The sequence below is a fragment of the Actinomadura syzygii genome (assembly GCF_008085905.1).
Classification (GTDB): Bacteria; Actinomycetota; Actinomycetes; order Streptosporangiales; family Streptosporangiaceae; genus Spirillospora; species Spirillospora syzygii.
This window is the reverse complement of record NZ_VSFF01000010.1, coordinates 1-56,770: the sequence shown is the minus strand read 5'-3', so window position 1 is coordinate 56,770 and position 56,770 is coordinate 1. Positions and strand designations below refer to the sequence as shown.

Here is a 56,770-nt window from a genome sequence, read left to right as displayed (position 1 = left end):
GGCAGCCCGCGCGCCCGGATGGTCGCCTACTGGGAGGCCGCCTACGTCGCGGAGATCCGCGGCGAGTACGAGGACGGCGTCGCCCTCGCCGAGCGGGCGCTGATGCTCGCGGGCGACGACGAGGACCCCCGCGACCTGAGCCGGCTCCGCGTCATCTACGCCGGGCTGCTGCTGCGCGCCCGGCCGGACCAGGCGGTCCGCGCCCGCGAGCTGCTCAGCCGGGTGCGCGGCGAGATCAGCGCCAGCTCGTCCGGGGAGATCGACGTCGCCTGGTGCCTGACCGAGCTGGCCCGCGCGGAGACGGCGCTCGGCCGGCCCGCCGAGGCGGTGCGGCTCGCCGAGGAGGCCCTCGACCTGCTCGGGGACGCGCCGCGGCGCGCCACCGCCGGGGCGCTGACCGTGCTCGGCGAGGCGTCGGTGCGGCTCGGCCGCCGGGAGCGGGCGGTGGAGGTGCTGACCCGCGCCGCGACGTGCCTGGAGGAGATGGAGTCGTCCCGGGAGGCCGCGCAGGCGTGGTTCGACCTCGCCGAGGTGCTGGCCGAGACGGGCGCGCCCGAGGCGCCCCGGATGGCCGCCTACCGCCGCGCCCTCACCTGCGTCGGCGTCTAGCGGCTTCGGAACTGTCGGGGCGAACCCGCGCGGGCGGTGCCGCGTCCATATTCCTGCGTATCGCCTGAGGTGGGGGAGTCTGCGGTGTTCGGTGTCGTCCGGCCATGCCGTCATGTTCTGTGCGGGTCGCTGTTCAAGGACTGGATGGCGCACCTCTGCGGGCTGTGCCTGACGCTGCGGGCCGAGCACGGCCAGGCGGCGCGGCTCGTCACCAACTACGACGGGCTGCTCGTCTCGGTGCTGGTCGAGGCGCAGGCGCCGGACCTGTCGCCGCGGCGCAAGGCCGGGCCGTGCGCGCTGCGCGGGATGCGGACCGCCGAGGTCGTCACCGCGCGGGCGCAGGGCGCGCAGCTCGCGGCGGCGGCGTCGCTGCTGCTCGCGGCGGGCAAGACCCGCGACCACGTGGCGGACGGCGACGGCCCCTACGCGCGCCGCCTCGTCGCCGCCGCGGCCGGGCGGATGGCCGACCGGTGGGACGCCGCGGGCGGGCGCACGGGCGCGGCGGTCGGGTTCGACCCGTCGGTGCTGCGGGACGCGGTGGCGCGGCAGCCCGTCCTCGAAGCGGCCCCCGGACTCGGCCTGCTCGACCTGACCGAGCCCGCCGAGACCGCCGTCGCGGCGGTGTTCGCGCACACGGCCGTCCTCGCGGGCAGGGAGTCCAACGCCGAGACCCTCGCCGAGGCCGGACGCTTCTTCGGACGCCTCGCCCACCTCATCGACGCCGTCGAGGACCTCGCCGACGACCGGGAGAGCGGCGCCTACAACCCGCTCCTCGCCACCGGCGCCGGCCTCGACGAGGCGCGCCGGCACGCCGACGACGCGCTGCGCGGCCTCCGGCTGGCGCTCGCCGACCTGGAGCTGGAGCGGCCGCGGCTCGTCCGGGCGCTGCTCGACCGCGAGGCCGGACGGTCGCTCGACCACGTCTTCGCCGAGTCCGTCCAGGCGTCGCGGCGGGGCCCGAAGGGGCCGCGGGGGCCGCGACCGGGATGGCCCGTCCCGTGCTTCACCGGGACGCTCGTCTGCGTGACCTGCGGCGTCTTCCAGCCCGAGTGGAGCGATCACCACGGCGACTCGTGCGGGGACCGCTGCTGGTGCACCCGGCACGCCGACTGCTGCGACGACGGAGGCTGCGGCAACTGCGACGGCTGCTGCGACTGCTGCAATTGTTGCGACTGCTGCGACGGGTGCGACTGCTGCGACTGCGACTGCGGGTGCAACTGAGCCCGAGCCGTCCCGGCGAGGGCCCGGCGGAGTGCCTTGATCGCGTGTTTCGTCGTGTTCTGTGACCCGGGACGTGTCACGGCCCCGGCCTCAGTAGGGTGGACGGAGCCCCGACGTCCCCACTAGAGAACCCGGCCTTCATGAACATCCTCAAGACCCGCCGGCCCCTGGGCCGCCTCGCTCTCGTCGCCGCCCTGACCGCCGCGCTCGGCGCCGTCGCCGCGCCCCCCGCGCTGGCCCACACCCGGCTCGTGAGCAGCACTCCGGCCAAGGGCGCGACGATGCCGGGGATCGTCAAGGTCACGCTCGTCTTCAGCGACAAGATCCGGATGGCGAAGGTGATCGTCAAGGACGACGCGGGCAAGACCTACGAGCAGGGCCCGGCCGAGCACTCCGGGTCCGGCGGGACCGAGGTGGTGCAGAACGTCCAGGGCCCGCTGCCCGCCGGGAAGTACACGGTGGCCTACCGGGTCGTCGGCGCCGACGGGCACGCGATCGAGGGCGACGGCCTGACGTTCACCTCGTCCGGCGGCGGGTCCGAGCCGTCCGCGCCGCCGCCGTCCGCGGGCGGGGTCGGCGCGGAGCAGCAGACCGGGCAGGCCGCCACCACCGACGAGCAGCCGCTGAAGATCGACCAGCAGCAGGCCGCGGAGGCGGACAAGAAGGACTCCGGCTCCAACATGCTCCTCTGGGGGCTGATCATCGGCGGGCTGGTCGTGGGCGTCGGCGTCGGCGTCGGCATCGTGTTCCGGGCCAAGCGCAAGCACCCGGCGGCCCCCGCCGCCGACAAGCAGCCCGCCTCCACCGGAAGCGAGTAGGAGCCGGACGTGGCGAAGGGCAGCCTGGGCGTCTGGCGGGCCGCGGCCGTCGCGGTCGCCGCGGCGGGCGCCGTCCTCGTGGCCGGGCTCGTCCTCGGCGGCGCGGTCACCGAGAAGGTCATCCCCGGGCTCGGCGACGCGGGCGCCGTCACCCGGTGGGGGCTCCCCGCGTCCCGGACGGCGATGGACCTGCTGTCCGCGCTGACCGTCGGGGCCCTGCTCGCCGCCGCCGCGCTGCTGCCCGTCGAGGGCGCCGGGCGCGGCCCCGGACGGCTGTCCGGCGACGCGACCGGGTACCTGCGCGCCGCGTCCTGGCTCGCCGCCGCCTGGGCCGCCGCCGCGGCGGCCACCCTCGTCCTCACCGTCGCCGACGTCCTCGGCCAGCCGGTCGGGCAGGTCCTCACCGGCAGCGAGCTGAGCAGCTACGTCGGCTCGCTGCCGCAGGGCACCGCGCTGATGATCGTCGTGCTGCTGGCGGTCGTCGTCGCGCTGCTGGCCCGCACCACCACCACGCCCGCCGCCGCGTTCGGGCTGCTCGCGCTGGCCGCGGTCGCGCTGCTGCCCGCGCCGCTGACCGGGCACTCGGCGTCCGCCGCCAACCACTCCACCGCCACGACGGGCGTCGCGCTGCACGTGGCGGCGGTCGCGCCGTGGGTCGGCGGGCTCGCGATCGTCGGCGTCCACGCCATGCTCGGCCGCGACCGGCTGGGCCTCATGGCCGACCGGTTCAGCCGCATGGCGCTGTGGTGCTACGTCACGGTCGGCGTCAGCGGCCTGGTGAACGTGATCGCCCGGCTGCCCGACCCGGTCGAGCTGGTCGACACCGAGTACGGGCGGCTCGCCCTCGGCAAGATCGCCGCGTTCTGCGCGCTCGGCTGGTTCGGCTGGTGGCACCGCACCCGCACGCTCCCCGCGATCGAGGACCGCAGGCCGTGGGCGTTCGCCCGGCTCGCGTCCGTCGAGGCCGCCGTGATGGGCGGGACGATGGGCCTCGCCGTGGCGCTGGCGCGCACCGCGCCGCCCGCGCCCGGCGAGCCGGAGACGGCCGTTAAGGCGCTGCTCGGCTACGACATGCCGCCGCAGATCACTCCGGCGCGGCTCGCCACGCTGTGGCAGTTCGACCTGTTCTTCGCGGCGCTGGTCGCCGTCCTCGGCGGGCTCTACCTCGCCGGGGTCGTGCGGCTGCGGCGGCGCGGCGACTCCTGGCCGCCGCTGCGGACCGCGTCCTGGCTCCTCGGGCTCGTCACCATCGTGATCGTCACCCAGACGGGCGTCGCCAAGTACGCGCCGATCCTGTTCAGCGTGCACATGGCGCAGCACATGGTGCTGAACATGCTGGTCCCGATCTTCCTCGTCCTCGGCGCGCCGGTGACGCTGGCGCTGCGCGCGCTGAAGCCCGCCCGGATCCGCGGCGACCGGGGGCCGCGCGAGTGGCTGACCACGATGCTGCACAGCCGGTACGTCGCCGTCCTCGCGCACCCCGGCGTGGCCACGGTGATCTTCGTGGTGAGCACGTTCGCGCTGTACTTCACGCCGCTGTTCGAGAAGGCGATGCGCAACCATCTCGGGCACATCGCCATGACGGTGCACTTCCTCCTGGCCGGGAGCCTGTTCTTCTGGGTGCTGCTCGGCGTCGACCCGGCGCCGAAGAGGCTGCCCTATCCGGGACGCCTGCTGCTGCTGTTCGTCACGATGCCGTTCCACGCCTTCTTCGGCATCGCGCTGATGAACATGAGCCAGGCGCTCGCCCGCGGGTGGTACACGGCCGTCGACCCGCCCTGGGGGACGACCGTCCTCAAGGACCAGCACACCGGCGGCGCGATCGCCTGGGGGTTCGGCGAGGTGCCGACGTTCATCGTGCTGCTCGTCCTCGCGGTGCAGTGGTACATGGACGACCAGCGGCAGGCCCGCCGCCTGGACCGCAAGGCCGACCGCGCCGCGGCCACCGGGCACTCGGAGGACGACGAGCTCGCCGTCTACAATGCCCGCCTCGCCAAGCTCGCTGAGCGCGACCGGGCGGCGGCCGAGCCCGCCGATGTGCCCGCCGATGTGCCCGCCGAGGTCGCCGCCGAGCCCGCCGAATCCTCCGAGCCCGGCGAGCCCGCGGGCGAGCAGGGGTCCGGCGCGACGCCCTGAGCTGGGATCTCCCTCTCGCGGGGGAGTAAGGGCGGTCGGCGCGTCTGCCAGGATCGTCGTGTGACGCGCGTGCTCCGGCCGCTGGTCCAGCGGACGACCTGGCTGCGCTGGTCCCACCTCGTGGTGGGCGGCGCCCTGCTGATGCCGTACTGGTTCCTCGGCATCACCCTGTTCATCCCGCTGCTGCCCTTCGGCGGCGGCGTCGTCAAGGCCGTGCTGGGGCTCCTCGTCATGCCCGCGGCGGCGACGTTCGTCACGGGGGTCGTGCCGACCGTCCGGCTGCTGGAGGGGGCGCTCGCCAAGGAGCTGCTCAGGGGGCCGAGCGAGGCGCTCGCGCCCGCGTCCGCGCGGACGTGGGAGAGCCGCCGCCGCGCCGGCGCGTGGTTCGGGCTGCACCTCGGCGTCGGCGTGCTGGTCAGCGGGCTGAGCCTGGCCGTGCCGCCGTTCGCGTTCGTGATGGTCGCCGCGCCCTGGGTGCGCTGGGACGAGAACTTCCTCAACGCCTGGGGCTGGCAGCCCACCTGGCACCAGTGGCCCGCCCCGCTGATCGGGCTCGCCGCGCTCGCCGCGCTGCTCGCGCTGATCGTCGGCGCGGGACGGCTGATGTCCCGGCTGGCACCGAGGTTCCTCGGGCCGTCCGCCGCGGAGCGGCTCGCCGAGGTGGAGGCGCAGGCCGTCAAGCTCGCCGAGCGGAACCGGCTGGCGCGGGAGCTGCACGACTCGGTCGGGCACGCGCTCAGCGTCGTGACCCTCCAGGCCGCGGCGGCCGGACGCGTCCTCGACAGCGACCCGGCGTTCGCCCGGGAGGCGCTCGGCGCGATCGAAGAGTCCGCCCGCGCGGCGCTGGAGGACCTCGACCACGTGCTCGGGCTGCTGCGCGACGACGCGGCGGGCAAGGCGCCGCAGGCCACGTTGAAGGACCTCGGACGGCTCCTCGAACAGACCAGGATCGCCGGGGTGAAGCTCGACGCGGAGGTGGGACCCGAGGTGGAGCACGTGCCGGTGGCGGTGTCGCGGGAGGCGTACCGGATCGTCCAGGAGGGGCTGACGAACGCGCTGCGGCACGCCGGACGGGTCCCCGTACGGCTCCGGCTCGGGGTCGAGCGCGAACGGCTGGAGATGGAGATGAGCAACCCGCTCGGCGCGGTGCGCGGCGACGCCGCCCGGCACGGCGGCGGACGCGGGCTCGGCGGCGTCCGCGAGCGGGTCACCGTGCTGCGCGGCGAGATGAGCGCGGGCCCGGAGGGCGACGCCTGGCGGTTCCGCGTCTCGCTGCCGCTAAGGTCCGGAACATGACGATCAAGGTTCTGCTGGTCGACGACGAGCGGCTGATCAGGGCCGGGCTCGCGGCCATCATCGGGGCCGAGGACGACCTGACGGTGGTCGGCGAGGCGGCGGACGGCGCCGAGGTGCCCGATGCGGTCCGGCGGCTGCGCCCCGACGTGATCCTGATGGACGTCCGGATGCCGCGGCTCGACGGCATCCAGGCCACCCGCCGCATCCTGGAGACCGCGCCGTATCCCCCGAGGGGGGACGACCCCCCACGCCCCCCGGGCACCGCCCCCGGGCCGCCGAGGATCATCGTCGTCACGACGTTCGAGAACGACGAGTACGTGTACGACGCGCTGAAGGCGGGCGCGAACGGGTTCCTGCTCAAGCGGACGCGCCCGGAGGAGATCCTCCGGGCGATCCGGATGGTGGCGCACGGCGAGAGCCTGCTGTTCCCGGCGGCGATCCGGGAGCTGGCCGCGCGGCACGGGCCGTCCCGCGGCGGCGCGGGCGGCGGGAGCGGGGCGACGCGCTGGCACGAGCGGCTGACCGAGCGGGAGGGGGACGTCCTGCGCCTGATGGCGAAGGGGCGCTCCAACGCCGAGATCGCGCAGGAGCTGTTCGTGAGCCCGCAGACGGTGAAGACGCACGTCGGGAACATCCTCGGCAAGCTCCAGGCACGCGACCGCACCCAGGCGGTGATCTTCGCCTACGAGACCTCGTTCATCACGCCCGGTTGATCGCACCGGTTGATCGCGTAGCTCTGACCTGCGCCTTACGCCTTGTTTACCTGCGAGTAGCTAGAAAAGCATAAAGGGCAAAAGCAAACAGATCGGGGGATCATGGACGCTGTCACCCTGTCCGAGCTGCGCAAGCCGCGCGCCTACCCCGCGGTGTCGGTGCTGCTGCCGACGCACCGCTCGGCCCCGGAGAACCGGCAGGACCCCATCCGGCTCCGCAACCTGCTCGCGGAGGTGCGCCGCCGGCTGCGCGCCGACCCCCGCGTCCCGGCCGACACCGCCGACCACGTGCTGCGCGGCCTGGAGCACGCCGCCGACGAGACCGACCCGCGGCACGCCTCGGACGGCCTCGTGCTGTTCGCCGCGCCGGGCGGCGAGCACCACGCCTTCACCATCGCCCAGCACGTGGACGAGCGAGTCGTCGTCGACACCGGCTTCGCCACCCGCGACCTCGTCGCCGACTACACGCGCGCCCGGCGCTACTGGCTGCTGTCCCTGTCCGACCAGCGGGTCCGCCTCTGGGACGGCCGGGGCGACGACCTGACCGAGCACGCGGCCGACGGGTTCCCCGTCGAGCCGGAGCAGATCGACGAGGCCGGGTCGGGACGGCAGTCGCGCCGTCCGGCCCAGGGCGGCGACAGCGAGCGGCACCGCCGCCTGATGCGGGACGCGGCGAGCGCCCTCGACCACGTGCTCGCCCGGGACCGGCGCCCCCTGATCGTCGCGGGCGTCACCCGCCACCAGGCGTTCTTCGACGAGGCCGCCGGGCCGCACCTGACCGTGGCGGGGCGCGTCGACGGCAGCTTCGAGGGCGCCGCGCCGAGCGCGCTCGCCGAGGCCGCCCGCCCGGCGCTCGCCGCCTACGAGGACCTCCGCGAGGTCGGCGTGCTGTCCGAGCTGGAGGCGGCGCGCAGCATCCAGCGGTACGCGGGCGGCCTGTGCGAGGTCACCCGGCTGGTGGAGGAGGGACGGGGCGAGCACCTGGTCGTCGAACGCGGCTACTACGCGCCCGCCGTGAAGGCCGAGGGCGAACTGGTCCCGGTCGAGGGCATGCCCGGCGTCCTGCGCGGCGCGGACGTCGTCGACGACGCCGTGGACGACGCCATCGAGACCACCCTCGAATACGGCGGCGAGGTCACGTTCGTCTCGGACGGCTTCCTCGTCGACCACGACCGGATCGCGCTGGTCACCCGCTACTGACCGCGCGCCGCCGGGCAGGACGGGGCGTGCCAGCTCACCCAGCCGTCCGGTCCTGTCCGGCCCGTGTGCGGGCGCCACCCGTCGGGGTGCCCGGGCCAGGACGCCTCGGGCGGCGTCCCGTCCGGCAGGGCGACGACGACCGTGCACACGCCCTCCGCGGGCGGGCGTCCGGCGCGGATGTCGACGCGGTCGACGCGCGTCCACCACACCGGGACCTGCAGCTTGACCTTGGCGACCCAGTTGAGCGACACGTCCGCGGCGACGCCGCCCGCCGCCGGGCCGGGGAACGGCGGCGGCGGGGACTGGCGCCGCGGCGACGGCCCCATCGCGGACGTCAGCGCCGCCAGGCCGACGACGGCGAGGGCGGCGGCCATGGCGGGCACGGCGCGGCGTCCGCCGAGCCTGGACAGCGCGAGGAAACCGCAGAGCAGGGCGCACGCGACGAGCGTCGCCTCCTGGAGGTGCAGCGCGGCGCGGTCGCCGGTCAGGAACATGACCTCCGGGAAGTCGAAGCCGATGAACTTGTGGGTGCGGAGCCGCTCGCCCGCGTAGGCGGTGACGCACAGCCCGGCGAGTTCCACGGCGATCACGGCCGCCGCCGTGAGCCGGAGCGCCGTCCGGCCGTGCGACCGGGCGAGCGCCGCCGCCCCCGCCAGCGCGTACACGAGGGCCACGCACGACAGGTACCGGCCGTAGGCGAAGTTGCCGACCCGGTGCTCGTCGGGGAGCGCGGCGGACGAGGCGTAGGCGATCCCGAACGTCGCCGCCAGGACGACTGCCGCCATCGTCCGGTCGGCGGCGGCCGCGCGGCGGCGGACGAGCACCGCCGCGACGGCGACGAGGCCCGCCCCGGCGAGTCCCCAGGTGGAGACGATCAGGTACCAGACCTGCCCGGCCGCGCCCGACAGCGCCCACTCCTGGCCGGGTACCGAGGCGAGCCGCGTCTCCAGCAGCTCGGCGAGGTCCCGCGCGCCCCTCGGATACAGCGCGGCGCGGACGTGCGCGTTCAGCGCCGTGCCCGCCGCGAGCCCGGCCGCCGCCGCGCAGCCGCCGACGGCCGCCGCGCGGACGCTTCGCCGCGTGACCGCCACCGCGATCAAGGCGCCCACGTGGACGGCGAGCAGCACCGTCCCGCGCGTGTGGACGGTCGCCATGTACGACGCCGCGAGGCTCGCCGCGACCGCGTCCGATGCCCGGCCGTGCCGGGCGAACCGGTCGAGCGCCAGCAGCCAGGCGAGCACCAGCGCCGGCAGGACCGCGTCCGCGAGCGCGAACGCGCCGAAGAACGTCGTCGCGGGCAGCAGTGCCGCCGCGAACGCGATGGGCGGCGCGGCGCGGCGGCCGAACCCGAAACGGCGCGCCGCCGCGTACCCGAGCGGGAACAGCAGCGCGCCCAGCACCGCGTTGATCCCCATGACCAGCGTGTACACCGTCGCCGGGTCGTGCGTGAACCAGTACGCGGGGGACAGCAGCAGCGGATATCCTCCCTGGTAGAACGTGTGCCCGGTCAGGTCGCCGCCCGGCCCGCCCGCGAGCCACCGGGCCGCGACGAGGTAGCCGGTCTCGTCCGGGTCGGCGGCGGGGCCCGTCCGGGCGCGGGCGAACCAGAGCCGGACGAGCACCTGCGCGACCGTCCCCGCGACGAGCAGCCACGGCAGGGCCCCCGGCCGCCGCGCGGGACGCGGGGGAGCGGGCGTGGCCGAGCCGGCCGGGATCCGGGGCGGGGCGATGGCGGGCGTCATGGCGTCCACCGTCGGCGCGCACTGTCATGATCTTGTCCGCGCGATGTCCGGATCCTGTGACACTCGGCGGCGGACGATCTCCGGTGGCGAATAATGTCCGGGTGGCGAGCATTCTCTTCGTGGAGGACGACCCGGCCGCGCGGACCGCCCTGGAACTGGCCCTCACCCGCCAGGGACACGGCGTCACGTCCCGCGCGACCGGCGAGGACGGGCTGGCGGCGCTGCGCGCCCGCCGTCCCGAGATCGCGATCCTGGACGTGATGCTCCCCGGCATCGACGGCATCGAGGTGTGCCGCCGGATCCGCCGCGACGACCTGTGCGGCGGCGGGGCGCTCCCGGTGATCCTGCTCACCGCGCGCGGCGACGACCTCGACGTCGTCCTCGGCCTGGAGGCGGGCGCCGACGACTACGTGGTGAAGCCGGTCGAGCCGCGGGTGCTGGACGCCCGCATCCGCGCCGTGCTGCGGCGCGCCGACCACACCCTCGTCGACCGCTCCGTCTACGGCGACCTCGTCATCGACCGGACGTCGCTGAAGGTCACCAAGGCCGGGACCGACCTGCGCCTCACCCCGACCGAGCTGCGGCTCCTGCTGGAGCTCGCGCGCCGCCCCGGCCAGGCGCTGACCCGCCAGCACCTGCTCGCCGAGGTGTGGGAGCACACCTATCCGGGCGACTCGCGGCTGGTGGACGCCTGCGTGCAGCGCGTCCGCGCGAAGATCGAGGACGAGCCCGCCGAGCCGCGGCTGATCGAGACCGTGCGGGGCTTCGGCTACCGGTTCGCCGCCCCATGACCGCCGGGACGCGGGCGACCGGTGAGACGCGGGCGACCGGCGGGCGGGGCCCGCGGTCGGTCGGGCTGCGGGTGCGGCTGACGGCGGCGTTCACCGCGGTCGCGCTGTTCGCCGCGCTGCTCGCGTCCGGGATCTCCTACGTCCTGCTCAGGCGGCTGATGCTGCAGCGGGCGCAGGACGCGGTGCTGACCGAGGTCCGCGACACCCTCGCCCGGCAGATCCCGCCGCAGCTCCCCCCGGACGTGGACGAGCTCGTCCGCGCACAGCTCGTGGAGGCCCTGTCGGGCGCCGGCCGGCACGCCGCCGCGGTGCCCGTGCCGCTGACCCGCCCGGTGCCGCTCCCCGACCCGGCGCAGCTCGACGTGCCGGTCACCCGCGAGTTCGCCGACCGCGCGAAGGACGGGCTCGTGTTCCAGCGGATCATCCGGGACGGCAAGCCCTACCTGCTCGTCGGCGCGCGCGCCACCGGCTACCAGACGACGACCGACGAGCCGTGGCGGACGACCCCGCCGATGGTGTTCGTGTCGGCGAGCCTCAGCCGGGAGGCCGCCGACCTGCGGCTGTTCACCCGCGCGCTGCTGCTCGCGGACGCCGCCGCGCTGGTCGCCGCGCTCGGCCTCGCGCTGCTCGCGACCGGCGGGGTGCTGCGTCCGGTCCGCCGCCTCGGCGCCGCCGCCCGCGCGCTCGGCGCGGGCGAGCTGGAGACGCGGGTGGCCGTGCGCGGCGGCGACGAGCTGGCCGACCTCGCCCGCACGTTCAACACCACCGCCGAGGCGCTGGAGCGGACCGTGACCGAGCTGCGCGCGATGGAGGCCGCGTCCCGCCGGTTCGTCGCGGACGTCTCGCACGAGCTGCGCACGCCGCTGACCTCGATGGTCGCGATGACCGACCTGCTGGCCGAGGAGGCCGCGGCGGCGGGTGGGGGCGCCGCGGCGCGGCTCGTCGCGGGCGAGACCCGGCGGCTCGGGCAGCTCGTCGAGCACCTGATCGAGATCAGCCGGTTCGACGCGGGCGCGGCCGCGCTCGTCCTGGACGACGTGAACGTCGCCGACGCCGTCGCCGCCACTCTCCGCGCGCGGGGCTGGCACGACGAGGTCGCCGTGGACGGCCCGTCCGACCTGTTCGCGCGCCTCGACCCGCGCCGGTTCGACGTGATCGTCGCGAACCTCGCCGGGAACGCGCTGAAGCACGGCCGCCCGCCGGTCGCGCTGCGCTTCGGCCGCGCCGGGCGGGACGGCGCGGCGGGCGTGGAGGTCGTCGTGTCCGACTCCGGCCCCGGCCTGCCGGGCGACCTGCTCGCGGTGGTCTTCGACCGGTTCGTCAAGTCGGAGGCGGCGCGCTCGCGCAGCGAGGGCAGCGGCCTCGGCCTGTCCATCGCCAGGGAGAACGCGGTGCTGCACGGCGGCTCGCTGGACGCCGCCAACGACCCGGACGGCGGCGCCGTCTTCACCCTGTGGCTCCCCGAAGAGCAGGACGACCAAGAGCGGGACGACGAGCGGCGGGACGACGAACGGCGGGACGACGAGCGGCGGGACGGCCCCTCATGAGACACCGGTCATGGACGTTCACCCTGCCGCGCAAGGCGCTAGCCGTGCTCGTCGCGGCGGCGGCGCTCGCGGCGGTGACGGCGCGGCTCGTCCCGATGGAGGGGGGCCTCGGGATCCAGCCGACCGGGATCATCGGCGCGGGCGGTCCGCCGGTCGCGGCGGGCAAGGCCGCGACCCTCACGATCTACCTGGTGAAGGGCGGCAAGCTCGTCCCCGTGGTCCGGCCGGGACTGCCGGGCCAGCCGTACCTGAGCATCACGCAGCTCAGCGTCCCGGTGACGTCCCTGGAGCGGCGCAACGGCCTGCGCAGCGCGGTGCCCGAGGGGCGGAACGTCGCGGTCAGGGCGGGGGACCGGCAGGGTGAGATCAACGTCGACGTGACCGTGTCCTCCGGCCGGACGCTGAGCGAGGCCAAGCCCGACGCCGCCGCGGTCGGCTGGTCGCGGATCGCCCTGGGGCAGCTCGCGTGCACCGCGCAGACCGTCCCCGGGGTGCGGCGGGTGATGGTCCTCGCCATGTGGGACGACCAGGTCGTCCGGCCCTGGATGTCGCTGACCTGCGGCGAGTTCGGCGACCTGCTCGGCTGATCACCGGCCCGCGCGGGTCAGCCCCTGGTCAGCCACTGGGTGGTCGTGTCGCCGAGCACCGACCGGATGGCGAGGACGGCGACGCCGAGCGTGAGGACGGGCATCACCACCCACCGCTCCACCTTGCCGTCCGTCTTCGGGATGACCGGGACGTCGATCCGGTACGGCAGCGGCCAGAACACCGGACAGCCCCGCGGTGTCAGGCAGTCGCCGACCACGTGCGCGAAGCAGCCGAGCCCGACCGCGAACCCGACGAAGCTCATGTCGATGTTGTGCATCAGCCAGACCGCGACGAGGGCGAGCGCGCAGTCGGCGAGCGCGGACTGCGGCTCCTTGCCCTCGAAGTCCAGCCCGATCCCGCGCAGCCCGAGGCCGACGATCATGAACAGGCAGGCCCACCAGGCGTAGACGTAGTGGGTGGCGAGGAAGTCCATCGCGAGGCCCATCGCGACGGCGAACAGGATCGAGTGGGTGGCGTGCCGGTGCCCGCCCGACAGCTTGCCGATCCACTTGCACATGTGGTGCGTGATGGGCCCGAACGTGTTGGCGATGCGCCCGTTGTGGTGGTCGATGTCGGGCAGGATCGCCGCGCCCGCGCAGACGACGGCGCCCGCCGCGACCTGCTCCGCCGACAGCGACACCGCGTGGTCGCCGAGCAGCCCCTCCTGCGCGATCACCGGCACGGCCGCGAGCCATGCCAGCGCCCCGCTGAGGGCGTGCGTCTTGCCCATCATCTGCAGTTGTCCCCGCTTCCAGCCCGTCCCCGCCGCCCGCTCCAGGGCGGGACTCTAGCCCGCTACCACCGTGTTTCAGTGGCGGCGCGCCGAAGTGGACGCTTAGCCCGTTTGATGGCGTACGGACCGTCCCGGTTCCCTCTGCCGCCGGGGGTTCAGACGAGGTGGCTCTCGCGGGAGGCGACGACGGCCTCGACGTTCTCCTCCGCCCACTCGGCGATGGCCTCGATGGGCGTCCGCAGCGACTTCCCGAGGGGCGTCAGCGCGTACTCGACTCGCGGCGGAACCTCGGGGAAGACCGTCCGGGTGAGGAGGCCGTCGCGCTCCATCGCGCGGAGCGTCTGGGTGAGCACCTTCGGCGTGACGCCGCCGATCCGGTCGCGCAGCCGGGTGAAGCGGCTCGGGCCGTCGGAGAGGCTCAGCACGACGAGCACCGACCACTTGTCGCCGATGCGGTCGAGGACCAGGCGGGTCGGGCAGTCCGGATCGAACGCGTCACCCTTCATGGTTTCCAAAGGGTACCAAAGGTTCTTTGTAGTAACCAGTATCCAAAGGATACCGTCAATCTCGAAGACGGCGATGATCAAATGGCGTTCTGATGATCTTTCAAGGAGGACCGATGAGGATTCTCGTGATCGGCGAGACCGGGATGATCGGCAGCCGCGTCGCGGCGGAGGCGCTCGGCCGGGGCCACTCGGTGTCCGGCATGACCCGCAGCGGGGCGGAGGGGACGGCCCCCGGCGAGGCGAGCGACGCGGCGGCCGTCGCCCAATACGCCGACGACCACGACGCCGTCGTGCTGGCGATCGCCCCGCCCCGCGACGGATCGGAGGCGACCGGACCGCTGCTCGCCGCCGGCCGCGGCGTGCTCGCCGGGCTGCGCCAGGCCGGGATCCGGCGGCTGATCGTGGTCGGCGGGGCGGGCAGCCTGGAGGTCGCGCCCGGCGTCCGGCTGGTCGACACGCCCGAATTCCCCGCCGAGTACAAGGGCGAGGCCCTCGCCCAGGGCGCCCTGCTGGACCTGATCCGCGACGAGGCCGGCGACCTGGACTGGACGTACATCTCCCCGGCCGCGGTGATCCAGCCCGGCGAGCGCACCGGCGAGTTCCGGGTCGGCGGCGACTCCCTGCTCACCGACGCCGACGGCAACAGCTCCATCAGCGCCGAGGACTACGCCGTCGCGGTCGTGGACGAGTTGGAGAAGAACCAGGCCGTCCGCCGCCGCATCACCGTGGCCTACTGAGACCTGTTCGCGGAGGCGGCGGGGACGAAGCGCCAGTCGTCCGACTCCCCGCCCGGCTCGTAGCGGGAGTCGAGGCGCTTGGCGACGACGCCCGGCAGGCCCTGCGCGGCGGCGGCGTCCCGGACGGCGGCGCCGTCGCCCGGGTACCACGGCGCCGTCTGCCAGGTCGGACCCGACAGGCCGAGCCCGTCGAGCCGCTCCCGCCGCTCCCGGTATGGGACGTCCAGCAGCGGATGCCCGTCCAGGTGCAGCAGGTCGACGATCAGGTACGTCTCGCGGCCGTCCAGGACGGCGACCTCCCCGTCCAGCAGCGCCGGGCGGGAGCCGAGCGCGGCGCCGAGCCGGGAGCCGAGCCCGCCGGGCCCGTCGACCGGACGGCCCCGGTCGTCGGTGAACCGGGTCCGGCCGCCCTCGACGTAGGCGGCGAGGCGGCGTCCGCCCCACGCGAACTCGAAGGCCCAGGCGCCCTGGTCGCGCGGCAGCCGCGCCCGCTCGACCGGCCGCATCGGGCGCACCGACTCCGGCAGCGGCTCGGCGCCCGGGTCGGCGGGCGGGTCCATCCGGTGGATCATCCAGTTCTCGCCGCGCGTCCGGAACAGCACGTACCGGCCGGACACCCGCGCGCCGCGCATCACGATCTTGACCTCGCGCTCGGACCACTTCTCCGTCTCGTAGGTGCCCGCGTCCCAGATGGTCATCGTCCCGGCGCCGTACTCGCCGCGCGGGATCTCGCCCTCGAACGTCGCGTACTCCAGCGGATGGTCCTCGGTGCGGACGGCGAGGTGGTTGGTGTCCGGGCTCCACGGCAGGCCCTTCGGGACGGCCCACGACACGAGCACCCCGTCGCGTTCGAGGCGCAGGTCCCAGTGCAGGCTGGTCGCGTGGTGCTCCTGGACGACGAATGTGTCGTCGTCCCCGCGCGGCGCCGCCCGATCAGCCGGGACGGGCTCCGGCGTCCGCCCCGCGTCCCGCCTGCCCCGGTACTCGGCGAGCCGGTCGCCGTCGTTATTGTTCTTCCGCTTCTTCGGGGTCACGCCCGATCCGTACCCGCGATCAGCGGATGAAGACGGCGTAGTCGGCGAGGTCGCCGGTGAGGGACGGCGGCAGCCCCGCCACCGCCGACAGCTCCTCGGCGGACATGAACCCGCCCGTCTCCGCCCGCACCCGCTCGATCCGCGCGGCCAGCTCGGGGGTGACGCCGGGCAGCAGCGTGAGCGCCTCCGGCGGGGCGTGGTTGACGTCGACGAGCCCGCCGTCGTTGTACTGGCGCGGCAGGTCGGGACGCCCGATCCGCAGCTCCCTGGCGAGGCCCGGGTCGGACTCGGCCAGCGCGCGCGCCTTGTCGCGCAGCAGCCGCCGCCGCTTGACGCGCTCGACCACGGCCTCGTTGTCGACCGCCGACAGCCCGTGCGGGTCGAACACGCGGCGCCGGATGATGAACGCGTGCGCGCAGCCCACCACGGCGAGGACGAACATCAGCATCCCGACGTAGCGCTCCGCGCCGTCGTCCTTGCCCATGTCCGGCACCAGGACCATCATCAGCGCGAACACGCCGACGTACGCCGCCGTGGACACCAGCAGGTGCGCGCTGCGCCGCCACAGCGCCGCCGCCGCGAAGGTGAACGGCGTGGCGTAGCCGAGCGTCAGGAACGGCAGCGCCGCCCAGGTCACGCTGAGCGCCGCGCGCCCCGGCGGCATGCTGTCGGACGGAACCCTCGGCTCGTACGGCGCTGGGGCGTTCATCTCTAGAGGGTCTCCCGGCCGGATGTGGACGTGAATCGGACTCTAGATCAACAGAACGGTCACGGCAGGGTGAGGATTTCGTGGCCGTCCTCGGTCACCAGCAGCGTGTGCTCGAACTGCGCGGTGCGCCTGCGGTCCTTCGTCACGACCGTCCAGCCGTCCTGCCAGATGTCGTAGTCGTGGGTGCCGAGCGTCAGCATCGGCTCGACGGTGAACGTCATCCCCGCCTCGATGACCGTCGTCGCGCTCGGGTCGTCGAAGTGCGGGACGACCAGGCCCGAGTGGAACGTCGTGCCGATCCCGTGGCCGGTGAAGTCGCGCACGACCCCGTACCCGAACCGCTTGGCGTAGGACTCGATGACCCGTCCGATCACGTTCAGCCGACGGCCCGGCCTCGCCGCGCGGATGCCGCGCATCATCGCCTCGTGGGTCCGCTCGACCAGCAGCCGCGACTCCTCGTCGACGTCGCCGCAGAGGAACGTCGCGTCGGTGTCGCCGTGCACCCCGCCGATGTAGGCGGTGATGTCGACGTTGATGATGTCGCCGTCGCGCAGGACGGTGTCGTCCGGGATGCCGTGGCAGATCACCTCGTTGATCGAGGTGCACAGCGACTTCGGGAACCCCCGGTAGCCCAGCGTGGACGGATAGGCGCCGTGGTCGAGCATGAACTCGTGGCCGACGGCGTCCAGTTCGTCGGTCGTGACGCCGGGCCGGACGTGCTTGCCGACCTCCTCCAGCGCCTGCCCGGCGATCTTCCCGGCCACCCGCATCCGCTCGATGATCTCGGGTGACTTGACGTCGGGCTCGCCGGTCTTCGGGCGCTTCTTCCCCACGTACTCGGGGCGCGGGATGCTCGACGGCACCTTGCGCATGGGGGAGACGTTGCCGGGCCGGAGAAGCTGGGTCGTCATAGTGATGGAGTGTAGTCAGCGCGCTCACGGCAACGAATCCCGTGCCGAGAGCCGGATCGAGAGGAGTGCCGATGGCCGGTGACGACGGCGACTGGTGGTTCTGCCTGAAGCACATGAGGGTCGAGCACGGGCCCGGCTGCCCCGACAAGGACCGGATGGGCCCCTACGGGTCGGAGACCGCCGCCGCGGGCGCGCTCGCCCTGGCGCGCGAGCGCAACGAGGCATGGCGCAAACAGGAAGGCGACGATTGAGTCAGGGCTGATCGACGACGGGCCCGGTCACCGCGTCCAGGAGTCTGGCGAGGCGGTGCCGGAGCCCGCGCGGCGCCTTCCCCCGCTCCTCCCCGGCCGCCGCGCTGACGAGGTGCTGCGCCCCGTCGAAGGAGATCAGCGCCTCCTCCGGCGGGACGGTCAGCGCCTCGTGCGCGAGGCCCCGCAGGTCCTTGTCGCCGCCCTCCAGCGCGAGGACGGTCGCGCCGACGCGGCGGGCGTCGTCCACCCGCTCCAGCAGCGGGACGGGCGCGTCCTCCGCGGCGACGACGAACAGCGTCTCCCCGCGCCGCGCCGCCTCCAGCCGCTCCAGCCCGACCCGCAGGTGCGGCGGCGCGTCGGCGGGCGGCGTCCAGCGGACCAGGGTCGGCGCGAGGCCGGGGACGGCGGCGAGACGGCTCTCGTCGTCCAGGTGCGCGGCGAGGTGCCACGGGTCGTCGCCGGGCGTGCCGACGAGCAGCAGGCCGCCCGGCGTCCGGGACGTGACCCGCAGCGCCCGGCCGAACTCCCGGGTCCGCTCCAGCCAGCCGGTGGCCGACAGCACCTCACGCAACATGACGATCTGCTCGGCGTCCACGGCCACCATGGTGCCTCAGCGGCCGCGTGGAACAAGGTTGTTTTACGCACGCCGATCCACCCCGTGCCCGAACCCCGCCGCGCGGCCGCCGCGGACCCGCCTGGCAGACTCGGCGGCATGACTGAGCAGCGGAAGACGCCCTACGACCTCCCCGACGTGACCGGCCTGTCGATCGGGATCCTCGGCGGCACCGGAGACCAGGGCAAGGGCCTCGCCCGCCGGTTCGCGCTCGCCGGGCACCGCGTGACGATCGGGTCCCGCCGGGCCGAGCGCGCCCAGGCCGCCGCCGACGAGCTGGCCGCGGGCGGCGAGCTGCCGGTGTCCGGGGCGGAGAACCCGGTCGCCGCCAGCGGCTCCGACGTCGTGATCGTCGCGGTGCCGTGGGACGGCCACAAGGCCACGCTCGAGTCGCTGCGCACGGAACTCGCCGGGAAGGTCGTCGTCGACTGCGTGAACCCGCTCGGCTTCGAGAAGGGCAAGGGCGCGTTCGCGCTGCCGGTCGAGGAGGGCAGCGCCGCCCAGCAGGCCGCCGCCGTCCTGCCGGACAGCCGCGTCGTCGCCGCGTTCCACCACGTGTCCGCCAAGCTGCTGCTCGACCCCGAGGTGGACGGGATGGAGCTGGACGTGCTCGTCCTCGGCGACGACCGGGAGGCGACCGACCTCGTCCAGGCGCTCGCCGGCCGCATCCCCGGCATGCGCGGCGTCTACGGCGGACGCCTGCACAACGCCCACCAGGTCGAGGCGTTCACCGCGAACCTGATCTCGATCAACCGGCGCTACAAGGCGCACGCCGGGCTGCGCGTCACCGACGTCTGATCCGGCCGGGGACTCACTGGGGACTCGGCGGGACGAAGGCGCCCGCACGGCCGCGCCGGGGCGAGGAGCGGCCGTGCGGGCGGTCGCCGTCCCGCCGCCCGGGGTGGACCGGCGGCGGGACGTCGAGAGGCTCCGCTCGGTCAGCTGTAGGAGTGCTCGGGGGCGGGGTAGGCGCCGCTGACGACCTCGTCGGCGTAGCTGCGCGCGGCCTCGCTGAGCAGCGTGTTCATGTCGGCGAACTTCTTCACGAACTTCGCGGTGCGCGGGGTGAGCCCGGCCATGTCCTGCCAGACGAGCACCTGCGCGTCGGTCTGGTTGCCGCCGCCGATCCCGATCGTCGGGATGGACAGCGACGAGGTGACCCGCGCGGCGAGGTCCTCCGGCACGCACTCCAGGACCATGGAGAACGCGCCCGCGGCCTCCAGCGCCTTGGCGTCCGCCATCAGCTCCTCGCCGTCCTGGCCGCGGCCCTGCACCCGGTAGCCGCCGAAGACGTTCACCGACTGGGGGGTGAGGCCGAGGTGGCCCATCACCGGGATGCCGGCGGCGACCATCGCCTCGACCTGCGGGACGATCCGCCGCCCGCCCTCCAGCTTGACCGCGTGCGCGCCGGTCTCCTTCAGGAACCGGGTGGCGGCGGCGAGGGCCTCGGGGACGCCCGTCTGGTAGGAGCCGAACGGCAGGTCGGCGACCACCATCGCGCGCTTGGACCCGCGGACGACGGCCGCGGTGAGCGGGATCAGGTCGTCCACGGTGACCGGGATGGTCGAGTCGTAGCCGTACACCACCATCGCGGCGGAGTCGCCGACGAGCAGCACGGGGATCCCGGCCTCGTCGAAGATCCGCGCGGTCATCGCGTCGTAGGCGGTGAGCATCGGCCACTTCTCGTGCCGCGCCTTCGCGGCGGCGATGTCGCGTACGGTGACCCTTCGTCCGCTGGTACCGCCGTAGAGTGCGGTCGGCTGCGCGGGGGGCGCGACAGAAGAAGACATGCGAGAACCTCCGGTCTTGAGGCGCCACGGTGGCGTACCCAGACGAGACCGATCGTGCCACTTAGGGAACGATTCGGAAAGGCCCCGCCATTCCCGGATCGGACGGGCGCGCAGGCCCGCGCTGGCGCGCGAGTGCCCGGAATGTGGCCGGGGGAGGCATATACCGGTCGGATTTCGACGTGGTAGGTGTGATCTTCTCCCCTTGAAACCGTGTCATGCCTCATACTGTCGCTGGGTAGTGCTGAGACGACCGGCTGTCTGGGAGCGCGTCAGGTGAGATCCGTGATGGCGCCGCGAGGCGATGCGCCCGCCACCGATTCAGCGTCCCGGACCCTAGTCCTGGGCATCGACGGAACGCGGCGGATCGTGCAATGCGGCCCGAACGCCAGGGCCGTCCTCGGCCGCGCCCCCGAGGAGCTGATCGGCCGTCCGGCCACCGAGCTGGTCGGGGACGAGGCCAAGGCCGAGCTCGAGGCGCTGCTGGAGGCGAGCGACGCGGGCCAGGAGCGCACCGGCGTGCTGACCGTGCTGCGCGGCGACTCCTCGACCACCGAGGCGGTGGTCACCGCGCAGCCCCTGGTCGGCGGCGACGAGGCGAGCACGCGCTCGGCGCTGCTGTTCGTCCGCGTGGCGCTGCCGCCGAGCGAGCGCTACCAGGACCCGGCCCTCATGCGCCGCGCCCTGATGGACGACCAGCTCACCCGGTTCGGCGCGTCCCTCGACCTCGACCAGTCCGCGCGCGGCCTCGTGGAGGTCGTCGTCCCGCACTACTGCAACGCCGCGTCGGTGCTGGTGCTGGAGAGCCTGGTCGCCGCCGACGAGGTGCACGCCGAGTCCGGCTCGGCGGTGCTGCGCCGCATCGCGGTCACCTCCGACGACGGCAACGCCGCCTGGACGTCCACGTTCCCGGTCGGCGAGGTGCTGGTGTTCCCGGAGGGGACGCCGTACCGCCAGGTCATGGACACGGCCCGGCCCGTCCACCTGCCGCACATCGACCTCGACTCGGCGTCCGAGATCGGCCGGCTGTGGCGGCGCGGCCCGGCGGGCGAGCTGCTGTCCAACGTGTCGATGGTGCTGCTGCCGATGATCGCCCGCGACACGCTGCTCGGCTTCATCGCCTGCACCCGCGTCCCAGGCTTCCGCAAGTTCGACGCCTACGACGTCGAGATCGGCATGGAGTTCGCGGCCCGCGCCGCCATCGTGATCGACAACGCCCGGCTGTTCAGCCGGGAACGCGCCACGGCGCTCGCGCTCCAGCGCAGCCTGCTGCCGAACCGGCTGTCCGCGCCGTCCTCGGTCGAGGTCCGGCACCGCTACCTGCCGGGCAGCAAGCTCGTCGAGGTCGGCGGCGACTGGTACGAGTCGATCGCGCTGCCCGGCGCCCGCGTCGCCCTCATCGTCGGCGACGTCGCCGGGCACGGCGTCCGCGCCGCCGTCACCATGGGGCGGCTCCGCACCGCCCTGCACACGCTCGCCAACCTGGAGCTGCCGCCCGCCGACGCCCTGCACGTCATGCACGAGCTGATGATCGAGCTCGGCGAGCAGGAGCCGCACTTCGCGACCTGCGTCTACGCGGTGTACGACGCGACCACCGGCACGATCGAGATCGCGTCCGCCGGGCACCTGCCGCCGCTGCTCGCCGGGCCGAACGGCGACAACGAGTACCTCAAGGTCCCGCCCGCCCCGCCGCTCGGCGTCGCCGGCGGCGCCGCGATCGAGAGCCGCGAGTTCACCGTCGAGGACGGCAGCCTCTTCGTCATCTACACCGACGGCCTGGTCGAGAACCGGGGCCGCGACATCGACGACGGCCTCGCCCGGCTGCAGCGGATCTTCGGCCCCGACTCCGTCGACCACTCCATGGAGGACCTCGCGAAGGCCACCCTCGCCGGGGTGTACGCCGACCAGCACCGCGACGACATCGCCGTCCTGATCGCCCGGCTCCGCCGCCTCCCCGAGGACCGCTACGCCTCCTGGACGCTGCCCGCCGACCCGGCGGCCGTCCGCCGCGCCCGCGGCCTCGTCCGGTCCCGCCTTGAGGAATGGGGCCTGGAGGAGCTCGACTACACGACCGAGCTGCTGGCGTCCGAGCTGATCACGAACGCGCTGCGGTACGCGCCCGGCCCCATCGAACTGCGCCTGCTCCTGGAGCGGACGCTCGTATGCGAGGTCCTGGACCGGTCCGCCGCGCTGCCCCGGCTGCGCCGCGCCGAGGACGACGACGAGAACGGCCGCGGCCTCCTCGTCGTCAGCCAGCTCGCGCACCGCTGGGGCACCCGCCGCACCGCCGCCGGCAAGGTCGTGTGGTGCGAGCAGGTCGTCCCCGGCGTCGACCCGGACGCCTCCGAGATCGTCCAGGGCTGGCCCGGCGAGACCTGGCCCGGCGAGAGCCACCACAGGGAGTAGCCCAGGGGGGCGACCCCCTGGAACCCCCGTTGCGGCGCAGGCGATCCTCACGCCGCCGTTTCGGGCTGTCTTGCCTGTGCGGGTGTGTGTGGCGTCGCTGCGGTCGCCTGCGCCGTCGGGTCGTGCGGCCTCCGGCGCTGGGGCGCCTCCGGCCGCACGACCCGTGGCGAGGGCTGAGGTCACGCCCCGGCGGGGCTAGCGTTCGCGCCAGGCGTTGGTGATGGGGAGGCGGCGGTCGCGGCCGAAGTTCTTCGGCGTGATCTTCGGGCCGGGCGGGTACTGGCGGCGCTTGTACTCGGCGATGTCGACCAGGCGGATGACGCGGTCGACGAGGGCGGGGTCGTGCCCGGCGGCGAGGAGGGCGGCGCGGCCCATGTCGCGTTCGACGTAGTCGGTGAGAAGCGGGTCGAGGACGTCGTACTCCGGCAGGCTGTCCACGTCGCGCTGGCCGGGGCGCAGCTCGGCGGACGGCTCCTTCCGGATGATCGCCTCCGGGATCGGCTCCTCGGCGAACGGGTGCAGGAACGGCGACGACCTCCCCGCCTGGGTGTTGCGCCAGCGGGCCAGCTCCCAGACGGTGAGCTTGAAGACGTCCTTGATCGGGCCGAAGCCGCCCGCCGAGTCGCCGTAGAGGGTGGAGTAGCCGGTGGCCAGCTCGCTCTTGTTGCCGCCGGTCAGGACGAGGTGCCCGTGCTCGTTCGACATGGCCATCCACACGTTGGCGCGGATCCGGGCCTGGAGGTTCTCGGCGGCGAGCCCGTGCAGGTCGAGCTGCTCCTCGAACGCCTCGACCATGCGCGCGATGGGGACGGTCCGCGCGTTCAGCCCCTGCCGCTTGACGAGCTCCTCGGCGTCGATGACGGAGCCTTCGGAGGAGTAGCGGCTCGGCAGCAGGATGACGTGCACGTTCTCCGGGCCGATGGCGTCGGACGCGAGCGTCGCGACGAGCGCGGAGTCGATCCCGCCGGACAGGCCGAGCACCACCGAGCGGAACCCGTTCTTGCGGACGTAGTCGCGCGTCCCGAGGACGAGCGCCCCGTACACCTCGGCCAGGTCGTCGAGGGGCTCGGCGACGGTCTGCGGCTCGACCGGGTAGGCGGGCAGCGGGTCGGGCGACAGGACGAGCCGGTCGACGGTGATCGTCGTGCCGTCCAGGGCGTCGACCGGGGTGCGGCCCGGTTCGGCGGACGGGTCGGCAGCGGGCAGCGCGAGGTCGGCCACGAGGAGGTGCTCGGTGAACTGGGGCGAGCGGGCGAGCGGCGTGCCGTCCGCGCCGACGATGACGGAGTCGCCGTCGAAGACCAGTTCGTCCTGGCCGCCGACCATGTTGACGTAGGCGAGGGCGCAGCCCGCCTCGCGGGCGCGCCGGGCGCACAGGTCGAGGCGGACGTCGTCCTTGTTCCGCTCGTACGGGGACGCGTTCAGCGCGAGCAGCAGCCCGGCCCCGGCGGCACCGGTGACGCTGACCGGGCCGCCGTCCTGCCAGAGGTCCTCGCAGACGACGGTCGCGACGTCGACGCCGTGCACCCGGACGACGGGCAGCCGGTCGCCGCGCACGAAGATCCGGTACTCGTCGAACACGCCGTAGTTCGGGAGGTGGTGCTTGGCCGAGCGGACCAGCACCTCGCCGCCGTGCAGCCAGGCGGCGGCGTCCAGCGGCGCCCCGGCGGGCTGTCCGGAGCGGACGAGGCCGACCGAGCGGCGGTCGAGGTAGCCGGTGACGACCGGCAGGTCGCCGAGGCCCTCGTCGGCGAGCCGCCGGGCGAGCGCCGCGAGGGCCCGCTGGGACGCCTCGACGAACGACGCGCGGAGCGCGAGGTCCTCGACCGGGTAGCCGGTCAGCGCCATCTCGGGGAAGGCGACCAGGTGCGCGCCCGCGCCCGCGGCGCGCCGCGTCCACTGCACGATCTTGTCGGCGTTGCCGCCGAGGTCGCCGACGGTCGGGTTCACCTGCGCGAGCGCGATCCTGAGCTGTGCCACGGTCCAAGGATAGATCGCCGGAACCGGTTTCGTCACTCTGACGAAAAGTCGACCTGCAGCGCGATGGCGCGGCGCCGCCGGATCGCGGGGCCGAGCGCGGCCACCCCGGCCGCCGCGGCGACGGCGAGGCCCGCGCAGGTCAGCCACAGCGCGGGCGCGCCGCCGAGGCCGAGCAGCTGGGTGCCGCCGAGCGGGGCCAGCAGGAAGCCGCCCGACCACGCCATCCCGTACAGGCCGCTGTAGCGTCCGCGCAGGTCGGCCGGGGCGAGGTCGGCGACGACCGCCTGCAGCACGGACGCCGCGGTGATCTCCCCGAGCGTCCACACGAGGACCGTCAGGGTGTACCCGACCGTGGACGACGCCAGCGACGTCAGCCCGTAGCCGATCCCGACGCCGACGAACCCGCAGGCCAGCACGAGGCTGTGGTCGCGCCGCGCCAGCCAGGCGTTGACCAGCGGCTGGACGATGATGATCAGTACCCCGTTGGCGGCGAACGCGATCCCGTAGTCCTGCGGGCCGAGGCCGTCCTCGCGCATGGCGAGCGGCATCGTCGTCAGCCCCTGCATGAGGACGAACGTGTACACGAGCGAGGTCAGCACGTACCCGACCATGACCCGGTCGCGCAGGACGCGCCCGAACCCGGCGAACGCCCCGGCGGCGGCGCGGCCGTCCCGCACCCCCGTCTCGGGGATGGCCCGCCAGACCAGCAGCCCGAACGAGGCGCAGGTCAGGGCGTCGATCCAGAACAGCCAGAGGAAGCCCTGCTGGGCGAGCGTCCCGCCGAGGACCATCGCGAAGGCCCAGCCGAGGTTGATCGCCCAGAACAGCAGCCCGAACGCGCGCGGCCGGTCGGCGGGGGAGATGATGTCGGCGACCATCGCCTGCGCCGCGGGCCGGTACATGTCCAGCAGGACGCCGAGCAGCAGCGCCGCCGCGACGATCGCGGCGATCCCCTGCGCGTAGCCGAGGATCAGCATGGCCGCGCCGGTGCCGACGGTCGCGCAGGTCAGCGTGGCGCGGCGGCCGATCCGGTCGGCGAGCACGCCGCCGAGGAGCGTCCCGCCGAGCGAGCCGGCGCCGAGCACCGCCATGACGAGCCCCGCCTGCGCGAGCGACAGCCCGCGGACGGTCGTGAGGTAGAGGCCGAGGAAGGGCTCGACCATGGTGCCGAGCCGGTTGAGGAGCGTGCCCGCCCAGAGTGTCCAGAACGTCCGGGGGAAGCCGCCGACGCGGGGACGCAGGAACGCCGCGAACCGTCCGGGAGGGGCGACGGGGGAGCCGTCCAGAGTGGTCACCCGCCGATCGTCCGCGCTGCGGACGGCCCGCGGTAATCATTTAGCCTGGGCTAAATGATCGGGTCGAAATGATCGAGTTCGTGTTCGCCCCGGACGACGTGGCGCGCGTCCGGTTCGCGTTCTCGCCGCTGTGGGAGATGGTGCGCAGCCTGCGGGTGCTCGCCGACCCGTCCGGGCACGCGCTGCACCTGCCGTGGGTGCACGCCGTCCGGCCCCGGCTGCGCGGCCTCGACATGGAGCCGCTGCGCGAGCTCGTCCGGCCCGCCGGGTACATCCCCGACTTCCTGACGCCGCCGCCGTCCGGTCCGCTGCCCGACCTGGACGCGGAGCTGGCCGTCGTCGGCGCCACGCCGCCGGAGGTCGTCGCGGACGAGCTGAGCTGGACGGAGCGCGGCGGCGTGCCCTCGCCCGCGCGCCGCTCGATGGCCGCCGACCCGGGGCGGACCCTGGAGACGACCGACGCGCTGCTGCGGGCCTACTGGGCGGCGGCCGTCGAGCCGTTCTGGCCGCGCGTCCGCGACCTGCTCGAAGGGGACGTCCTGCGGCGCACGGCCGCGCTCGCCGCCGCGGGCGCGGCGGGCGTGTTCGGCGACCTGCACGACGCGGTGTCCTGGCGGTCCGGGACGCTCAGCATCGACCGGCACTGGCACTGGCGCGGCGAGCTCGGCGGGCGGGGGCTGCTCCTCGTGCCGAGCGCGTTCGTCTGGCCGCAGGTCTCGGTGATGGTGCCGCCCTACCAGGCCATGCTCAGCTACCCGCCGAACGGCGTCGCGACGCTGTGGGAGGCGCCGGGCCGCGCGTCCGGACCCGGCGGCGACCCGCTCGCCGCGCTGATCGGCCGCCGCCGCGCCGAGCTGCTCGCCGCGCTCGCGACGCCCGCGTCCACGACGGAGCTGGCGCGCCGGATGGGCGTGACGGCCGGGGCGGTCAGCCAGCACCTCGGCGTCCTGCGCGCGTGCGGGCTGGTCAACGGGCACCGGCTGGGGCGCCGCGTCCTCTACGTCCGCACCCCGGAGGGCGACGCGCTCGCGAGCCGGGCGGCGGACCGGTCAGCGGAGTGAGGCGAGGGCGTCCAGGCGCAGCGGCTCGGGGCCGGTGCCGGGCTGGTAGCGGCCGGACTCGGCGAGCCAGTCGAGGTGGGCGCGCGGCGTGTCCAGCAGGACCTTGACGACCTGTGCGGCGGCGGCGCGCTGCGCGACGGTCAGCTCCAGCCGGTCGAGCATGTCGGGGAGGCGGCGGGCGGCCGTCCAGGCGTCCTCCAGCCGGTCGGCGATCCGGTCCGCGACGAGGGCGGCGGCGCGCGGCGCGTCCAGCCCGTGCGCGGCGGCGAGGACGGCGGGCAGGTCGTGCACGTCGCCGCGGTCGGCCTCCAGGTCGTGCGAGGCGAGGTCGTTGGACCAGGCGACGGCGTCGGCGACGCTGTCGGCGAGCGTCTTCCACCGCGGGGTGCGCAGCAGCCGCGCGGGCAGCTCGACGCCGAGCACCGGCTCGGCGAGGTGGTACAGGAACGGGCCGCACGCGCGGCGGCGCAGCGACCCGAACTCGGCCTCCGCCGGGACGTGCCTGATCCGCCGGTTCACCGACTCCTCGGCGCAGCCGTCCCGGTGCGCCTCCAGCTGCAGCATGAACCGGCGGCGCCACTCGCGGCTCATGTCCGCGGCCGTCTCGGCCCACAGCTCCACGAGCGCGGCCTCCAGCGGACGCGCCCCGGGCCGCGCGTGGCCGCGCCGCATCGCCCGCGTCAGGTCGTCGTAGAGCGCGTGGACGCCGCTGCCGCTGACCGCGAGCGGCGGGTGGTCGAGCGCGTCGTCGAGCGCGAGCGCCCAGGTCAGCCAGCGGGCGAACAGCTCGACCGCGCCGAGCTCGGCGGTCGGGAACACGCGGACGGCGAGCCGCTCGCAGCGCGCCCGGCCGAGGGGCGAGGTGTCGGGGTCCCCGAGCACGAGGCCCCGGCCGCGCGCCCAGGTCTCCACCCGCGCGCCCAGCCGCCACGACTCGGGATGCATCGCGGACGGGCCGGCCAGCCCGCTCACCCGGTCGGTCATCGAGAGAAGAAGAGAGATGTCCACGACGCGACCCACGTTAATGATCACCGCGTTCGGGGCGCATGATCGGCACGTCAATTTTCGGGAAACCAGGGGACGGGCACTGTCAGGAGGGGTGCCGCCCCGGCCACTGTCGCGGCCGGAACCGCCATGTCATGATCAGGAAAAACGCTCCCCCAGGAGGACACCGTGTCCAGCGGGACCATGTCCAGGAAGACCCCGTCCGGAAAGACCGCGTCCAGGAAGACCTCCTTCAGAAGAACCGCGCGCTGGGCGCCGGCGGCCGGACTCGCGGCCCTGGCGCTGACCGCCACGGCGTGCGGCGGAGACGACGGCGCGACCGTGCAGGGCGTGAAGCTCATCGAGAAGGGCGCGCTGACCTCGTGCACGCACCTGCCCTACCCGCCGTTCCAGTCCGAGGACAAGAAGACCGGCAAGGTCGTCGGCTTCGACGTCGACGTCATCGACCTCGTCGCCAAGCGGCTCGGCGTCACGCAGAAGGTCGTCGACACGCCGTTCGAGACGATGAAGACGGGCTCGGCGCTGAACGCCGGGAAGTGCGACATCCAGATGGGCGGGATGACGATCAAGCCGGACCGCACCCGGTTCATGGACGTCTCCGACCCGTACTTCGACGCCACCCAGTCACTCATGGCGAAGAAGGGCAGCGGCGTCAGGTCGCTGGACGACGTCAAGGCGAAGAAGCTCAAACTCGGCTCGCAGGCGAGCACCACCGGTGAGGAGTTCGTCCGGGGCAAGGGCTTCGACCCGCGCTCGTTCGACAACTCCAATGCCGAGTTGGACGGGCTGCGCACCGGCCAGGTCGCCGTGATCGTCCAGGACGACCCGGTCGTGCGCGGCTGGCTCAAGGACCCGGCGAACTCGTCGTTCGAGCTCGTCGCCAACCTCAACACCGGTGAGCAGTACGGGATGTGGATGCGTAAGGGCCACAACCCGGCGCTGGTCAAGCTGACCAACCAGGTGATCGCGCAGGCCAGGTCGGACGGCTCGTACAAGCGGATCTACGAGAAGTGGATCGGCCCGATGCCGCCGGCGGCGGGCGGCGGCTCGTGACGGCCGAGGCCGAGCCCGAAGCCGGGCCCGCCGGCGCGGGCGGGCTGTCCAGGCGGCGCCGCAGGCAGGTGTCGCTCGGCGGGCAGTACGGGCTGTTCGCCGCCGTCGTCGTGCTGGTCGCGGCGTTCGCCGACTGGGGGAAGCTGCGGGTCAACTTCGCCAACTGGGACGTCGCCAAGAGCCTGTTCCCCGACATCATCACGATCGGGCTGCGCAACACCGCCGTCTACACGGCGGTCGGGTTCGGCATCGGGCTCGCGGGCGGGCTGGTCGTGGCGCTGATGCGGCTGTCGTCCGTCCCGCCGTACCGGTGGTTCGCGACCGTCTACATCGAGGTGTTCCGCGGCCTCCCGCTGCTGCTGATCTTCATCTTCGTGGGCGTCGGCGTGCCGCTGGCCTTCCCCGGGACGAACGTCCCGGGCGGCGCGGCCGGGCAGGCGGGCCTCGCGCTCGGCCTCGCCGCGACCGCGTACCTGGCCGAGACGATCCGCGCCGGGATCGAGGCCGTGCCGAGAGGGCAGATGGAGGCGGCGCGGTCGCTCGGCATGTCGTACCCGACGGCGATGCGGTCGATCGTCATCCCGCAGGCGTTCCGGATCGTCATCCCGCCGCTGACCAACCAGCTCGTCCTGCTCTGCAAGGACTCCTCGCTCGTGCTGTTCCTCGGCATCACGCTGGAGCAGCGGGAGCTGACGAAGTTCGGCCGCGACCTCGCCGGGGACGAGGGCAACACCACGCCGATCATCGTGGCGGGGATCTGCTACCTGCTCATCACGATCCCGCTGAGCCTGCTGGCCCGGCGGCTGGAGGCCCGGCAGCGTGAGGCCCGATGAACGGAGCGAGGCGGCCATGACGAAGCCGGACAAGACGAAGCCGGACAAGACGAAGCTGGACAGTGCGCCGCAGGACGACGTGCCGGTGAGCGCGATCGACATCAGCGGGCTGCGCAAGGCGTTCGGGGCGAACGAGGTGCTGCGCGGCATCGACCTCCGCGTCGGGGCGGGCGAGGTGGTGTGCGTCATCGGCCCGTCCGGGTCGGGGAAGTCGACGCTGCTGCGCTGCGTGAACCTGCTGGAGGAGCCGTCCGCCGGAACGGTCCGCGTCGCCGGGGCCGAGATCACCGACCCGGACGTCGACATCGACGCCGTCCGCCGCCGGATCGGCATGGTGTTCCAGTCGTTCAACCTGTTCCCGCACCTGACGGCGGTCGGCAACGTCGAGATCGCGCAGCGGAAGGTGCTGCGGCGCGGCAGGGCGGAGGCGCGGCGCGTCGCGCTGGAGAACCTGGAGCGGGTGGGCCTCGCCGACAAGGTCGGCGCGTACCCGGCGCAGCTCTCCGGCGGGCAGCGGCAGCGCGTGGCGATCGCCCGCGCGCTGGCGATGGGCCCGTCGGTGATGCTGTTCGACGAGCCGACGTCCGCGCTGGACCCGGAGCTGGTCGGCGACGTCCTCGGCGTCATGCGCGGCCTGGCCGAGACGGGGATGACCATGCTCGTCGTCACCCACGAGATGGGCTTCGCCCGCGAGGTCGCCGACCGGGTGGCGTTCATGGACGGCGGCCTCGTCGTCGAGGAGGGCCCGCCCGCCCGGGTGATCGACGACCCGTCCCACGAGCGGACCCGGACGTTCCTGTCCCGCGTCCTCGATCCGGCGGCGGCGCGCGTCGGGGAGGGAGAGTAGTCGGATATGTTCCGGTCAGCGCCGTCCGGGGACGGCGCCGCGCGCGTAACGTCCCGGTAACAGCGACCGGGCATACTGCGTGGTAGCAGGGCAGCGTCGAGGGAGAAGGCTTTGGACCGTCAGCAGGAGTTCGTGCTCCGCACGCTGGAGGAGCGCGACATCCGCTTCATCCGGCTGTGGTTCACCGACGTGCTCGGGTTCCTCAAGTCGGTGGCCGTCGCGCCCGCCGAGCTGGAGGGCGCCTTCGGCGAGGGCATCGGGTTCGACGGGTCGGCCATCGAGGGCTTCGCCCGGGTGTACGAGGCCGACATGATCGCCAAGCCGGACCCGTCCACGTTCCAGGTGCTGCCGTGGCGGTCGGAGTCGCCCGGCGTCGGACGCATGTTCTGCGACATCCTCATGCCGGACGGCACGCCGAGCTTCGCCGACCCGCGCTACGTCCTCAAGCGCGCGCTGGCCCGCGCCGCCGACCTCGGGTTCACCTTCTACACCCACCCCGAGATCGAGTTCTTCCTGCTCAACGACAAGCCGGAGGACGGCCGCGAGCCCGAGCCGGCGGACGCGGGCGGCTACTTCGACCACACCCCGCACTCGGCCGCGCACGACTTCCGCCGCAACGCGATCACGATGCTGGAGGCGATGGGCATCTCGGTGGAGTTCAGCCACCACGAGGGCGCCCCCGGCCAGCAGGAGATCGACCTCCGGTACGCCGACGCGCTCACCACCGCCGACAACATCATGACCTTCCGGCTGGTGATGAAGGAGGTCGCGCTGGAGCAGGGCGTGTTCGCCTCGTTCATGCCGAAGCCGTTCACCGAGCACCCCGGCTCCGGCATGCACACGCACATGTCGCTGTTCGAGGGCGACCGCAACGCCTTCTACGAGCCGGGCGCGGAGTACAAGCTGTCCAAGGCGGGGCGGGCGTTCATCGCGGGCCTGCTGCGCCACTCCGCGGAGATCACCGCCGTGTGCAACCAGTGGGTCAACTCCTACAAGCGGCTGTGGGGGAACGTCGGGTCCGCGGCGGGCGCCGGGGGAGAGGCCCCGTCGTTCATCTGCTGGGGGCACAACAACCGGTCGGCGCTCGTCCGGGTGCCGATGTACAAGCCGCACAAGGGGCACTCGACGCGCATCGAGTTCCGGTCGCTGGACACGGCCGCGAACCCCTACCTCGCGTTCGCGGCGATCCTCGGCGCCGGGCTGAAGGGCATCGAGGAGGGCTACGAGCTGCCGCCCGGGGCGGAGGACGACGTCTGGGCGCTCACCGTCGCCGAGCGCCGCGCCCTCGGCATAGAGCCGCTCCCGCAGAACCTCGACGAGGCGATACACGCGATGGAGCGGAGCGAGCTGATGGCCGACATCCTCGGCGAGCACGTCTTCGACTTCTTCCTGCGCAACAAGAGGCAGGAGTGGGAGGACTACCGCCGCCAGGTGACCGAGTTCGAGCGCAAGCGGCTGCTCGCCGTCCTCTGACCGGGGCGTCCGGTCTACGGTGGAGCGGTGACCGGGTCCCGGACTCCAGAACGCCGCTCGTCCCTCGCCGGACGGCTGGCGAGGCTCGGCTTCACCGCCGCCGCCCGCGCGGAGCGGCTGCTGCTGGACGCCGAGCGCGGCGGCTTCGCGCCCGGCGACGACCTCCTCGACGCGCTCGGCGGCACCGCCGACCCCGACCTCGCGCTGCACGGGCTGCTCCGGCTGTTCGAGGCCGCCGACGCGCACGGCGTCGGCGCCGAGCTGCGGGACGCGCTGCGCGCCGAGCCCGGGACGCGGGAGCGGCTGACCGCCGTCCTCGGGGTGAGCGCGGCGCTCGGCGACCACCTCGCGCGGCATCCGGGGCACTGGGAGGTGCTGCGCGACGGCCGCGACGGGCCCGCCGGGAACCCCCGCTTCGACCTGCTCTCGGCGGTCGGCGCCGACCCGACGGCGGCGGAGCCGGTGGCGTCCGGGCACGGGCCCGAGACGCTTGTCGCGCTGCGCGTCGCGTACCGCAGGCGGCTCCTCGCCCTCGCCGGCCGCGACCTGATCGGCGTCGCCGACGTCGCGGACGTCGCCGCCGAGCTGGCCGACCTCGCCGCCGCCGCGCTGGAGGCGGGCCTCGCGGTCGGCCGCGCCGAGGTCCCCGAGCACCGGACGTGCCGGCTCGCCGTGATCGGCATGGGCAAGTGCGGGGCGCGGGAGCTGAACTACGTCAGCGACGTCGACGTGATCTTCGTGGCGGAAGCGCGGGACGGCGCGGACGGCGCGGGCGAGGACGCGGCCCTGCGCACCGCGACGCGGCTGGCGTCGGCGATGATGCGGGCCTGCTCGTCCTCGACGGAGGAGGGCGCGCTCTGGGAGGTGGACGCGGCGCTGCGCCCCGAGGGGAAGGCGGGGCCGCTCGTCCGGACGCTCGCGAGCCACCGCGCCTACTACGGGCGGTGGGCCAAGACGTGGGAGTTCCAAGCGCTGCTGAAGGCCCGTCCCGTCGCGGGCGACTCGGGCCTCGGCGCCCGCTACCTCGACGCGATCACCCCGATCGTGTGGGACGCGGCCGAGGGTGAGAGCTTCGTCGAGGACGTCCAGGCCATGCGCCGCCGCGTGGAGACCGACCTGAACCAGCGCACCGCCGACTCCGAGCGGCAGCTCAAGCTCGGGCCGGGCGGGCTGCGGGACGTGGAGTTCGCCGTCCAGCTCCTCCAGCTCGTGCACGGCCGGGCCGACGCGACGCTCCGCGCCCGCGCCACCCTGGACGCGCTCGCCGACCTGTCCCGGGGCGGCTACGTCGGGCGCGACGACGCGGCGGCGCTGGCGTCGGCGTACCGGTTCCTGCGCCGGGTGGAGCACCTCGTCCAGCTGCACCGGCTGCGGCGGACCCACCTCGTCCCGGACGACGAGGCCGACCTGCGCCGCCTCGGCCGCGCGCTCGGGCTGCGCACCGACCCGGTGGGGGAGTTCACCGCGCTGTGGCGGCGGCACGCCCGCGAGGTCCGCCGCATCCACGAGAAGCTGTTCTACCGTCCGCTGCTGCGGGCCGTGGCGCGGCTGCCGGGGGAGGAGGCGCGGCTGACGCCGGAGGCGGCCCGCGCGCGGCTGGAGGCGCTCGGCTACGCCGACCCGGCGGGCGCGCTCCGCCACATCGAGGCGCTGACGGCGGGCGTGTCGCGGCGCGCCGCGATCCAGCGGACGCTGCTGCCGGTCATGCTCGGCTGGTTCGCCGACGCCCCCGACCCGGACGCGGGCCTGCTCGGGTTCCGGCAGGTCAGCGACGCGCTCGGCACCACCCCCTGGTACCTGCGGCTGCTCCGGGACGAGGTGACCGTCGCCGAGCGGATGGCCTGGGTCCTCGGCTCCAGCCGCTACGCGACGGACCTGCTGCTGCGCGCCCCGGAGGCGGTCGCGATGCTCGGCAGCGACGGCGACCTGTCCCCGCGACCGGCCGCGGGCCTGCGCGCCGAGCTGCTGGCGGCGGTCCGGCGGCACACCCAGGGCGGCTCCGGAAACGCGCCGCAGGGGCGGATGGAGGAGGCGGCCGGGGTGGTGCGGGCGCTGCGGCGGCGGGAGCTGTTCCGGGTGGCGGTCGCCGACCTGCTCGGCCTCGCCGACGTCCGGACGGTCGGCGAGGCCCTCACCGACATCGCCGCCGGGGCCGTCGAGGCGGCGCTGCTCGCCGCCGTCCACAAGATCGAGACGGCGTCGGGGGCGCCGCTGCCCACCCGGATGGCCGTCGTCGCGATGGGCCGGTTCGGCGGGCACGAGCTCGGCTACGGCAGCGACGCCGACGTCATGTTCGTCCACGACCCGGTGCCCGGCGCGGACGAGACCGCCGCCGGGCGCGCCGCGCACGCCGTGGCGGAGGAGCTGCGCCGCCTGCTCGCGCTGCCCGCGCCCGACCCGCCGCTGGAGATCGACCCGAACCTGCGCCCGGAGGGGCGGCAGGGGCCGCTCGTCCGGACGCTCGCGTCCTACGCCGCCTACTACGCGCGCTGGTCGGAGCCGTGGGAGGCGCAGGCGCTGCTGCGCGCCGACCCGCTGATCGGCGACCCGGGGCTGCGCGAGCGGTTCCGCGCCGTGATCGACCCGGTCCGCTGGCCGGAGGACGGCATCGGCGAGGACGCCGTCCGGCAGATCAGGCGGCTGAAGGCGCGGATGGAGTCGGAGCGGCTGCCCCGAGGAGCCGACCGGCGGCTGCACACCAAACTCGGGCCCGGCGGTCTCGCGGACGTGGAGTGGGTCGTCCAGCTACTGCAGCTCCAGCACGCCCACGCGGTGCCGGGGCTGCGCACCACCCGCACCCTGGACGCCCTCGACGCGGCGGCCGCCGCCGAACTCCTGGACGGCGAGGACGCGGCCGTCCTCGCCGAGGCGTGGCGGCTCGCGACCCGCATCCGGGGCGCGGTCATGCTGGTGCGGGGCCGCGCGTCCGACCTGCTGCCGAGCGACCACCACCGGGAGCGCAGCGCGGTCGGCCGCGTCCTCGGCTACCCGAGTCCGGGAGACCTGCTGGAGGACCACCGGCGGCACACGCGGCGCGCCCGCGCCGTCGTCGACCGCGTGTTCTACGGCGCCGAGTAGATCGCCGGGCCGACCACGGGACGGGCTAGCAGCCGGAGCGGGTGGCGCCGCCGGTGGCGGCCGAGCCGGGGCTCGCCTTGCCCGGACGGGCGCCCGTGCTCCGCCGGGTGCGCTGGGCGATGCGGTCCGAGACGCGGGCCCGCGCCAGGAGAAGTGGCGCCGGGCACCTCTCGTAGAGGATCCAGGAGACCAGGAGCGAGCCGCCGATCAGCGCGATCCCGGCGACGGCGTCCAGCACGTAGTGGTTCGCCGTGGACAGGATCACGAACACGGTCGTCACGGGATAGAGCGCTCCGAGCGCCTTGGCCCATTTCTGCGACGCCAGCTTCACCAGGATGAGGCCGCACCACAGCGACCAGCCCGCGTGCATGGACGGCATCGCCGCGTACTGGTTGGTGAGGCTCCCGGACGCGTCGCTCGCGTACAGGCCGAGGGAGTGCAGCGCGGTCACCGGGTCGACGAAGCCCTCGCTGTGCAGGAAGCGCGGCGGGGCCAGCGGGTACAGCCAGAACCCGATCAGCGCCACGCCGGTGGCGAGCATGATCGACGTGCGGAGCCACCGGTAGTGCCGCGGGCGGTACCGGTACAGCCAGACGACCACGACGAGCGTCACGGCGAAGTGCATCGTGGCGTAGAAGATGTTCGCGGTGCGCGCGAGCCACGGCACGCCGAGGAGCGTCTGGTTGAGGTGCAGCTCGACGTCCAGCCCCAGGAACCGCTCGGCGCGCAGGATCTGGTCGGCGTGCGCGAACGCGGGCCCGGTGCCGTCCTGGACCAGGACGATGCGCGTCAGCGTGTAGCCCGTATAGAACAGCACGACGAGGAGAAGCTCACGCCACACCGGAGGCGCGGTGAGCAAGCGGCGCCGCATCGTCGCGGCCGGCTTGCGCCGCTCGCCGGACCCGGCCTGGTGGGCCTGGTCTCGGCGGGCTGCTGGGGGGGCGGATTGAGCCATGCTACCTATCTTTGCCGCTGGGCCCCCTCGATGAGATCACCGCGACGAATGGTCTTCATCTCAGCCTTGAGTAGTACGACCCTGATGCGGTATCCGAACTTTCGGGGGAGAGCCCGAGGGACACATCCCTCTCCGCTCCTACCCCCGGCGCGGACCCTTATGTAGTTGATCAGGAGTCAGCATAGGAGGCGCTGGGTAGATCACGATCGCCCCCCGTGAGATGAACGGGGGGACGAATGGGGCACTTCACGGCGATACCCGGCATTGTGGCCGTCGGTATCGGCGCCCTGGCCGCATCCGGTCTGGCCGCGGGGGCCTCCGGATCGGGCGATCGGCTTGCGGCGGCGCGCGAAACGGTACCGCGCGACACAGTTCCGGGCGAGACGGTTCCCAGCGGCACGGTTTCGAACGGCGCGGGTTCCAACGGCGCGGGTTCGATCGCTGTGGGTCCGCGCGGTGTTGTTCCGCCGCCGATGATCGTCCCGCCGTTGAAGTGGACGCGCTGCAAGGGCCTGCCCCGTCCCGCCCCCGGGACCAGGGCCCCGCGCGGCGGATTCCGCTGCGCGACCCTGGACGTCCCCCTCGACTACGCCCGGCAGTCCGCCGAGAAGATCGGGATCGCGCTGGTCAAGGCGCCCGCCGCGGACCAGCGGCGGCAGCTCGGCTCACTGCTGTTCAACTTCGGCGGCCCCGGCGGCGACGGCGTCGACACCCTCGCCCAGGTCGCGGGCGAGTACGCCGACCTCGGCGCCCGCTACGACCTGGTCGGCTTCGACCCGCGCGGCGTCGGCCGCAGCGCCCCCGTCCGCTGCGCCGGATCCCGGACGCTGGACGACCTTTTCGCCCGCGACGACAGCCCCGACACCCCCGCCGAGGAGAAGGCGTACGCCGACGGCCGCGCCGCCTTCACCCGCGGCTGCGCGACCCACTCCGGCAGGCTCCTGCCCCACGTCGGCACGGTGAACGCGGCCCGCGACATGGACCTGATCCGCGCCGCCCTCGGCGAGGAGCGCCTCAACTACTTCGGGATCTCCTACGGCACCTGGCTCGGCGGCAACTACGCGCACCAGTTCCCGGGACGGGTCGGCCGGGCCGTCCTCGACGGGGCCGTCGACACCGGGCTGCGCTCCGCCGACCTCGCGCTCCAGCAGGCCGCCGGGTTCGAGCACGCGCTCCGCGACTTCGGCGCGGCCTGCGCGCGGCTCGGCCCGAAGGACTGCCCGCTCGGGGCGGACGGCCCGTCCGTCGTCGCGTCGACGCGGCGGATCCTGGCGGGGCTCGACGCCAAGCCGCTGCGGACGTCCGGGCGCCGCCGCCACCTCACCCAGAGCCTCGGGACGGCCGGCGTCGCCGCCGGGCTCTACTCCAAGGAGGCGTGGCCGTACCTCGCGCAGGGCCTCGTCGACGCGGTCAAGCGCCGCGACGGGTCGCTCCTGCTCATGCTCGCCGACGTCCAGAACGGCCGCCGCGAGAACGGCGCCTACACCGGCCTGACCTCCGCGAACACCGCGATCACCTGCGCGGACGGCACCGACCGCTACACCCCGGCCGACGTCCGGCGGCTGCTGCCGAGGTTCCGCGCCGCCGCGCCGGTCTTCGGCGCGTCCGCGGCCTGGGGCCTGCTCCAGTGCACCGGCTGGCCGGTGCGGGGCGACGACGCGGCCCGCGAGGTGGCCGCCCCGGCGGCGGCGCCGATCCTCGTCGTCGGCAACACCGGCGACCCCGCCACCCCGTACGCGTGGGCGGCGGCGCTCACCCGGAGGCTCGGCGGGCGCGCGACGCTCCTCACCCTCAGGGGGGAGGGGCACGGCGCCTACGACACCGGCGATCCGTGCGTCCGCCGGAACGTGCACGCCTATCTCCTCCAGGGGACCGTCCCGGCCGCCGGGACGACCTGCGGCTGAGGCCCGTCCCCGCCACCCGGGGGCGGGGAGCTTTGGCAACATCTGCCTCTTGATCAAGTCGTTGGCATGGCCTGGTCTAGACCAATGAGTCGAGGAGGAGGCTGATGATGAACGGCGGCCGAACCATCGTGTCCATCGCCGCGGCCGCGGCGCTCGCGCTGGCGTTCGCCGCGCCGGTCCGCGCGCAGCCGGTCCGCGCGCAGGCGCCGCCGGGGCCGGCGCGGGGCTGCGACCCGGACGCGCAGCTCGCCCGGATGACCGACGCGGAGAAGGTCGGCCAGATGGTCATGGCCGTCACCGAGGACGCGCCGGACGGCATGCCGTCCGAGCACACCCGCACCGCCATCCAGGATCTCAAGATCGGCTCGGTCATCACGTCCGAGCCGCGCACGCCCGGCCTCGCCGCCCGCTACGCGAACCGGATCCAGGACTGGGCGGCGGGCACCCGGCTCGGGCTGCCGCTGCTCGTCTCCGGCGACTTCGAGTTCGGCACCACGCACAACGTCCGCGAGGGGACGACCCCGCTGCCGAACGCGATGGGCCTCGGCGCGGCCCGCGACCCCGGGCTCGCCCGCGAGGCCGCGGTGATCACCTCGGCGGAGGCCCGCGCGATGGGCTTCCACTGGAACTACGCCCCCGTGTCGGACGTGAACACGAACCCCGCCAACCCGATCATCGGCGTCCGGTCCTTCGGCGAGCGGACCGACCTCGTCGCCGGGCTCGCGGAGGCGCAGGTCCGCGCCTACCGCGCGGCCGGGATGATCGCCACGCCGAAGCACTTCCCCGGACACGGCGACACCGAGTTCGACAGCCACCTGGAGCTGCCCGCCGTCACCTACGACCGGGCGACGCTCGAAAGCGTCCACCTGCCGCCGTTCGCGCGCGGCATCGCGGCCGGGGCCGACGCGATCATGACGGCGCACGTCATCGTCAAGGCGATCGACCCGGACCTGCCCGCCACGCTCTCCCGCAAGGTGCTGACCGGGCTGCTCCGCGAGCAGATGGGCTTCCGCGGCCTGATCGTCACCGACGCCATGGACATGGACGCGATCGCCAAGCACTGGGGCACCCGCCAGGCCACCGTGATGGCGGTCGAGGCCGGGGCCGACGTGATCATGTCGACCGGCGACTACACCGCGCACGTCGAGGCGGTCGGCGCCCTCGCCGACGCCCTCCGCGACGGCTCGCTGAGCCGGACCCGGGTGGACGAGTCCGTCCGCCGCGTCCTCGCGCTCAAGTGCAAGTACAAGGTGGCAGAGCACCGCTACGCCGACCCGCGGCTGGCGGAGAAGGTGTCCGGGAACTCGGCCTTCCAGCGGCGCGCCCTCAAGATGGGCCTCGCCGCGACGACGCTGGTCAAGAACGAGGGCCGGGTCCTGCCGTTCGAGCGGGACGACGCGGAGCGGACGCTCGTCGCGGGCGTCGTCCAGACCCCCGTGTTCGCCGACGAGATCGCCAAGGTCGCGGACGGGCCGGTGGAGAGCTGGCAGGCCGCGACCACGAACCCGACGGACGCCGAGATCGCCGAGGCCGTCCGGCGCGCCGGATCCGCCGACCGGGTCGTCGTGGCGACGTACTCGTCCGGGAAGCTGCCCGCCGGGCAGGCCAGGCTGGTCGAGGCGCTGCGGGCGACCGGGAAGCCGGTGGCGGCGGTCGCGATCGGGCTGCCGTACGACATCGCCTCGTATCCGGACGTCCCCGCCTACATCGCCACCTACGGGACCACGGCACGGACGCAGCGGATCGACCTGACCATGCACAAGGCCGCCGCCCGGGTCCTGTTCGGCGAGCAGCCCGGTGGACGCCTCCCGGTCACGATCAAGGGCCTCTACCCGTACGGGCACGGCCTCCGCTACTGACCGCCCATCCGGGCGCGCCCGTTTGGGTGCGCCGATCCGGGTGCGCCGATCCGGGTGCGCCGATCCGAGTGTGCCGGTCCGGGTGCGCCGCCCCCTGACCGGCGCACCCGGGCCGTCCCGGAGGCCCACAAGAACGCCGTCCGGGTCAGACGACCTGCTCGACCCGCATCGGCTTGCGGAGCGCGTTGCCGACCGTGCAGTACTTCTCGTGCACGCGCTCGGCCACGGCCTTGAGCACGTCCGCCGCCTTGTCGTCTCCTTCGGGGAGTTCCACGTCGTAGGTGACGGTGATCGTCCCGAGCGTGCTCGTCGCCACCTTGTCGGCCTGGACGCGGGCGGCGAGCCGCGCCATCCGGTGCCCGCGCTGCGCCGTCAGCGGCTCCACGGTCACCAGCTCGCAGCCGCCGAGCGCCGCGAGCAGCAGCTCGACCGGCGTGAAGACGCCCTCGGTGTCGCCGTCGCCGATGGCGACCTTCGCGCCCCGCGCGTTGACGGCCTGGAACCCGTCGCCCGTGCGCTCCACCCTGACCTCGGCCATGACATCCCCTCTGATCGTCTGGTGTCCGCGTGAACAGCGGCCTCGTGCCGGTTATGCCCGGGCGGCCGGACGACGTGTCTCAGGACGACGTGCCGAGGCGGCGCTGCTCGTCCTCGACGATCCGGCGGGCGAGGGACTGCTCGGAGATGTCGACCGCGTCCGGCGTCCGCTCGGCCAGGTCGCTGTACCGGGCGTACTCGTCGAACAGCCGGGTCTTGTCGTGGAGGATCTCCAGCATGCGGGCGTCCACGCCGCCGGGGGTGAGGAGGCGGTGCACCTGCACCGTCCGGACCTGCCCCATCCGGTGCGCGCGGGCGACCGCCTGCGTCTCCATGGTCGGCTTCACCTGCGGCTCGCAGATGATCACCACGGACGCGGCCTGGAGGTTCAGCCCGACCCCGCCCGCCTGGATCTGCGACAGCAGGACGGCGTGCCCCGCCTGGGCGGTGAACGAGTCCACCAGCTCCTGCCGCCGCGCCGGGGGGACGTCGCCGGAGATCGGGCCGCGCGCCTGCGGGACCGCCTGCCGCACGACCTCCAGCACGTCCCGGAAATAGGAGAAGACCACGACCTTCAACTCGTTCGCCGCCGCCTCCTCGACCAGCTCCACCAACCGGCTGAGCTTGGCCGACCGCTTCGGGACGGCGTACGCGGCCCGCCGCATCGCCATGAAGTTCCCGGCCGCGACGGCCCGCCGGTAGGCCCGCGCGTCCGCCCGGCTGAACTCCTCCAACTCGTCGACGTGGACGAGTTCGGGCAGTTCCGTGAGTACCTCCCGCTGGTTGCGTCGCAGGTAGACGGGCGCGACCGCGGCCCGGAACGCCCGCGGCCCGAGCGCCGCGTCGCTCGGCCGGATCCGCTTCGCCACCTCCGGGCTCAGGTGTTCGACCAGGCTGCGGAACTCCTCGACCCGGTTCTCCATCGGCGTGCCCGTCAGGAAGAGGACGTTGTCCGTCCGCGCGCACCAGCGGGCGACGGCCTGCGCGCGGCGGGTCTCGTGGTTCTTGGCGTAGTGGGCCTCGTCCACGACGAACATGCCGATCTCGACGCTTTCCGGAATTTCCAGGGCGTGCAGGGTGGCGAGCGTCGTCACCGCGACGCCGCCGTCCTCGACCCAGGTCCGCAGCGCCTTGGCCCGTCCCGAGCCGTGCAGCGGATGCGCGGCGAGCGCGCTGCGCGACTCGATCTCGCGCAGCCAGTTGATCAGGACGCTGGCCGGGCACGCCACCAGGAAGTGCGTCGCGCCCCGCGCCCGCAGGTGCGCGATCGCGGCGATGGCCTGGATCGTCTTACCGAGCCCCATCTCGTCGCCGAGGATCACCCGCCGCTGGACGAGCGCGAACCGCGCCCCGAACGCCTGGTAGCCGCGCAGCGACACCCGCCGGTGCGCGTCGTCCAGGGGCTGGGCCTTGACGCGGGCGGCGAGGTCGTCCGGCAGGAACCCCTCGGCCGCCTCCGGCTCCAGCGCCGCCAGCTCGGCCAGGACGGTCTGGTACTCGGGCGCCCGCAGCTCGAAGTCGATCCACGCCTCGTCGGCCGACACCCCGGGGCGCAGCAGGTCGACCGACGCCTGCGACATCAGCAGCCGGCTCTGCCGCCCCTCCTCGGCCCGCAGCACCTCCGCCAGTTCGCCGACCGCCGCCCGCGCCCGCTCCCGCCGGGACGGCCGCGCGAACACCCGCCGCCACCACGACCCGGCCGGTCGCGCGTCCCGCACCAGCGGTCCGAACCGCGCGTTGACCTCGTGCGCCGCCGTCCGCGCCTTGGGCAGGTCGGACCCGGCGTTGACGAGCCGGTGCAGCGCGACGACCACCGGCGTCATGACCTCGTCGCGCCGCTCGACGTCCACCCGCACGCTCGCCGACCGCTCCGCCGCCTCCGCGAGGCTCCCCGCCGCCGCATGCAGTTGCCTGGCCGTCTGCGGCCCGACCCCCGGGATCAACTGCAACCGGTACGGGGGAGTGTCGAGCACGTCGGCGACGCTCACGAACCCGGCGTCCTCCAACGGCCCGAGCCGCAGCCGCCCTTCGGTGACGTCCTTCAACCGCGCGACCGGAATCGACCCGAGCTGCTCCCGCGCCGCCTCCTTCCGCAGCGGCGCCAGCGCCTTCTGCACCTCCGCCACCGCCCGCCGATGGTCGCCCAGCAGGTCACGGGCAGCGCCGAGCAGCGACCTCCCGTCCCGCAGGACGCCCTTCGACTCGTATGCCATCCCGACCCCTAACCGCAAACCCCGCCACATGATGCCAGCGCCCCCCGACACCCCGCCTTAGCCTGGAGGCCACCGACACCGGAGGTGCAGAGCCTTGGACGACCGGAGCATCGACCCCGCCGATCCGGATCTCACGGTCGGGCAGCGCATTCGTTACTACCGCGAGCGGCGCGGGATATCCCGCGAAGTTCTCGGCGGGCTGGTCGGGCGTAACAGGCGGTGGGTCAAGGCCGTCGAGCGCGGCGAGATCGGCCAGCCCAAACTGCCCACGCTGCTCAACCTCGCCGAGGCGCTGAAGGTGAGCGACGTCGCCAAGCTCACCGGCGGCGAGCCGCTGCCGCTGCGCATGTTCCGCGGCCCCGGGCATCCCGCGCTCGGCGACGTCCGCGACGCGGTCAACGCCGTGGCCGTGTCGATGACCGGCCCGCCCAGCCCGCTGGACCACCTCCAGGCTCGGCTGGACGCGGCGTGGCGCGCCCGGCACGCGTCCCCGGACCACCGCACCGTGCTCGGCGCCCTGCTCCCGGAACTGATCCGCGACGCCAAGCACGCGGCCCGCGAGTACGAGGGCGCGGACAAGCGCCGCGCGCTCTCGCTGCTCGCCCGCGTCTACAACCTCGCGCAGTTCTTCATCGCCTATCAGCCTTCCGCCGATCTGCTCTGGCGCGTGGTGGAGCGCAGCATCATGGCCGCCGAGGAGTCCGAGGACCCGAAGGCGTTCGGCGGGGCGGTGTGGCTCGCCGCGCAGGCGCACCGGGACGCGGGCGACTTCGACGCGGCCGAGGCCGTCAACCGCGAGGGCCTCGACCTGCTCAGGCCGCGCATGACGGACGCCGACGACGAACTGCGCGCCATGTGGGGCGCCCTCCACCACGAGGTCGCGTACACCGCGGCGCGGGCCGGGCAGAGCGGCACCGCGTGGCGCTGGTGGGACCGCGCCGACCGCATAGCCCAGAGCCTCCCGGCCACCCACTACGACCCCATGACGTCCTTCTCGCGGGTCATCATGAACGCGCACGCCGTGACCATCGCCGTCGAGCTGAGGCAGGGCGGCGAGGCTCGCAAGCAGACGCGGAAGGCCGAGTCCGCCGCCATTCCGTCCCAGCCCCGACGCGGCCGCCATCTGATCGAGACGGCACGGGCGCGGCGGCTGTACGGCGACGACGCCGCGCCCGGCACCCTTGAAGACGCCTACCTCGCCGCCCCAGAGACGATCCGCTACAACGGCTACGCGCGCCGGATGACCGCGGAACTGGCCAAGGAAGGGCCGACCGCGTTGCGGCGAAATGCCCGTGAATTGGCTGGTCGCATCGGCATTCTGGTCTGACGCGGGGGACAGAAAACCTGTCCGTCCGCGCTCCTGGACACGGAGAGTCTGTGCTCCGTGACAGTAACTACTTGGCAAGGACGCAAATTCGCCCAACCGCCGCCGCTGTTCGCGTGGGACGTGCGGGGCGCGGATGCGGGGCAGGGTGGCGTGACCGATGATCGGAATGCCGCGATCCGGCACGTTCACGAGGCGATGCGCGGGTTTGACTCGGGGGCGTTCGGGAGGGTGCGGCGGGTCGCGCTCGCGCCGGACGGCAGCGCCGCGTACGTCGACCTCGACACGGTCGGCGAGGCGTGGCGTGACGGGCGCAGCGGGGCGATCGTGTGGCGCAGCGCGTGAGGGCGACCGCCCATCTCGACGCCCTTGCCGACGCTCTCGCCTTCGCGGGCTGGACGTGTGTCCCGCGCTATGAGGTGACACCGGCGCTGCTGCGCGTCTTCTCTTCGTCCGCGCCGATGATCGGGGAGAGCATCAGCGTCAAAGCAGGCGTGGGCGGCGTGCCGTGGTTCATTTCGTCGACCGGTGACCCGCTGCGCCCCTGCCACGACCTGACCGGGACGTGTACCGAGATCTCCGTCCGCCTCGCCCCGTTCGTCGCTGCCGCCCGGACGTCGGGGCCGAGGGCGCGGCGGTCATGTCTGGCCTTCTGGCGGCGGTGAGGGGTCAGGTTAGGTGGCGGAGGGCTTCGGCTACTGGGGTTGGCCAGGGGTGGGCGCTGTGGCGGCGGATCGTTTTGAAGGTCTCGGCGGACGGGCGGGTCAGCGCGTCCCTGACAATGTCCACCGCGTCCGCGCGCAGGTAGCCGAGGGTGTCGGCTACCAGGAGCGGGCCCTGCGCGGAGCCGCGGGCGGCCGCGCGGCCGCGGGTGCGGAGGCCGAGGTCTTCCAGGTCGTCGATCAGCCGGGCCCGCTCGGCGGCGGTGAACGGGCTGCCCTGCAGCGCGTCCAGGGCGCGGCGCATCGCGTGGGTGGCGTCGCCGGGGATCTCCATGGCCGTGATGATCGTCCGGCAGACGTCGGTGACCGCCTCACCGCGATCCGGTTCGGACGGCGGGCGTTCGCCGATCGGGTAGCGGGTGTGGACGGCGTCCAACCAGGACGCGGGAAGCCCCTGGCCGCTGACCCGCTCGCCGAGCAGCAGGGCGGCGGCCTTGACGTCGGCGCCCGCGCCGAAATCCAGGTCGCCCATGTGGCGCGTGAGGAGGTCCGGCTTCTCGCCCAGGACGATGTCGGCGTCCAGCAACTCGAACGAGGCGGCGACCCGGCCGCCCATCGCGAGCACCGCCTCCGACTCGGAACCGGCGCTCCAGTACGCGCTGTAGGCGGTGCCGCCAGCGGCGGTCAACGCGCTGAGCACTCCCGGACGGACGCCGCTGAAACCGTTCGGCTCCACCGCCAGCCACCACCCGTCCCGTAACGCCCCTACCAGGAGTGACCGCGCAGCCAGGTCGGTGGGCTCTACGGGGCGGGCGGCGGCCGGGGCGGCGCCGAAGCCGCGCGCCACCTCGTCGGCGTCGGACGGGGCCGTCCCCGCGCGCCACCAGGTGACGCAGGCGGCCCGTCCCAGACCGGTGGCCAGGAGGTCGCGGTAGTGCGCTAAGTGTCCAGGAGGAGCGTTCATGCTGAGTCATTCTGGCTCCCCGCGCGCGACGCGCGGTCGCGCCGCGCGGGGGAGACTCAGCGAACCCAGGGCCAGTCGGCGTCGCGACCCGCCTCCAGCAGCGGGATCAGGCGGAAGGCCGTGTCCGTCATCCCGGCCAGCTCGTGGCGGGCGCCCGTGCCGGTCGGGATCGCGCCGTGCCCGTAGCCCGCCAGGTTGAAGGCGTACATCGGCACGTTCGCCGGGGCGGCGTCGGTGACGGGCCCGGCCCAGGCGGTGCCGAACGTCTGCATGTCCGACAGGATGACGACCCGGTCGTGTCCCGCGTAGGTCGTGCGGACCGACTCGGCGACGCGGGTGCCGTGCCCGACCTCGCCCGTCCGCTTCACGAACCGGCGGACCTCGCGCAGCACGGACGCGCCGGGGCCGACCGCGTGGCGGAACGTCCCGTCCGCGAAGCCGTACAGGTCGACGTCGTTGCCGCGCGCCGCGAGCGTCACCCCGAACAGGGCCGCCATCTGCGCGTACGTCATCTGCGACCGCTTCGAGACGCCCAGGGACGTCATCGACCCGGACGTGTCCACGAGCACGAGCGTCCGGCCGGGGAACGCCGGGACGTTCGCCGTGGCCGCCGTCAGCGCCCTGTCGAGGGCGTGGCCCCAGCGCAGCGACGGCGCCGCCAGGTACGCGGAGAAGAACCGGAACGGGAACTGCCGCGACCGCGCCACCTGCTCCGGATCCGCCAGCCTCGCCGCGACCCGGTCGGCGACCTCGTCAGACACCCCCGCCTCGTCGAAGTTCCTCAGGTTGCGAAGCAGCGCCATGTAGCCCATGGACGGGATCACCGTCTCCCACGCCGCGGAGTCCAGCGGGCCCTGGAGCCAGCCGGCGAGCGCCTCCCACGTCATCGCGGCGCGGGACAGCCGGTCCGCGCCGTCGGCGGCGAGCACCGCCCGCCGCTCCCCGACCGGGACCGCCATCAGCTCGGCGCGGGCGCGCAGCGTCCGCAGCGACTCGGGGACCGGCTCGTCGCGGCCGTGCCGCCGGTCGAGCGCGTGCTTGAACAGGTCGCCCTGCCACGGCCTGTCCGCCGCCGGGGCCGGGTGGACGAGGTCGACGACGTCGCCGAACCGGAAGCCGCGCGTGTCCGCGTCGTACTTGAGCAGGGACCGCTCGTTGTAGAGCCGCTGGACGGCGTCCGCGATGCCGCGCTTGACCGGCTTCGGTACCGCGCGGCCGTGGGTGGACGTCCAGTAGGCGAGCGCCTCGCCGGGCTCGTCGGCGCGGCGCATGACGCCCGCGACGAGCTGCCGGTTGCCGCCGTTCAGGCCCGCGTCGAGCCGTGCCCGGACGGCCTCCAGCGCCGCGACCAGCGAGGCCGAGCGCATGTTCGCCTCGTCGCGCAGCCACGGCAGGAACGCGGACGTCCACTCCGCGTCCTCGACGGCGACCCGGTGGACGAGGTCACGGAAACGGGAGTCGCGGTCACCGCCGCTCTCGTAAAAGGCGTCTTCGCCGACCATGTTCGCGACGGCGAGGAGGAAAAGTTCGCTCTTGGCGTCGTGAGCGTAGCCGGGAGCGCCTTCGTGGGTGCGCCCGGACGGCCTCGCCTCGGTACGGAGAGGCCCGGAAACGGCCGCGCGGACTCGTCCGCTATTGAACTTCACCATGGGCAAGACCCCTTCCAAGAATGGAGGGAGCCTTTTCGCATGCTTCGCGGGACGCCCGAGGTCAGAGGTCGGCGACGGTGTCTTATTCCGCTGCTCTACCGTGTTGAGCTACATCCCCTCTGGGGACAGTGGGATTTGAACCCACAACCTGCGGATCGAATGAAGTATCCGTTGCCTTCGCACCGGGCGCTCGCGAAGCATGTGCTCCCCCCGAGATCAGGACGGCGCACGGAGTCGCCCTGCCGATCAGGGCCACAGGCCCATGCGGGGGGCCTGCAAGGAGTCGAACCTAGAAGTATCCGTTCGCCTGCGCACCGGGAGGTGCGGTATTCGGTTGTTTAGAAAGGTGTGCCCGAGATCAGGTTCGACGAGAGTAACGAAGCGCTCTGCCATCTGAGCTACACGAGCCGAAGCTCGCGGCGGGACTCGAACCCGCGTCCACTCGGTTATGAGCCGAAGTAACTCTTGTCTTCGCACCGGGCACGCTCTGCAATTGTGGACCCTTCCGAGAACGGAGTCGGCCTCGGGTGGCTTTTTTCAGAAGTAACCCGCGGCCTTCGCACCGGAAGGACGATGGCTCTAGGAGACCAAACCCATGGCCGCGAGCACAACCGATTATCTCCGTGCCCCGGCGCGACCAGGAACCGACCGGCATCAGGCCGGTACCGCGCGATCGCCGTCAGGTCGTCCACTGCGGATTGGCCGGAATGGTTCGGGTGCACTGGAGAACGGCCTTCCAGGAAAGCTCGGCGACGCATTTCCTGGCTCGTCAAGTGGGCGACGGCGTTGAAAATTGGCCGTTGACGCTGAACGGCGTGAAAGTTAACCTCCGTGCAGCTTCAGTCCAAGCTGTCGGCGAGCATCCCGATCGCCGAGTAGACGCCTCTTCGGTCGCCGAAACAGGCGTCCCCCAAGTGAAGAGGAATCGAATGCGTAAAAGGCTCGTCCTTTCCGTCGTATCCGCCGCGGCGCTCGCCGCGACCGTGGCGTCGGTCCCGCCGGCCGCCGCCGGGCCGCGGCTCGTCCCGGGCCCATGGCATCTCACGATCAAGGTCAGGGAGTCGAGCGGCCCCGGGTGTCCGAAGGGGGCCGTCCGTGCGTACGCCGATGTGGACGACGATGCGTACCACGAGGGTTTCACGGTCGTCTACGACAACTACATCGCGCAGGCCGGCGGTTCGTCGAGACCGGAAATGGCGCGCCAGTCCTGTCAGGTCACCCTGGGGGTGAGGGGCTCGGATCCATACACCTACACCTATGCCATCTCGTCGGTGGACTACGAGGGCTCCGCATACCTGCAAAATGGAGCGAAAGCCTTCGTGAGCGCGGCCCACAACTTCCAGGGATATGACCGTGAGCCTGTCTCGTTCAGCTTCAACGGTCCCTACGACGCCAACTGGAAGGTCACTCACCAGACGCCGGAGGAAAGGCTCGTCTTCCTGCCCTGCGGCCAGGAGCGGTACGTCGTCCTCACCACCGAGCTGCGAGTCGCCCCGCTGACCTCCGACCCGTCGAAGGTCAGCTTCATCTCGATGGACGGCGGCGACAGCAGCCTCCGGACGGACTACCACCTCAGCTGGAAGCGATGTCCGTAATCAGGAAGGCCGTCGTCCGGGCCCTGAACAGGCGAGCGGACGACGGCCTCCCCGGCGGCCCTACGAGCGATCGGTGACTAGATGTCGTAGTAGAGCTCGAACTCGTGCGGGTGGGGGCGGAGGCGGATGGGGTCGATCTCGAACTCGGTCTTCATCGCGATCCAGGTCTCGATGAGGTCCGGGGTGAAGACGCCGCCTTCGAGGAGGTAGTCGTGGTCGGACTCCAGGGCCGCGAGGACCTCGGGCAGCGAGCCGGGGACCTGCGGGATCGCGCGGGCCTCCTCGGGCGGCAGCTCGTAGAGGTCCTTGTCCACCGGCTCGGCGGGCTCGATCTTGTTCTTGATGCCGTCGAGCCCGGCCATGAGCATGGCGGAGAAGGCCAGGTACGGGTTGCAGGACGGGTCCGGGACGCGGAACTCGACGCGCTTCGCCTTCGGGTTCGACCCGGTGATCGGGATGCGGATGCACGCCGACCGGTTGCGCTGCGAGTAGACGAGGTTGACCGGGGCCTCGTAGCCGGGGACGAGCCGGTGGTAGCTGTTCACCGTCGGGTTCGTGAACGCCAGCAGCGACGGGGCGTGCTTGAGTAGGCCGCCGATGTAGTAGCGCGCGTTGTCGGACAGGCCCGCATAGCCGACCTCGTCGTAGAAGAGGGGCGCGCCGTCCTTCCAGAGGGACTGGTGGCAGTGCATGCCGGAGCCGTTGTCGCCGAAGAGGGGCTTCGGCATGAACGTGACGGTCTTCCCGGCGGCGCGCGCGACGTTCTTGACGATGTACTTGTAGAGCTGGAGCTGGTCGGCGGTCTTCAGCAGCGTGTCGAAGCGGAAGTCGATCTCGGCCTGGCCCGCGGTGCCGACCTCGTGGTGCTGCATCTCGACGTGGATGCCGACGTCGAGGAGCTGCGCGACCATTTCCGAGCGCAGGTCGGTGTAATGGTCCATCGGGGGGACGGGGAAATATCCGCCCTTGTACGGGGGCTTCGCGCCGAGGTTCCCGCCGGGCTCCTCACGGCCGGTGTTCCACGCGCCCTCGACCGAGTCGAGGTAGTAGTAGCCGGCGTTCGCCTTCGTCTCGAAACGGACGTCGTCGAAGATGTAGAACTCGGCCTCGGGCCCGAAATAGCAGGTGTCGGCGATGCCGGTGCCGCGGAGGTAGTCCTGCGCCTTCTTCGCCACGTTGCGCGGGTCGCGGCTGTAGGGCTCGCCGGTCAGCGGGTCGTGGACGAAGAAGTTCAGGTTCAGCGTCTTGTGCTGCCGGAACGGGTCGACGACGGCGGTGGACGGGTCCGGGAGCAGGAGCATGTCCGACTCGTGGATCTCCTGGAACCCGCGGACCGACGAGCCGTCGAACATCAGCCCCTCGGTGAAGACGCTCTCGCCGAAGCTCTCGACGGGGAACGTGAAGTGCTGCATCTTGCCCGGCAGGTCCACGAACCGACAGTCGACGAATCGCACACCTTCGTTCCTGATATAGCTCAGGACCTCTTCGGCGCTGCTGAACATCAAGCCTCCTTGGGCGCGGCCTTGGCTCATCGGCACGCTATGGCGGGGCCGTTTCCCGGCCGTGTCCCATATGTTTCCGCTGTGTTACGGGTCACTCCCACGGCCTTTTCGGACATCGCCCGGGAGCCGGGTCGGGGCTCGCGGGGGGACCGGATAGCGTAGGGGCCATGAGCGGTGGCAAGGGCGGTCCGCGCTGGACGCAGACGTGGCTCGGCGGCGTGCGCTCGGCGGGCGTCGACCTCGGCAAGCCCGGCGCGCGGATCGGCTTCCCGGAGAGCGGCAGCGGCGCCGTCGCGCCCTACGGGCGGCGGCTCGTCGCGCTGTTCGTCGACTGGGGGCTGTCGATGCTGGTGGCGAGCCTGCTGGCGCGCCCGCTCGGCTGGGACCCGGCCGAGCGCAGCACCTGGACGCTGGTCGTCTTCGCGATTCAGGCGTGGCTGCTGACGGCGTTCCTCGGCATGACGATCGGCAAGCGGCTGTGCGGCATCCGCGTCGCCCGGCTCGACGGACGCCCGGTCGGCCTCGGCTGGGCCCTCGCCCGGACGTTCCTGCTCGTCCTCGTCGTCCCCGCGCTGATCTGGGACCGCGACTACCGCGGCCTGCACGACCGGGCGAGCAACACCGCCGTCGTCAACCTGTAGCGAGAAACGCGAAAGAAAGGCGCCCCTCGGCCGAGCGAGCCGGAGGGTGCCTTTCTTGAGCGTCCTGTCTGGAGCGTCCCGCGTGCGCGTCAGCGCATCTTGGGCTTCGGGCCCTTGGGCATCTTCGCGCCCTTGGGGATCGGCCCCTTCGGCATCTGCATCGACCTCGGCAGCGCCTGCAACCGGTCGTTCAGGTCGGAGACCTGCGCCTTCGTGAGGTTGCGGGGCAGCTTCATCAGGTGGCGCTGGAGCTTGTCGACGGGGATCTGGCCCTCGTCCGTCCCGACCTGCACGTCGTAGATCGGCACCTGCTGCGCGGCGCGGGAGATGCGCTTCTTCTCCGCGCCGAGGAGCGGGCCGACACGTCCGCGCGGACCCTCCGAGACGAGCACCACTCCGGCGCGTCCCACCGCGCGGTGCACCATGTCGAGGTTGCGGTTCCCGCTGACGGCCTCGGTCACCGTCCAGTTGCCGCGCATGTTCTTCAAGATCGCGGCGGCCGCGCCCGGCTGCCCGGCGATCACCTTGTACTGCGCCCGCTGCGCCAACTGGCCGAACACGATCATGCCGACGGCGGCGGCCGCGAGGATCCCCAGCGGGATGAAGAACCACAGCTGGCCGAGCAGCAGCCCGACGAGGACGACGACGACCAGCGTCCCGACCGCGGAGGCGAACACGATCGGCAGGGCCTTCGGGTCGGCCTGCCGCAGCACCTGCGCGACCATGCGGATCTGCTTGAGGCGGCCCGGACGCTCCTGGGCCCCGTCCGTGGGCGTTTTAGACATGAGTCCCAGGATAGTCCGGACGGGCCCCGGTCCCGACAGCCCCCGAGGCGCCCCGGACCGGCCCCGGGCTAGCCCCGCGCCTCGACGGCCTGCCGGTAGAGGCGACCGGCGCGGTAGCTGGACCGCACCAGCGGCCCGGACATGACGCCCGCGAAGCCGATCTCCTCCGCCTCGGCGGACAGCTCCACGAACTCCTCCGGCTTCACCCACCGCTCGACCGGGTGGTGGCGCGGGCTCGGCCGCAGGTACTGCGTGATCGTGATCAGCTCGCAGCCCGCCCCGTGCAGGTCGCGCAGCGCCTGCGAGACCTCCTCGCGGGTCTCGCCCATGCCGAGGATCAGGTTGGACTTGGTGACGAGGCCGTCCTCGCGGGCGCGGGTGATGACCTCGAGGGACCGCTCGTAGCGGAACCCGGGCCGGATCCGCTTGAAGATCCGCGGGACGGTCTCCACGTTGTGCGCCAGCACCTCGGGCCGGGACGAGAACACCTCGGCGAGCTGCTCGGGCACGGCGTTGAAGTCGGGGATCAGCAGCTCGACGCCGCAGCCGGGGACGGCGTCGTGGATCCGCCGGACGGTCTCGGCGTACAGCCAGGCGCCGCCGTCGTCCAGGTCGTCGCGGGCGACGCCGGTGACGGTCGCGTACTTCAGGCCCATCGTGGCGACGGACTCGGCCACGCGGCGCGGCTCGTCCCGGTCGAGCTCGGCGGGCTTGCCGGTGTCGATCTGGCAGAAGTCGCACCGCCGGGTGCACTGGTCGCCGCCGATGAGGAACGTCGCCTCGCGGTCTTCCCAGCATTCGAAGATGTTGGGACAGCCCGCCTCCTGGCAGACCGTGTGCAGGCCCTCGGACTTCACGAGGCCGACGAGCTCGCGGTACTGCGGGCCCATCTTCAGCCGTGTCTTGATCCACTCGGGCTTGCGCTCGATCGGGGTCTGGCTGTTGCGGGCCTCGACCCGCAGCAGCCTGCGGCCGTCTGGTGTCACCGTCGTCACCCGTTCAGGGTACGTCGCGATCTCCGCCGCCGGCACACCGGCCCGGCGCCCGCCCGGCCGCCCGCCCCGTCCCGCCGCATGCCCGTCCGGCGCCCATTCGCCCAGGGTGGGGCTCAAAGCCGTCTCGGAGCGATATCGAACGTATGACGGTACCCCGTCCGGTTGACAGATTCGCGTGTTTCGGTCATCTCCCACAGAGGATCTCTCTAGGGTGACTCCCTGTCGTCACGCAAGCAGCGTTCAGCAGCAGGAGGACCAGTGGGTCTGGCAATGTCGTACCTGAGGGTGCCGCCGGTGCTGGAGGGGGAGCCTGAACCCGGCCGGATCGCCCGGCACATCTTCGGCGCCGCGGACTGGCGCCGGCGCGGCGCGGGCGCGCTGTTCGAGCTCGGCTGGACGTGGCAGGCGATGCACTACCTCGTCACCGGCGACCCATGGGACGGACGGCAGCCCGAGGCGGACGTCGTGTGCGGCGGCCGGCTGCTCACCGAGGACGGCGCCGACGAACTCGGCATGGACGTGATCTTCCTCGCGCCGGAGCGGGTGAAGCCCGCCGCCGACCACCTGGCCGCGACGCCGTTCGCCGAGCTCGCCGCCCGGTTCGACCTGGCGGCGATGGCCGAGGCCGGCGTCCAGGACGCGCGCCGCCTCGACGGCGGCGCCCGCGACGGGTACTTCAAGCCCGCCTACCAGGGGCTGGCGGACTTCTTCAGGGCCGCCGCCACCGAGGGCCAGGCCGTCTACAAGGTGATGGCCTCCGAGCCGCGGTGACGGCTCCGGGAGCCTAGCCCGCGCCCTCAGGCCGGGGCCGCGACGGCTTGGAGCTGCGCCGTCGTGCGGTGCAGCGTGCCGTCCGCGCCGAGCACGGCGGCCAGACGGCGCTCGACCAGCGGGACGATCTCGGCGACGGTCACGTTCCGGCCGAGTTCGAGGCTGAGGTTCGTGGAGCCGACGTCCCGGATGCCGCAGGCGACGATCTTGTCGAACCAGCCCATGTCGTTGTCGCAGTTCAGCATGAACCCGTGCATCGTGACGCCGCGCGACACCCGGACCCCGATGGAGCCGATCTTGCGGTCGGGGGAGCCGGGCACCCACAGGCCGCTGCGCCCCTCCACCGTGACGGTCTCCAGGCCGAGGTCGCCGCAGACGTCCATCATCATCTGCTCCAGCAGCCGGACGTAGCCGACGACGTCCACCGGGTCCGGCAGCCTCAGGATCGGGTAGCCGGTGAGCTGCCCCGGGCCGTGCCAGGTGATCTTGCCGCCGCGGTCGACGTCGATGACGGGCGCGCCGGGGTCGCCGAGCGGCCGGTCCGGCGCCGCGGTGCGCTTGCCCGCCGTGTACACCGGCAGGTGCTCCAGCAGGAGGACGGTGTCGGGGATCGCGTCGTCCGAGCGCAGCGCGTGCGTGCGTCTCTGCAGCTCCCACCCGTCCTCGTAGGGGACGGCGGCGTCGCCGAACCCCGCGTGCACCACCACCAGCTCGCGTACGTCCACATCGCTCACACGAGTCAGCTTAAGCCTTGCGCCTTACAGCCGGACCCCGCGCCCCTGGACCTCTAAAGGGAGGCGAGCAGGCGGGGCTCCAGGCGGGACTCCTTCGCGGTGCCGGGGCCGTCCGGCTCGACGCGGTAGGCGCCCGCGTCCTTGCGGTAGGACACGGCCTGGACGAACTCGGTCCCGACGTAGTGCAGCCCCACGCCCTCGTCGGCCGCGTAGCCGCCGGGGAGCGTCCCCTCGCCGACGAGCTGCTGGAGCAGCGGGCGCCGCTGCGGGTCGCTGTCGTAGTGCACGCCGCACGAGTACGGCAGGAACGCGAGGCCGTCGGTCAGCGGGCGCAGCTCGGGCCCGAACGAGTCGGTGGTGCCGCCCGCGTGCCAGCACAGCGCGCCCGCGCTCTGCCCGGACAGGACCACGCCCTCCTGCCACGCCTCGCGCATGATCTCGTCCAGCCCGTGCAGCCGCCACAGGGCGAGCAGGTTGGCGACGCTGCCGCCGGACACGTGCACGAGGTCCTGGTTGAGGAGGTGCGCCCGGACGTCCGGGACGTTCGGCATCGGGAACAGCGCGAGATGGCTGACCTCGGCGTCCAGCGAGGAGAACCCGGCGTAGAGGCGGGCGACGTACTCGGCGCCGTCGCCGACCGCCGTCGTCACGAAGCAGACGCGCGGCCTGTCCTGGCCGGTGAGGTCGAAGGCGTAGCGGATCAGCGGGCTCGGGGTGAGCCCGTCCCGGCCGTCCGGGACGAAGCTCCCCCCGCCGATCGCGAGGATGTGCGGCTGTCCGTCGGTGCTCATGCATCCTCCTCGGGGGCGGATCTGTCTCATTGTCACCGTATGGCTACCGAACGGAGCCGGGCCGTACTTTGACGATTCTTGGGACTCAGAGGACGGCGCGCAGGGCCGAGCCGACGTCCTCATGGGCGAACCGGAACCCGGCGTCCAGCAGGCGGCGCGGCAGCACCCGCTGGCTGATCAGCGGGCCCTCGTCGGCGAAGCCGAGCAGCAGGGCCCGCAGCGCCGCCTTCGGGACGGGCACCCGCGCGGGCCTGCGCAGCAGGGCGGCGAGCGTCCGGGTGTACTCCGCGTTGGTGACGGGGTTCGGCGCGGTCAGATTGACGGGCCCGGCGATCTCGGCGTCGATGAGGAAGCGCAGCGCCGCGACCTGGTCGGGCAGGGAGATCCAGCTCGTCCACTGGCGGCCGTCGCCGAGCCGCCCGCCGAGGCCGAGCCGGAACAGCGGGAGCGTGCGGCCGAGGTAGCCGCCCTCGCGGGCCAGCACGACGCCCGTCCGCGGATGGACGACCCGGACGCCCGCGTCGCGCGCGGGCGCGGCCGCCGCCTCCCAGTCGCGGACGAGCTCGGCGAGGAACCCGCTGCCGAGGGGGGACTCCTCGTCCGCCTCCCGGCCGCCGGTGTCGCCGTAGTAGCCGATCGCGGAGCCGCAGACGAGCACCGGCGGCGGACCGCTCGCCGCGGCGATCGCCTCGGCGATGGTGCGGGTGCCGTCGAGCCTGCTCTCCCTGATCCTGCGCTTGTAGGCACCCGTCCAGGGGCGGTCGCCGACCCCGGCGCCCGCGAGGTGCACCACCGCGTCCGCGCCGTCCAGGGCCGCCGCCTCCACGCAGCCGTCGGCGGGCGACCAGCGCGCCTCGTCCGGCCGGGTGGGCTCGCGCCGGATCAGCCGGACGACCTCGTGCCCGTCGGCGCGCAGCGACCGCGTCAGCGCCGAGCCGAGCAGTCCCGACGAGCCCGTGACAGTGACCCTCATGCCCCCACCCTAGGCGGCGGGCCGCCGGGGGCCGATGAGCGTCTCGGCCGGGCATGGCGCGGCCCCGCCCGCGCGGACGCGGGCGGGGCCGGACGCCGGAGCGGTCGGCCTGACCGTCAGAGGCCGAGCTCGGCCTCGAAGTTGCCCTCCTCCAGGCGGTGCTTGATCGTGCCGAGGAAGCGGGCCGCGTCCGCGCCGTCGATCAGGCGGTGGTCGTAGGTCAGCGCCAGGTACACCATCGACCGGACGGCGATGACCTCGCCGAGGTCCGGGTCGTCGATGACGGCGGGGCGCTTCACGACCGCGCCGGTGCCGAGCATCCCGACCTGCGGCTGGTTCAGGATCGGGGTGTCGAACAGCGCGCCCCGGCTGCCGGTGTTGGTCAGCGTGAACGTGCCGCCCGCGAGCTCGTCCGGGCTCACCTTGTTGGTGCGGGTGCGCTCGGCGATGTCGGCGATCCGCTGCGCGAGGCCGCCCAGGTTGAGCTGCCCGGCGTTGTGCACGACGGGGACCATCAGGCCGCGCTCGGGGACGTCCACCGCGATGGAGAGGTTCTCCACCTCGTGGTAGGTGACCTCGTTCGTCTCGCCGTTGATGACCGCGTTCAGCTTCGGGTGCGCCTTGAGGGCCTCGACGGTCGCCAGCGCGAAGAACGGCAGGAACGACAGCTTGACGCCCTCGCGGGCCTCGAAGTCGTCCTTCGCCTGCCGCCGCAGCCGCGCGATCTTGGTGATGTCGGCCTCGACGACGGTGGTGAGCTGCGCGGACACCTGCAGCGACTCCACCATCCGGCGGGCGATCGTCTGCCGCATCCGGGACATCTTCTCGGTCCGGCCGCGCAGCGCGAGCTGCTCGGCCGGGGCCCCGGCGGGCGCGGGCGCGGCGTGCCGCCCGACCGGCGCCTGCGGCGCGGCGGCCGCCGGAGCCGGGGCGGCCGGGGCGG

The 56,770-nt window shown here is 73.4% G+C and carries 51 protein-coding genes and 1 tRNA gene (1 of these 52 cut by a window edge); 28 read left to right on the top strand and 24 right to left on the bottom strand.

What is annotated here, in order from left to right; all coding sequences use genetic code 11:
- The 7 genes from FXF65_RS25635 to FXF65_RS25605 form a co-directional block, all read left to right on the top strand.
- Positions 1-609, top strand: partial view of a helix-turn-helix domain-containing protein gene (locus tag FXF65_RS25635; RefSeq protein ID WP_148352594.1) — the 3' portion only. 690 nt of this gene lie to the left of the window's left edge; the window shows 609 of its 1,299 coding nt (coding positions 691-1,299); its start codon lies off the left edge, out of view; it ends in the stop codon at positions 607-609.
- An 84-nt stretch (positions 610-693) separates the two neighbouring features.
- Entirely contained in the window at positions 694-1,830 is a 1,137-nt protein-coding gene (locus tag FXF65_RS25630; RefSeq protein ID WP_187412504.1) for a DUF5685 family protein, read from the top strand.
- Positions 1,831-1,970: 140 nt separating this feature from the next.
- Positions 1,971-2,648 (top strand): copper resistance CopC family protein, encoded by a 678-nt coding sequence (locus FXF65_RS25625; RefSeq protein WP_148352593.1) that lies wholly within the window; start codon positions 1,971-1,973, stop codon positions 2,646-2,648.
- A 9-nt stretch (positions 2,649-2,657) separates the two neighbouring features.
- Positions 2,658-4,784 carry a bifunctional copper resistance protein CopD/cytochrome c oxidase assembly protein gene (locus FXF65_RS25620; protein ID WP_148352592.1) on the top strand — a complete coding sequence of 709 codons (2,127 nt, stop codon included), beginning with the start codon at positions 2,658-2,660 and terminating at the stop codon, positions 4,782-4,784.
- A gap of 60 nt (positions 4,785-4,844) precedes the next feature.
- Positions 4,845-6,080, top strand: coding sequence for a sensor histidine kinase (locus tag FXF65_RS25615; protein WP_246199094.1), 1,236 nt, complete (start codon positions 4,845-4,847; stop codon positions 6,078-6,080).
- On the top strand, positions 6,077-6,793 hold the full coding sequence (locus FXF65_RS25610; RefSeq protein WP_148352591.1) for a response regulator transcription factor: 717 nt from the start codon (positions 6,077-6,079) through the stop codon (positions 6,791-6,793). The genes FXF65_RS25615 and FXF65_RS25610 overlap by 4 nt, the downstream gene beginning before the upstream one ends.
- A 102-nt stretch (positions 6,794-6,895) precedes the next feature.
- Entirely contained in the window at positions 6,896-7,993 is a 1,098-nt protein-coding gene (locus FXF65_RS25605) for a baeRF3 domain-containing protein (protein ID WP_148352590.1), read from the top strand.
- Here the strand turns inward: FXF65_RS25605 and FXF65_RS25600 are convergent.
- Positions 7,987-9,735 (bottom strand): hypothetical protein, encoded by a 1,749-nt coding sequence (locus tag FXF65_RS25600; RefSeq protein WP_148352589.1) that lies wholly within the window; start codon positions 9,733-9,735, stop codon positions 7,987-7,989. The two genes, FXF65_RS25605 and FXF65_RS25600, sit on opposite strands and share 7 nt — an antisense overlap.
- 101 nt (positions 9,736-9,836) lie before the next feature.
- Between FXF65_RS25600 and FXF65_RS25595 the strand changes: the two genes are divergently transcribed.
- The 3 genes from FXF65_RS25595 to FXF65_RS25585 are packed head-to-tail and all read left to right on the top strand — an operon-like array spanning position 9,837 to position 12,660.
- Positions 9,837-10,526 carry a response regulator transcription factor gene (locus tag FXF65_RS25595; protein WP_148352588.1) on the top strand — a complete coding sequence of 230 codons (690 nt, stop codon included), beginning with the start codon at positions 9,837-9,839 and terminating at the stop codon, positions 10,524-10,526.
- Positions 10,523-12,073 carry a sensor histidine kinase gene (locus FXF65_RS25590; protein WP_148352587.1) on the top strand — a complete coding sequence of 517 codons (1,551 nt, stop codon included), beginning with the start codon at positions 10,523-10,525 and terminating at the stop codon, positions 12,071-12,073. Before FXF65_RS25595 ends, FXF65_RS25590 begins: the two co-directional genes overlap by 4 nt.
- Positions 12,070-12,660: a hypothetical protein gene (locus FXF65_RS25585; RefSeq protein WP_148352586.1), complete on the top strand. Its 591-nt coding sequence runs from the start codon at positions 12,070-12,072 to the stop codon at positions 12,658-12,660. Before FXF65_RS25590 ends, FXF65_RS25585 begins: the two co-directional genes overlap by 4 nt.
- 17 nt (positions 12,661-12,677) lie before the next feature.
- Here the strand turns inward: FXF65_RS25585 and FXF65_RS25580 are convergent, their stop codons facing one another.
- Positions 12,678-13,394 (bottom strand): metal-dependent hydrolase, encoded by a 717-nt coding sequence (locus FXF65_RS25580; protein WP_187412503.1) that lies wholly within the window; start codon positions 13,392-13,394, stop codon positions 12,678-12,680.
- Between the two features lie 155 nt (positions 13,395-13,549).
- Positions 13,550-13,900 (bottom strand): winged helix-turn-helix transcriptional regulator, encoded by a 351-nt coding sequence (locus tag FXF65_RS25575; RefSeq protein WP_148352585.1) that lies wholly within the window; start codon positions 13,898-13,900, stop codon positions 13,550-13,552.
- A 113-nt stretch (positions 13,901-14,013) separates the two neighbouring features.
- Between FXF65_RS25575 and FXF65_RS25570 the strand changes: the two genes are divergently transcribed.
- Positions 14,014-14,637 (top strand): NAD(P)-dependent oxidoreductase, encoded by a 624-nt coding sequence (locus tag FXF65_RS25570; protein ID WP_148352584.1) that lies wholly within the window; start codon positions 14,014-14,016, stop codon positions 14,635-14,637.
- Here the strand turns inward: FXF65_RS25570 and FXF65_RS25565 are convergent.
- From FXF65_RS25565 to map, 3 genes are read right to left on the bottom strand one after another with little or no spacing between them, the layout of a single operon-like run.
- On the bottom strand, positions 14,631-15,671 hold the full coding sequence (locus tag FXF65_RS25565) for a DNA polymerase ligase N-terminal domain-containing protein (protein WP_148352583.1): 1,041 nt from the start codon (positions 15,669-15,671) through the stop codon (positions 14,631-14,633). The two genes, FXF65_RS25570 and FXF65_RS25565, sit on opposite strands and share 7 nt — an antisense overlap.
- A gap of 19 nt (positions 15,672-15,690) precedes the next feature.
- On the bottom strand, positions 15,691-16,380 hold the full coding sequence (locus FXF65_RS25560; RefSeq protein WP_148352582.1) for a ComEA family DNA-binding protein: 690 nt from the start codon (positions 16,378-16,380) through the stop codon (positions 15,691-15,693).
- 59 nt (positions 16,381-16,439) lie between these two features.
- A complete protein-coding gene (map, locus tag FXF65_RS25555) occupies positions 16,440-17,291 on the bottom strand; it encodes a type I methionyl aminopeptidase (protein ID WP_148352581.1) in 852 nt (283 codons plus the stop codon).
- Positions 17,292-17,362: 71 nt separating this feature from the next.
- Between map and FXF65_RS25550 the strand changes: the two genes are divergently transcribed.
- Positions 17,363-17,542, top strand: coding sequence for a hypothetical protein (locus FXF65_RS25550; RefSeq protein ID WP_148352580.1), 180 nt, complete (start codon positions 17,363-17,365; stop codon positions 17,540-17,542).
- Between the two features lies 1 nt (position 17,543).
- Here FXF65_RS25550 and FXF65_RS25545 read toward each other — a convergent pair whose 3' ends face one another.
- Entirely contained in the window at positions 17,544-18,146 is a 603-nt protein-coding gene (locus FXF65_RS25545; protein ID WP_148352579.1) for a hypothetical protein, read from the bottom strand.
- Between the two features lie 108 nt (positions 18,147-18,254).
- On the opposite strand from FXF65_RS25545, the gene npdG reads away from it, so the two are divergent.
- Entirely contained in the window at positions 18,255-18,953 is a 699-nt protein-coding gene (gene npdG, locus FXF65_RS25540; RefSeq protein WP_148352578.1) for an NADPH-dependent F420 reductase, read from the top strand.
- Between the two features lie 140 nt (positions 18,954-19,093).
- Here the strand turns inward: npdG and panB are convergent, their stop codons facing one another.
- On the bottom strand, positions 19,094-19,945 hold the full coding sequence (gene panB, locus FXF65_RS25535; protein ID WP_148352577.1) for a 3-methyl-2-oxobutanoate hydroxymethyltransferase: 852 nt from the start codon (positions 19,943-19,945) through the stop codon (positions 19,094-19,096).
- 285 nt (positions 19,946-20,230) lie between these two features.
- Here panB and FXF65_RS25530 point away from each other — a divergent pair, with 285 nt between their 5' ends.
- Entirely contained in the window at positions 20,231-22,348 is a 2,118-nt protein-coding gene (locus FXF65_RS25530; protein ID WP_148352977.1) for a SpoIIE family protein phosphatase, read from the top strand.
- A 195-nt stretch (positions 22,349-22,543) separates the two neighbouring features.
- Here the strand turns inward: FXF65_RS25530 and FXF65_RS25525 are convergent, their stop codons facing one another.
- Both FXF65_RS25525 and FXF65_RS25520 read right to left on the bottom strand, forming a co-directional pair.
- Positions 22,544-24,328: an NAD+ synthase gene (locus tag FXF65_RS25525; protein ID WP_148352576.1), complete on the bottom strand. Its 1,785-nt coding sequence runs from the start codon at positions 24,326-24,328 to the stop codon at positions 22,544-22,546.
- A gap of 32 nt (positions 24,329-24,360) precedes the next feature.
- Positions 24,361-25,623, bottom strand: a complete 1,263-nt coding sequence (locus FXF65_RS25520) for an MDR family MFS transporter (RefSeq protein ID WP_148352575.1) — start codon at positions 25,621-25,623, stop codon at positions 24,361-24,363.
- A gap of 68 nt (positions 25,624-25,691) precedes the next feature.
- Here FXF65_RS25520 and FXF65_RS25515 point away from each other — a divergent pair, with 68 nt between their 5' ends.
- The gene (locus FXF65_RS25515; protein ID WP_148352574.1) at positions 25,692-26,684 is read left to right on the top strand and encodes a DUF5937 family protein; all 993 of its coding nucleotides are present in this window, start codon (positions 25,692-25,694) and stop codon (positions 26,682-26,684) included.
- On the opposite strand, the gene FXF65_RS43935 is transcribed toward FXF65_RS25515, so the two are convergent.
- Entirely contained in the window at positions 26,673-27,668 is a 996-nt protein-coding gene (locus tag FXF65_RS43935; RefSeq protein ID WP_246199093.1) for a terpene synthase family protein, read from the bottom strand. The genes FXF65_RS25515 and FXF65_RS43935 overlap by 12 nt on opposite strands.
- A 204-nt stretch (positions 27,669-27,872) precedes the next feature.
- Here FXF65_RS43935 and FXF65_RS25505 point away from each other — a divergent pair, with 204 nt between their 5' ends.
- From FXF65_RS25505 to FXF65_RS25485, 5 genes are all read left to right on the top strand, one after another.
- Positions 27,873-28,742, top strand: coding sequence for a substrate-binding periplasmic protein (locus FXF65_RS25505; protein WP_148352976.1), 870 nt, complete (start codon positions 27,873-27,875; stop codon positions 28,740-28,742).
- Positions 28,700-29,575, top strand: a complete 876-nt coding sequence (locus FXF65_RS25500; protein ID WP_148352573.1) for an amino acid ABC transporter permease — start codon at positions 28,700-28,702, stop codon at positions 29,573-29,575. Before FXF65_RS25505 ends, FXF65_RS25500 begins: the two co-directional genes overlap by 43 nt.
- Before the next feature lie 16 nt (positions 29,576-29,591).
- Positions 29,592-30,422 (top strand): amino acid ABC transporter ATP-binding protein, encoded by an 831-nt coding sequence (locus tag FXF65_RS25495; protein ID WP_148352572.1) that lies wholly within the window; start codon positions 29,592-29,594, stop codon positions 30,420-30,422.
- Positions 30,423-30,533: 111 nt separating this feature from the next.
- Positions 30,534-31,895: a type I glutamate--ammonia ligase gene (gene glnA, locus FXF65_RS25490; RefSeq protein ID WP_148352571.1), complete on the top strand. Its 1,362-nt coding sequence runs from the start codon at positions 30,534-30,536 to the stop codon at positions 31,893-31,895.
- A gap of 27 nt (positions 31,896-31,922) precedes the next feature.
- Entirely contained in the window at positions 31,923-34,973 is a 3,051-nt protein-coding gene (locus tag FXF65_RS25485) for a bifunctional [glutamine synthetase] adenylyltransferase/[glutamine synthetase]-adenylyl-L-tyrosine phosphorylase (protein WP_148352570.1), read from the top strand.
- 25 nt (positions 34,974-34,998) lie between these two features.
- Here the strand turns inward: FXF65_RS25485 and FXF65_RS25480 are convergent, their stop codons facing one another.
- Complete coding sequence (locus FXF65_RS25480; RefSeq protein WP_246199092.1) at positions 34,999-35,928, bottom strand: phosphatase PAP2 family protein; 930 nt, start codon at positions 35,926-35,928, stop codon at positions 34,999-35,001.
- Positions 35,929-36,416: 488 nt separating this feature from the next.
- Between FXF65_RS25480 and FXF65_RS25475 the strand changes: the two genes are divergently transcribed.
- Together FXF65_RS25475 and FXF65_RS25470 are read left to right on the top strand one after the other, a co-directional pair.
- Positions 36,417-37,832 carry an alpha/beta hydrolase gene (locus FXF65_RS25475; protein ID WP_187412501.1) on the top strand — a complete coding sequence of 472 codons (1,416 nt, stop codon included), beginning with the start codon at positions 36,417-36,419 and terminating at the stop codon, positions 37,830-37,832.
- A gap of 107 nt (positions 37,833-37,939) precedes the next feature.
- On the top strand, positions 37,940-39,691 hold the full coding sequence (locus FXF65_RS25470; protein ID WP_187412500.1) for a glycoside hydrolase family 3 protein: 1,752 nt from the start codon (positions 37,940-37,942) through the stop codon (positions 39,689-39,691).
- A gap of 145 nt (positions 39,692-39,836) precedes the next feature.
- Here FXF65_RS25470 and FXF65_RS25465 read toward each other — a convergent pair whose 3' ends face one another.
- Positions 39,837-40,229, bottom strand: a complete 393-nt coding sequence (locus FXF65_RS25465; protein ID WP_148352567.1) for an OsmC family protein — start codon at positions 40,227-40,229, stop codon at positions 39,837-39,839.
- Positions 40,230-40,308: 79 nt separating this feature from the next.
- Entirely contained in the window at positions 40,309-42,441 is a 2,133-nt protein-coding gene (locus tag FXF65_RS25460; RefSeq protein ID WP_148352566.1) for a DEAD/DEAH box helicase, read from the bottom strand.
- A gap of 94 nt (positions 42,442-42,535) precedes the next feature.
- Here FXF65_RS25460 and FXF65_RS25455 point away from each other — a divergent pair, with 94 nt between their 5' ends.
- The 3 genes from FXF65_RS25455 (at position 42,536) to FXF65_RS25445 (ending at position 44,430) form a co-directional block, all read left to right on the top strand.
- Positions 42,536-43,768 (top strand): helix-turn-helix domain-containing protein, encoded by a 1,233-nt coding sequence (locus tag FXF65_RS25455; RefSeq protein WP_148352565.1) that lies wholly within the window; start codon positions 42,536-42,538, stop codon positions 43,766-43,768.
- A 150-nt stretch (positions 43,769-43,918) separates the two neighbouring features.
- Positions 43,919-44,110, top strand: a complete 192-nt coding sequence (locus tag FXF65_RS25450; RefSeq protein WP_148352564.1) for a hypothetical protein — start codon at positions 43,919-43,921, stop codon at positions 44,108-44,110.
- The gene (locus tag FXF65_RS25445; protein WP_148352563.1) at positions 44,107-44,430 is read left to right on the top strand and encodes a hypothetical protein; all 324 of its coding nucleotides are present in this window, start codon (positions 44,107-44,109) and stop codon (positions 44,428-44,430) included. The genes FXF65_RS25450 and FXF65_RS25445 overlap by 4 nt, the downstream gene beginning before the upstream one ends.
- A 4-nt stretch (positions 44,431-44,434) precedes the next feature.
- On the opposite strand, the gene FXF65_RS25440 is transcribed toward FXF65_RS25445, so the two are convergent.
- The 3 genes from FXF65_RS25440 to FXF65_RS25430 all read right to left on the bottom strand — a co-directional run bounded on the left by FXF65_RS25440 (position 44,435) and on the right by FXF65_RS25430 (position 47,526).
- Positions 44,435-45,391, bottom strand: coding sequence for a DUF6461 domain-containing protein (locus FXF65_RS25440; RefSeq protein ID WP_148352562.1), 957 nt, complete (start codon positions 45,389-45,391; stop codon positions 44,435-44,437).
- 56 nt (positions 45,392-45,447) lie between these two features.
- Entirely contained in the window at positions 45,448-47,040 is a 1,593-nt protein-coding gene (locus FXF65_RS25435) for a TROVE domain-containing protein (RefSeq protein ID WP_148352561.1), read from the bottom strand.
- A gap of 414 nt (positions 47,041-47,454) precedes the next feature.
- Positions 47,455-47,526 (bottom strand) — tRNA-OTHER (locus tag FXF65_RS25430).
- 314 nt (positions 47,527-47,840) lie between these two features.
- On the opposite strand from FXF65_RS25430, the gene FXF65_RS25425 reads away from it, so the two are divergent.
- Positions 47,841-48,635 (top strand): DUF4360 domain-containing protein, encoded by a 795-nt coding sequence (locus tag FXF65_RS25425; RefSeq protein ID WP_187412499.1) that lies wholly within the window; start codon positions 47,841-47,843, stop codon positions 48,633-48,635.
- 77 nt (positions 48,636-48,712) lie between these two features.
- On the opposite strand, the gene glnA (FXF65_RS25420) is transcribed toward FXF65_RS25425, so the two are convergent.
- Positions 48,713-50,137, bottom strand: a complete 1,425-nt coding sequence (glnA, locus tag FXF65_RS25420; RefSeq protein WP_148352559.1) for a type I glutamate--ammonia ligase — start codon at positions 50,135-50,137, stop codon at positions 48,713-48,715.
- A 167-nt stretch (positions 50,138-50,304) separates the two neighbouring features.
- Here glnA (FXF65_RS25420) and FXF65_RS25415 point away from each other — a divergent pair, with 167 nt between their 5' ends.
- On the top strand, positions 50,305-50,778 hold the full coding sequence (locus tag FXF65_RS25415; protein WP_148352558.1) for an RDD family protein: 474 nt from the start codon (positions 50,305-50,307) through the stop codon (positions 50,776-50,778).
- Positions 50,779-50,867: 89 nt separating this feature from the next.
- Here FXF65_RS25415 and FXF65_RS25410 read toward each other — a convergent pair whose 3' ends face one another.
- Positions 50,868-51,563, bottom strand: a complete 696-nt coding sequence (locus tag FXF65_RS25410; protein ID WP_148352557.1) for a DUF4191 domain-containing protein — start codon at positions 51,561-51,563, stop codon at positions 50,868-50,870.
- A 68-nt stretch (positions 51,564-51,631) separates the two neighbouring features.
- Positions 51,632-52,558, bottom strand: a complete 927-nt coding sequence (lipA, locus tag FXF65_RS25405; protein WP_148352556.1) for a lipoyl synthase — start codon at positions 52,556-52,558, stop codon at positions 51,632-51,634.
- 258 nt (positions 52,559-52,816) lie between these two features.
- On the opposite strand from lipA, the gene FXF65_RS25400 reads away from it, so the two are divergent.
- Entirely contained in the window at positions 52,817-53,329 is a 513-nt protein-coding gene (locus tag FXF65_RS25400; RefSeq protein ID WP_148352555.1) for a YfbM family protein, read from the top strand.
- A 26-nt stretch (positions 53,330-53,355) separates the two neighbouring features.
- Here the strand turns inward: FXF65_RS25400 and lipB are convergent, their stop codons facing one another.
- The 4 genes from lipB to FXF65_RS25380 form a co-directional block, all read right to left on the bottom strand.
- A complete protein-coding gene (lipB, locus tag FXF65_RS25395; protein WP_246199089.1) occupies positions 53,356-54,063 on the bottom strand; it encodes a lipoyl(octanoyl) transferase LipB in 708 nt (235 codons plus the stop codon).
- 53 nt (positions 54,064-54,116) lie between these two features.
- Entirely contained in the window at positions 54,117-54,854 is a 738-nt protein-coding gene (locus FXF65_RS25390; protein ID WP_148352554.1) for a Type 1 glutamine amidotransferase-like domain-containing protein, read from the bottom strand.
- Between the two features lie 85 nt (positions 54,855-54,939).
- Entirely contained in the window at positions 54,940-55,827 is an 888-nt protein-coding gene (locus FXF65_RS25385) for a TIGR01777 family oxidoreductase (RefSeq protein WP_148352553.1), read from the bottom strand.
- A 116-nt stretch (positions 55,828-55,943) separates the two neighbouring features.
- Positions 55,944-56,770, bottom strand: an 827-nt coding sequence (locus FXF65_RS25380) for a 2-oxo acid dehydrogenase subunit E2 (RefSeq protein ID WP_187412498.1), incomplete at its 5' end; no start/stop codon positions are given.

Coding starts and splice junctions, on each gene's coding strand:
- panB (WP_148352577.1), bottom strand. CDS start 19,945: ATGTCTTCTTCTGTCGCGCCCCCCGCGCAGCCGACCGCACTCTACGGC.
- FXF65_RS25585 (WP_148352586.1), top strand. CDS start 12,070: ATGAGACACCGGTCATGGACGTTCACCCTGCCGCGCAAGGCGCTAGCC.
- FXF65_RS25440 (WP_148352562.1), bottom strand. CDS start 45,391: ATGAACGCTCCTCCTGGACACTTAGCGCACTACCGCGACCTCCTGGCC.
- FXF65_RS25505 (WP_148352976.1), top strand. CDS start 27,873: ATGTCCAGGAAGACCCCGTCCGGAAAGACCGCGTCCAGGAAGACCTCC.
- FXF65_RS25460 (WP_148352566.1), bottom strand. CDS start 42,441: ATGGCATACGAGTCGAAGGGCGTCCTGCGGGACGGGAGGTCGCTGCTC.
- FXF65_RS25560 (WP_148352582.1), bottom strand. CDS start 16,380: ATGAACGCCCCAGCGCCGTACGAGCCGAGGGTTCCGTCCGACAGCATG.
- FXF65_RS25600 (WP_148352589.1), bottom strand. CDS start 9,735: ATGACGCCCGCCATCGCCCCGCCCCGGATCCCGGCCGGCTCGGCCACG.
- FXF65_RS25570 (WP_148352584.1), top strand. CDS start 14,014: ATGAGGATTCTCGTGATCGGCGAGACCGGGATGATCGGCAGCCGCGTC.
- map (WP_148352581.1), bottom strand. CDS start 17,291: ATGACGACCCAGCTTCTCCGGCCCGGCAACGTCTCCCCCATGCGCAAG.
- FXF65_RS25575 (WP_148352585.1), bottom strand. CDS start 13,900: ATGAAGGGTGACGCGTTCGATCCGGACTGCCCGACCCGCCTGGTCCTC.
- FXF65_RS25625 (WP_148352593.1), top strand. CDS start 1,971: ATGAACATCCTCAAGACCCGCCGGCCCCTGGGCCGCCTCGCTCTCGTC.
- FXF65_RS25390 (WP_148352554.1), bottom strand. CDS start 54,854: ATGAGCACCGACGGACAGCCGCACATCCTCGCGATCGGCGGGGGGAGC.
- FXF65_RS25385 (WP_148352553.1), bottom strand. CDS start 55,827: ATGAGGGTCACTGTCACGGGCTCGTCGGGACTGCTCGGCTCGGCGCTG.
- FXF65_RS25470 (WP_187412500.1), top strand. CDS start 37,940: ATGAACGGCGGCCGAACCATCGTGTCCATCGCCGCGGCCGCGGCGCTC.
- FXF65_RS25545 (WP_148352579.1), bottom strand. CDS start 18,146: ATGGTGGCCGTGGACGCCGAGCAGATCGTCATGTTGCGTGAGGTGCTG.
- FXF65_RS25465 (WP_148352567.1), bottom strand. CDS start 40,229: ATGGCCGAGGTCAGGGTGGAGCGCACGGGCGACGGGTTCCAGGCCGTC.
- FXF65_RS25550 (WP_148352580.1), top strand. CDS start 17,363: ATGGCCGGTGACGACGGCGACTGGTGGTTCTGCCTGAAGCACATGAGG.
- FXF65_RS25435 (WP_148352561.1), bottom strand. CDS start 47,040: ATGGTGAAGTTCAATAGCGGACGAGTCCGCGCGGCCGTTTCCGGGCCT.
- FXF65_RS25410 (WP_148352557.1), bottom strand. CDS start 51,563: ATGTCTAAAACGCCCACGGACGGGGCCCAGGAGCGTCCGGGCCGCCTC.
- FXF65_RS25530 (WP_148352977.1), top strand. CDS start 20,231: ATGGCGCCGCGAGGCGATGCGCCCGCCACCGATTCAGCGTCCCGGACC.
- FXF65_RS25605 (WP_148352590.1), top strand. CDS start 6,896: ATGGACGCTGTCACCCTGTCCGAGCTGCGCAAGCCGCGCGCCTACCCC.
- FXF65_RS25590 (WP_148352587.1), top strand. CDS start 10,523: ATGACCGCCGGGACGCGGGCGACCGGTGAGACGCGGGCGACCGGCGGG.
- FXF65_RS43935 (WP_246199093.1), bottom strand. CDS start 27,668: ATGACCGACCGGGTGAGCGGGCTGGCCGGCCCGTCCGCGATGCATCCC.
- FXF65_RS25610 (WP_148352591.1), top strand. CDS start 6,077: ATGACGATCAAGGTTCTGCTGGTCGACGACGAGCGGCTGATCAGGGCC.
- npdG (WP_148352578.1), top strand. CDS start 18,255: ATGACTGAGCAGCGGAAGACGCCCTACGACCTCCCCGACGTGACCGGC.
- FXF65_RS25515 (WP_148352574.1), top strand. CDS start 25,692: ATGATCGAGTTCGTGTTCGCCCCGGACGACGTGGCGCGCGTCCGGTTC.
- FXF65_RS25415 (WP_148352558.1), top strand. CDS start 50,305: ATGAGCGGTGGCAAGGGCGGTCCGCGCTGGACGCAGACGTGGCTCGGC.
- FXF65_RS25580 (WP_187412503.1), bottom strand. CDS start 13,394: ATGATGGGCAAGACGCACGCCCTCAGCGGGGCGCTGGCATGGCTCGCG.
- FXF65_RS25495 (WP_148352572.1), top strand. CDS start 29,592: ATGACGAAGCCGGACAAGACGAAGCCGGACAAGACGAAGCTGGACAGT.
- FXF65_RS25480 (WP_246199092.1), bottom strand. CDS start 35,928: ATGGCTCAATCCGCCCCCCCAGCAGCCCGCCGAGACCAGGCCCACCAG.
- glnA (WP_148352559.1), bottom strand. CDS start 50,137: ATGTTCAGCAGCGCCGAAGAGGTCCTGAGCTATATCAGGAACGAAGGT.